We start from the raw sequence: 57,040 nt of genomic DNA, 5'->3' as shown, positions 1-57,040 counted from the left end.
GTGCTTCGCCAGCAGCGACTATGTCGAGGGTCGCCGCGCCTTCCTCGAGAAGCGCCGCCCCGCCTTCCAGGGCCGCTGAACGGCCCCGGCGCGCCGTGCCGGACTTCCGGCGCGGCGCCGCCCAGGCCATGCTGGTCGAAATCCTTGGAGGAACCGATGCCCATCTATGAGCTGGACGGCATGACGCCCCGCCTGCCCGCGCCGGAGCGTTTCTGGGTGGCGCCCGACGCCCATGTCATCGGCGACGTCACCCTGGGCGACGAGGTCGGCATCTGGTTCGGAGCCGTTCTGCGTGGCGACCGCAGCGCCATCACCGTCGGCGCCCGCACCAATGTGCAGGAAGGCGCCATGCTGCATGCCGATCCGGGCTTCCCGCTGAGCATCGGTGCGGGCGTCACCATCGGCCATCATGCCATCGTGCATGGCTGCAGCATCGGCGATGGCAGCCTGATCGGCATGGGCGCGACCGTGCTGAACGGCGCAAAAATTGGCCGCAACTGCCTGGTCGGCGCCAATGCGCTGGTGACCGAGGGCAAGGAATTCCCTGATGGCAGCCTGATCGTCGGCAGCCCGGCCCGCGCCATCCGCAGCCTGGACGAGGCGGCCATCGAGGGGCTGCGGCGCTCGGCGGATGGCTATGTGGAGAATTGGCGGCGCTTCGCCGGCACGTTGCGACGGCTGGACTGAGCGCCGCTTTCCGGGCGGGTCGAGCCACCGCCAGGACAAATGTTATGGCCGGGCTGCACCGTCATCGCGGTGGCCCGGCCTTTTTTTCGGCAGCGTTTTGTCCCGCTTCGAGCGAGCAGGCTCCCGGCTGTGGCGGAGCGGGGCAGCGACCGGCGCGTTGTCCTGACGGAGCGCCCTCTTAGGCCCTGCCCACCGGGCATCCCTGCGGTCCGTTGGCGCCGCCTTCTTTTCTGGCCCTGCGGGAGCCGGAGGCCCGCCCCTCTCAATTCCTCGCTCCGGGCCGCCGGGATGCGTCCGGCCCTTCGGGCGCGCCGGCCAGCTTACCCAACCGGCCGGCGAGCCAGACACCGCGCCCCATGAGACTGCCAAGGCACCGCCGCTAGCGGGGCAAGCTCAACCCCCGGCTTTCCTGCGGAGCTCCGCGATGCGGGCGCGCACCGCCACCAGCTTCTCTTCCAGCCGCCGCTCCTGATCCAGCAACCGGTCCAGCTCGGTCGCTGGCTGCGGCGCCATGCTCTGGCCAGTCAGTGGCAGGCGCCGGAAATGTTCCGCCTCCTTTCGGGTGACCGAGGGGCGCAGCACCCCGGCCTCGATCGCCTTCTGGATGCGCACCGGTTCGTAATGGGTGAAGACATAGGCCACGCTGTAGCTGTCCGGCAACAGGTCCAGCGGCAGCCTTCCCTCCTCCACCGCCAGCGCCACCTGTCGCCACATCACCGCCCGGTTCTTCGGCACCTTGAACAGCGGTGTCGCTGCGGTCGATCAGCAGCTTCCATTCCTCCGGCGCGAATTTCCGCTCGGCCGCCAGCAGCGCCTTGCCCATTTGGACATAGAGTTCGATCTGCCGCGCCGCGCCGCTGCGCAGCGTGTTGTACAGCACCGTGGCGGCGCGGACCTTCTCCTGGTCGTTCAGCACCCCGGTGCCGGCGAACAGCCGGTGGAACTCGTCGACGAAATCCTGCGGCGCCACGCTGAGATTGCGCAGCCCATCCGCCTGCCGGTCCGGCTCGGCCAGGGCGGTGCTGAGCTTCTGGCCGATCGACAGGATGCGCCCGCTGCTGCGGCTGCTCATGCTCCCCTCCCCTTGCGGCGCGGGGGGAAGCCGGCCTCGCGCCGCACATAATCCCACACCGCCACGAAATCCGGCCGGGATTTCGACTTCGGATTGTCGGCCGCGCTCAGCCCGTCGACATGGCCCAGATGCGCATCCGACAGGTTGCGCACCGTGACGGGGCAGAGCGGCGCCAGGCGGTTGAACTGCTCCTTCAGCGCCCGGACGAAGACCTCGCGCTCATTGGCGCGGTTCAGCACGGCGGCGGTCTTCACCCCCATCTCGCTCAGCCGGGTCAGCCAGGGGCCGGTGCTGTCGGCATCATTCATCGTCGCCTGGCTCGGCACCACCACCAGATCGGCGGCGGTGCAGACCTCCAGCACCTGGGGCAGGCAGTGGTCGACCGAAGGCAGCATGTCCACGATCACCAGATCATGCCCCTGGGCCGCCTGCCGCACCGCCTGCCAATCATTCAGGATGTCGGCCGGCAGCACGTCGAAGGCGGCGATCTCCGGCCGGGCCTCGGCGGTGGCCAGGCGGCGGCGGCCCCATTTGGTCAGGGTCTGCTGCGGGTCGAAATCGACGCCGAGCGCGCGATACCCCTCCTGCGCCGCCAGCGGCAGCAGGTTCTGGCAGAAGGTGGTCTTGCCCGAGCCGCCCTTCGGCGAGCAGAAGACCACGAGACGCGGCGCGGCAGGCCGGGCCATGGCAGCCATGCGAATGTCCCATCCAGCAATGTCTGCGGCAATGTTAGGGGCAGCGGGTTTACCGGTAAACCTCCCGGCTGAGCTTGTTGTGGCGGTTTACCGGTAAACCGCGGCACTTCGCTGCGCTGCACCCTTGCCGGTCATGGCGTTTCACCCCAGGCTGGCCGCCCTCCTTCACCAGCCAAGGCCCGTTCCGCCGGATGACCCAGATCGTCGTGCTCGACCCCATCACGCCCGGAACCGCCGCGCGGATGCGCGCCATGCTGCCGCCCGGCATGAACCTGGACCACGCGACGAGCCGCGACACCGCGCATCTGCAGGCGCTGGTGACGGGGGCCGATATCATCGTCTCGGGCCAGATCGCGGTGGATGCGGCGCTGCTGGCCGCCGCCCCAAAGGCACGGCTGCTGCACAAATGGGGCGTTGGCGTCGACAATTTCGATCTCGAGGCCGCGCGCGCCCGTGGCATCACGGTCGCCCGCACCACCGGCAGCAATGCGGTGCCGGTTGCCGAATTCACCCTGGGGCTGATCATCGCGCTGATGCGCAACCTCTCTTGGGGCCACCACACGCTGCGCGAGGGCGAGTGGCGCACCAACCAATCGCCCAAGCCCAGCCTCATGCTGAGCGGCAAGACGGTGGGCATCATCGGCTTCGGGGCCATCGGGCAAAATCTGGCGCGGCTGCTGCGCCCCTTCGGCGGCGCGATCCTCTACAGCAAGACGCGCCGCCTGCCGGAGGCGGAGGAACAGGCCCTCGGTGTCCGCCATGCCACGCTGCCGGAGATCCTGGAGCAGTCGGACGTCGTCTCGCTGCATTGCCCGCTGACTCCGCAGACCCAGGGCATGATCGACCGCGCCGCGCTGCAGCGAATGAAGCGCAGCGCCGTTCTGATCAACGTCGCCCGCGGCGGCGTGGTGGTGGAGGCGGATCTGGTGGACGCGCTGCAGGCGCGTGAGATCCTGGGCGCCGCCATGGATGTGTTCGAGACAGAGCCCGTGCCGTCGGACAACAGGCTGCTGAGAATGGACAATGTGGTGGTGACCCCGCATATCGCGGCCATGGCGGCCGACAATTTCGAAAAGACCATCGGCCAGATGTTCGGCAACATCGCCAGCTTCGCCCGTGGCGAGGGCGTGGCCGACAGCGACAAGGTGGCCTGACCATGGCCGTCCTGCCCAGCTCCGGCTTCGACTTCACCGCGCTGACCCCGCGCGAGCGCTACAAGATCCTGATCGGCACGGTGGTGCCGAGGCCCATCGCCCTGGTGACCAGCCGCGATGAGAACGGCACCGCCAATGCCGCGCCCTTCAGCTTCTTCAACTGCCTCTCGGCCGACCCGGCCATCGTGGCGCTTGGCGTCGAGGTAAAGGCGGATGGCGCGCCCAAGGACACCGGGCGCAACATCCGGCGCAGCGGGGTCTTCACCGTCAACATCGTCTCGGACGCCATCGCCGAGGCAATGAATGTCTGCGCCGTGCCCTTCGCGCCCGGGGTGGACGAACTTGTGGCGGCCGGGCTGACGGCACTGCCCGGCCAGGCCATCAATTGCCCGCGCATCGGCGAGGCGCCGGCGGCGCTGGAATGCCGCCTGCATTCCTTCCTGGAGATCGGCTCCTCGCGCGAGATCATCCTGGGCGAGGTGGTCTTCGCCCATATCCGGTCCGATGCGGTGGATGAAAGGCTGCATATCGACCCCGCCCGCATCGACGCGGTCGGGCGCATGGGTGGCCATGGCTACGCCACCACCCGCGACTATTTCGACCTGCCCACCATGAGCGAGGCCCGCTTCCGCGAGGAAGGGGAGGGGGCCAATCGCCGCCAGCCGCGCCGGCTGAACGGCGGCTGACAAAACCCCTGGCGCCTCAGCTCTGGTCGAAGCTGAGGTCCAGCCAGTTGCGGATGGCGTCCCGCGCCGCGGCTTCCTCGGCGAAGATCCTGGTGTTGTAGAGCAGCGTCTGCTCCCCCATCGCATCATGCCGCAGCGTGATGGGGCGCAGCGACACCGTGTGGCCGCGCTGGCGCAGCGCCGCCTCGATCTCCGCCGGATGCGCCGCCAGCACGCCGCGGACGGGAACAAAATCATGCTCGTCGCTGAGGAAGCCGGTGCGGGTCAGCGCCTCCGCGGCGCCCCGCAGGAAGGGCTCGGTCATCAGGCTGGCGAGGGGTTCGGCCATGCCGCGGTCTCCCGGTCTGTTCCTGCTGGCAACGCCCTCGGGGCGCCTCGGCTGCCTGCGATCCCGTATTTTCCTCTTTCCTTATAATACCAGTTGCAGCATGCGTTCGGCGCATGCAACGCTTCCGCCATGGATGTGCGGCAGCTCGAGCTCTTCTCGGCGATCCTGGCCAGCGGCAGCCTTACCGGCGCCGCGCGGCTGACCGGCCGCTCGCAGCCCGCCGTCACCCGGCTGGTGCAGGAGATGGAGGCCGAGTGCGGCTTCCCGCTCTTCGACCGCAACGGCCCGCGCATCACCCCCACTGAACGCGCCCTCCTGCTGCATGACGAGGTGGAGCGCTCGCTCGCGGCGCTGCGCCGGCTGCGCGACTGCGCCGGGCGCCTGGCGCAGCAGGCCGAGGCCGGGCTGAACATCGTCGCCATCCCGGCGCTGGCCGCCGGGCTGGTGCCGGCGGCGCTCGGCCGGCTGGGCGCCGCGACCCTGCCGGCGCGGCTGGAGCTGACCGCCATGCCGGCCGGGCAGGCGGCCAGCGCGCTGCTGGCCGGGCGCGCCGATCTCGGCTTTCTCAGCCTGCCGGTCGAGCATCGCGGGCTGACCCTGCATTGGCTGGGGGAGGGGCGCTGCTGCGCCGCGCTGCGGCCCGACCACCCCCTGGCCTCGGCCGACCCCATCGCCCTGGCCGATCTGCGCGGCGAGCGGCTGGTGACCATGGCCGATCCGCACCGCTTCGGCGGCCGCATCGCCGCGGCGCTGGCGGCGGCCGGGCTCGCCGATCAGGGCGGCCTCGCCGTCAACACCTCGCTGAACGCCATGCTGGCGGCGCGGGCCGGGCTCGGCATCGCGCTGATCGACCCGGTCACGGCGCTCGGCGTGCCGATCGAGGGGCTGGTGCTGCGCCCGGTGGAGCCCGCCATCCCCTTCCTCTGGGGCGTCGCCAGCCCGGTCGCGCGGCCGCCGGGCGCGGCGGCGCGCCGCCTGATCGAGGCCGCTGCGGCGCAGGCGGCGCTGCTGCCCGGTTTCCGCCAGCACCCGCCCCAGGCCATGGACGCGCTGCTGGCCACGCTGCACCCCGCCCCGCCTGGGAGAGTGTCCTGATGTCCGCCATCGGCCTGCCGGCCCTCGAAGCGCGTCTGCGCCATGATCTGGAATGCCTGGAACTGCCCGGCCGCCCCTGGGTGCCGCCGCGCGAGGCCGATGGCCAGCGCGTGACGGATGTCGCCATCCTCGGCGCCGGCATGTGCGGCCTGGCCGCCTCGGCGGCGCTGCGGCTGCTCGGCATCGACAATCAGCGTGTGCTGGACCGCGCCCCGGCCGGGCAGGAAGGCCCCTGGGTGACCTGGGCGCGCATGGAGACGCTGCGCTCGCCCAAGACCCTGTCCGGCCCGGCGCTCGGCCTGCCGGCGCTGACCTTCCGCGCCTGGTACGAGGCGCAGCATGGCCCGGCCGCCTGGGCCGCGCTGGGCAAGATCCCGCGTGGCGATTGGATGGACTATCTCCGCTGGTATCGCCGCGTCATGCAGGTGCCGGTGGAGAATGGTGTCACGGTATCCGCCATCCTGCCGCGCGCGGATGGCCTGCTGCGGGTCGAGCACAGCGCCGGCGCGCCGATCCTGGCGCGGCGCGTGGTGCTGGCGACGGGGCGGGACGGGCTGGGCGGCAGCGCGGTGCCGGAGCTGGCGCAGCGCCTGCCGCGCCATCTCTGGGCGCATTCGCGCGACGCCATCGATTTCGCGGCGCTGCGCGGCAAGCGTGTCGCCGTCCTCGGCGCCGGCGCCTCGGCCATGGACAATGCGGCGACGGCGCTGGAGGCCGGGGCCGCCAGCCTCGATCTTTTCGTCCGCCGCAAGGCCCTGCCGCGCATCAACAAATTCACCGGCATCGGCAGCGCCGGCGTGGTGCATGGCTTCGCCGGCCTGCCGGATGCGTGGAAATGGCGCTTCCTGCACCATGTCTTCTCCGCCCAGACGCCGCCGCCGCGCGACAGCACGCTGCGGGTTTCGCGCCACCCACAGGCAAGGCTGCATCTGGGCAGCCCGGTGCTGGCCGCCGAAGCGGCGGGGGAGGGGGTGCGGCTGACCCTGCCCGCCACGGTGTGGGAGGGCGATTTCGTCATCTTCGCGACCGGCTTCCGCGTCGATCTCGCCGCACGGCCGGAGCTCGCCGCGCTGGCGCCGCAGATCCGCTTCTGGCGCGACCGCTTCACCCCGGAAGCCGGCGAGGAGAATGCCGAACTGTCCGACTCCCCCGATCTGGCGCCGAATTTCGCGTTCCAGGAGAGGCAGCCCGGCGCCTGCCCGGCACTGGCCCATCTGCATTGCTTCAACTACCCGGCGACGCTCAGCCATGGCAAGCTGACCGGCGACATCCCCGCCGTCAGCGCCGGGGCGAAGCGCCTGGCCGAGGCCATCGCGCGGCATTTCTTCGTCGAGGACCGGCAGCAGCATTTCGATGCGCTCTCCGCCTATGACGTGCCGGAATTGCTGGGCGACGAATGGCCGGCCGAACGGCTCGCCAGCGCCGCCGCCTGATCCCGCTTCCCCATCGCGCCTTTCGGCTTTGCCCCGGACCAGAAGGACCAGCCCGATGCAGCGTCGTGACCTGTTGCCGTTCCTCGCCGGGCTGGGCCTGGCACCCGTCCTCCTGCCGGCCTCGCTGCGCGCGCAGCCCGGCGCGGCGCGGCGGCTGTCCATCGCCTTTGGCGATCCGGTCTCCTCCCTCGATCCGCAGCTGAACAACTTCGCCGGCGACCGCTCGGTCGATGTGCATTTCTTCGACCTGCTGATCGAGAACCGCGATGGCGGGCTGCAGCCGGCCTGCCTGGCCACCGCCTGGCGCACGCTGGAGCCGGCGCTGTGGGAATTCACCCTGCGCCAGGGCGTCACCTGGCATGACGGCAGGCCCTTCACCGCCGAGGATGTTGTCTATTCCTACAACCGCGCGCCCAGCGTGCCGGGCAGCACGGCGAGCTTCGCCGGCTATCTGCGCACCGTGGCCGAGGTGAAGGCCATCGACGCCCATACCCTGCATGTCCGCACGCGGGAGGTGAACCCGCTGCTGCCGCTGAACCTGGCCTCGGTGCACATCGTCAGCCGCCATGCGACGGAGGGCGCCAGCAATGCCGATTTCAACAGCGGCAAGGCGGTGATCGGCACCGGCCCCTATCGCTTCCTGGCCTACACGCCCGGCGACCGCGTGCGCATGCGCCGCAACGAGGCCTATTGGGGCCGCAAGCCGGAATGGGCGGAGGTCGATTACCGCTACATCCCGAACGCCGCCGCGCGCACCGCGGCGCTGCTGGCCGGCGATGTCGACGTCATCGACAAGGTCTCGGTCTCCGACCTGGCGCAGCTGCGCGGCCGCGACGATGTGCGGCTCTACGCCTATCCCGGCCTGCGCATGCTGCTGCTGCAGCCGAGTTTTTCTCCATCGCCCAGCCGCTTCGCGCTGTCGCATGACGGGCAGCCCCTGCCGCGCAACCCACTGCTGGATGTGCGGGTGCGCCGGGCGCTGTCCATCGCCGTCAACCGCGAGGCGCTGTGCGAGCGCCTGCTGCTCGGCACCGGCACGCCGACCGGTCAGTGGATGCCGGAGGGCAGCTTCGGCTACGACCCCGAAACCCCCGTGCCCGGCTTCGATCCCGACCGCGCCCGCGCCCTGCTGGCCGAGGCCGGCTATCCGAACGGCTTCCAGCTGACCATCCACCTGCCGAATGACCGCTACGTGCTGGGCCCCCAGGCGGCGCAGGCCATCGCCCAGATGTGGGCCCGCATCGGCGTGCGCACCCAGGTCGAGGCGGTGCCCTGGTCGGTCTATTCCGCCCAGGTGAAGACCGGCGACTACGCCATGACGACGCTGGCCTGGGGCAATGGCACGGGGGAGGGCAGCTACGCCCTGACCAATGTCCTGGGCAGTGTCGACCCGTCCCAGGGGCGCGGCGTCAGCAATTGGGGCCGCTACGCCAATCCCGAGGTCGACCGCGCGCTGGATGAGGCCATGGCCGAATTCGACGATGCGAAGCGCGAGGCCATCCTGCAGCGCTCCGTGCGGGTGGTGGCCGGCGATGTCGGCATCATTCCCCTGTTCCACTACCAGAATCTCTGGGCCGCGAAGCGCGGGCTGAAGGTCACGCCGCTGACCAGCGACCGCACCGCCGCCCAGATGGTCACCGCCGAAGGCTGAGATGATGACCGAGACCCAGCTCGCGCTGCGCGACATTCCCGACCTCGCCGAGCATCTGCTCGGCCTCGCGCCGGAGGCACCGCTCGGCGCGCTGCGCCGCCAGCGCGCCGACATCCTGAAGCATGAGGAAGGCGCCTATCGCGAGCTGGTGCTCGCGCCCGAGCCCGGCCATGTCTCCCTGGCCGAGCGCGCGGCGCTCGCCCTGCGCGGCGCCCTGATCGAGGGCGATGCGGCGCTCGCCGCGCATTACCGCGCCCTGCTCGCCGCCCATGGCGATGCGGCGCTGAGCGAGGCCGCGGAACTCTTCCCGGCCCCGGCGGGGGAGGGGCGCCTGCCCGCCCTGTTCCGCTATGCCGACATGGTCGCGCGCCATCCGGAAGCCTGCGAACAGGCGGATATCGACCGGCTGCGCGGCTTCGGCCTCTCCGCCCAGGACATCGTGGCGGTGACCCAGCTTGTCGCCTTCATCCCCTATCAGGTCCGGCTGCTGGCCGGGCTGCGCCAGCTGCAGCAGGAGAGCGCCGCATGACCCGCTTCACCATGCAGGAGGTCGGCTGGGAACCCCGCCTGCCGCCGGTCGAGCTGGACAGCGCCACCCCGGCGCAGCGCGCGGCGCTGGAAGCCTGCCCGCCGGCGCAGCGGCACTCGGTCTATTTCCGCACCCTGGTGCACGACCCGGGCTCGCTCGGCGAACGCGGCGCGCTCTTCACCAAGGTGATGTACGCGCCGAAAGGCCTGCCACGCGCCGAACGCGAACTGGCCACCGCCATCGTCTCCATCGTCAATGGCTGCATCTACTGCACCTCCGTCCATGCCCGCCGCTTCGTCGAGCTGAGCAAGCAGGAAGCGGTGATGCAGGCGCTGCTGGAGCAGGGCATCGACACCGACGCGCTGGATGCGCGGCAGCGCGCCATCGTCGACTATTCGGCGAAGCTGACGGCGGCGCCGCAGGCGATGACGGCCGCCGATCTGGCGCCGCTGCGCGCGGCCGGGCTCGGTGATCTGGAGATCCTCGACCTCATCCACGCCATCGCCATGTTCGCCAATGCCAACCGGCTGATGCAGTCGCTGGGGCGGTCGGTGCCGCCAGAGGACAAGTAGAAGAAAAGCGCCGGGGGGACAGGGTCCCCCCGGACCCCGCCTTCAGTGGCAGAACAGCTCGTGCAGCACACGCAACACGCGCAGCACGCGCTCATCGGCCAGGCGGTAATGGATGGTGGTGCCGCTGCGGCGGGTCGCCACCAGCCCATCCTCGCGCAGCCTGCCCAGATGCTGCGACAGCGCCGGCTGCGACAGGCCCAGCCGCTCCGCCAGCCCCCCTACCGTGATCTCGCCCTCGCGGATCAGATGGCACAGCAGCACCAGCCGCCGCTCATTCGCCAGCAGACGCAGCAGATCGGCCGCCTCCGTGGCGCGCGCTTCCATCTTCGCCATGGGAATGTCGGTGCCCAGGCCCTGCATGCTCTCCCCCTTCCGGCGGGACGCGGCCGGGTCGCCCCGGCCGCGCCGGCCTCATTCCTGCGGCTCGATGCCGCCCTGTTCCATCAGCTCGAACCACATGGCGTTGAGCACGGCGAAGGCGGCGGCCAGGGGCAGGCCGAGCAGCCAGGCGAAATACCACATCGTGCGATTCCTTTCAGTAGCTGTCGACGCTTTTCGCCAGGCTGTCCTCACTGACCTTGCCCCACAGCACCCGGTACACCCAGGCGGTGTAGGCCAGGATCAGCGGCAGGAAGATCACCGTGGCGACCAGCATGATGAACAGCGTCAGATGCGAGGAGGAGCTGTCCCACACCGTCAGGCTGGAGCGCGGATCCAGCGAGGAGGGCAGCAGGAAGGGAAACATCGACACGCCCGCCGTGGCGATGATGCCGAAATTGGCCAGCTTGCTGAACAGCAGCGTGCTGACCTCCCGCCCCGCGCGCAGGCCGAGCAGCGCGCCGATGAGGCCCACGAAACCCGAGACGGGCGCTGCGATCATCCAGGGATGGGTGGCGTAGTTGGCCATCCAGCTGGCGCCCTCCCGCGTCACGCTCTTCAGCAGCGGGGCTGAGGGGCCGGCCATGTCGATCGGGCTGGTGATGCGGTAGCCGCCGATCACCCCTCCCGCCACCAGCGCGCCGCACAGCGCGAACAGGACAAGGGCCAGCAGCGCGGCGACGCTGCCATAGCGGCGGCCGCGCTCGGCCACCACACCACTTGCCTTCAGCGACAGCCAGGCGCCGCCATGCATCACCAGCATGCTCAGCGACAGAAGCCCGCAGAGCAGGGCGAAGGGGTTCAACAGGCCGAAGAAGCTGCCCTCATAGCGGATGCCGTATTCCGGCGTCAGGTAGAAGGGCACGCCCTGCAGCACATTGCCGACCGCCACGCCGAAGATCAGCGCGGGCACGAAGCCGCCGGTGAACAGCGCCCAGTCCCAGGCGCTGCGCCAGCGCGGATCCTCGCGCTTGCCGCGATACTTGAAGCCCACCGGCCGCAGGATCAGCGCCGCCAGCACCACGAACATGGCGAGGTAGAAGCCCGAGAAGGACACCGCGTAGAGCGGCGGCCAGGCGGCGAAGATGGCGCCACCACCGAGGATCAGCCAGACCTGGTTGCCTTCCCAGGTGGCGCCGATGGCGTTGATCGCGACACGCCTTTCGCCATCGCTGCGGCCGACGAAGGGCAGCAGCGCGCCGACGCCGAGATCGAAGCCGTCGGTCACCGCGAAGCCGATCAGCAGCACGCCGAGCAGCGCCCACCAGATCAGCCGCAGCGTCGGGTAGTCGATCAGTTCATGCAGGATCATGGCACGTCACTCCGCGGCCACGGCGCCATGCGCCGGGCGGGGCGGGAAGGGGGCGGGCAGGCTGGGCTCGGGCCCCTTGCGGATGGCCTTCAGCATCAGCCCCATCTCGACCACCGCCAGCACGCTGTAGAACAGGGTGAAGCCGGCGATGGTCAGCAGCACCTCGGTCACGCCGAGATGCGAGACCGCCATGGCGGTGGGCAGCACGCCCTCGATGATCCAGGGCTGGCGGCCATATTCGGCGACGATCCAGCCCAGCTCGGCGGCGATCCAGGGCAGCGGAATGCTCCACACCGCGACCCAGAGCAGCCAGCGATAGCGATCCAGCCGGTGCCGCGCCGACAGATAGAAGAAGGTCGCGGTCAGCAGGATGAAGAACATGCCGAGCCCGACCATGATACGGAAGGACCAGAAGAGCGGCGCCACCTGCGGCACCGTGTCCCAGGCCGCCTGGGCGATCTGCGCCTCGCTTGCCTGGCGCGGATCCTCGACATAGCGGCGGAGCAGATAGGCATAGCCGAGCTGCCTTCCATTCGCCTCGAAGACCAGCTTCAGGCTTTCCGGCACCGCGGCGCCGCGCGGCAAGGCACGGATCTGCTGCAGGGCGTCATAGGCCAGGATGCCCTGGCGCACCCGCAGCTCCGCCCGCTCGACCAGCTCCTTGATGCCCGGCACCTCGGTGTTGAGCGAGCGCGTGGCGATCAGCCCCATCACGGCGGGGATATGGATGGCGAAATGCGTCTCCCGCGCCGCCTGGTCGGGGAAGCCGAAGGCGGTGAAGGCGGCCGGCGCTGCTTCGGTCTCCCACATCGCCTCGATGGCGGCGAGCTTCATCTGCTGGTGCTCGGTCGCCAGATAGCCGCTCTCATCGCCGAGCACGACGACGGAGAGCGAGGCGGCGAGGCCGAAGGAGGCGGCGACCGTCATCGAGCGGCGCGCCAGCGCCACATGCCGACCCTTCAGCAGATACCAGGCGGAGACACCGAGCACGAAGATCGCCGCGGTGACATAGCCGGCCGAGACGGTGTGGACGAATTTCGCCTGGGCGACGGGGTTGAACAGCACCGCCCAGAAATCCGTCACCTCCATGCGCATCGTCTCGGGGTTGAAGGCGGCGCCGACCGGGTTCTGCATCCAGCCATTGGCGATCAGGATCCACAGCGCGGAGAAGTTCGATCCCAGCGCCACGGCCCAGGTCGCCGCCAGATGGCCGAGCTTCGACAGCCTGTCCCAGCCGAAGAAGAACAGGCCGACGAAGGTGGCTTCCAGGAAGAAGGCCATCAGCCCTTCGATCGCCAGCGGCGCGCCGAAGATGTCGCCGACATAGTGGCTGTAGTAGCTCCAGTTCATGCCGAACTGGAATTCCATGGTCAGACCGGTGGCCACGCCGAGCACGAAATTGATGCCGAACAGCGTGCCCCAGAAGCGCGTCATGTCGCGCCAGATGGTGCGGCCCGTCATCACATAGACGGTTTCCATGATCGCCAGCAGGATCGACAGGCCGATCGTCAGCGGGACGAAGAGGAAATGGTAGAGCGCGGTCAGCGCGAATTGCAGCCGCGACAGGGAAACGACGTCGAGTTCCATCCGATCCCGCCGGGTGGGCGCCCGGCTCCTCTCGGTGTTGCGCGGGGGCGTCGCCGGATGCGGCGCCCGCAAGCCTGGGGCCGGGGTGTCAGTCCGGCCGCAGCGAGGCGAGGGCGGCGGCGAAGCCGGGCTCGCCGCGCCGGTGGCAGGCGGCGATGCGGCCGCCCTCCAGCAGCAGCAGGCGGTCGGCCAGCTCGGCCTCGCGCCGCAGATGGGTGGCGACCAGCAGGCTCCGCCCGGCGGCGCGGGCGCCGAGCCGCGCCAGCACGTCGCGCGCCAGCGCGGCGTCTAGCCCCTCGGTCGGCTCGTCCAGCAGCCAGAGCGGCGCGTCGCGCAGCAGCAGCCGGGCCAGCGCCAGGCGGCGCGACTGGCCGCCGGACAGGCCGGCGCCGCCCTCGCCGAGGCGCGTCTCCAGCCCCTCGGGCAGGCCGGCGACATGCCCGGCCAGCCCGGCATCCTCCAGCGCCCGCCACAGCCGCGCGGTGTCGGCGGCGGGGTCGGCCAGCAGCAGGTTGCCGCGCACATCGTCCTGGAACAGCTCGGTGCGCTGGGTCAGCAGCGTCGCCGGCTGCGCGGCGACTTCGCCTATCCAGGGCGCGGCCTCGCCGGCCAGCAGCGCCAGCAGGGTGGATTTGCCGGCGCCGCTGGCGCCGATCACCGCCACGCGCTCGCCCTGCGCCAGGCACAGGGAGATCTCGCGCAGCACCGGCGCGGCGGCGCCCTCATGCCCGGCGGTGACCCGGTCGAGCGACAGCGCCAGGCCGGGCGCGGGGCGCGGCAGGGCAGGGGGCCCGGCCACCGGCGCCAGGCGCGGCGCCAGCCGGCGCGCCGCCAGCAGGGTGCGGCCGGCCTCCACCGCGCCGCGGCGCAGCGCGCCGAAGGGCTCGGCGGCGGCGAAGGCCACCAGCACGGCCAGCGCCGCCTGCGGCGCGGTGATCGCTTGCACCTCCACCAGCGCGCCGGCGGCCAGCAGCGTGAAGGTCAGCGCCGCCAGCGCGGCCAGCGAGAAGCTGAAGCCGGCGCGGGTCTCGACCCGGTGCAGCGCGTCCTCCGCCTCAGCCAGCCGCGCCTCGGCCGCCAGCACGGCATCGTGGCGGGCGGGCAGGCGGCCGGCCAGCAGCAGCTCCGCCTGGCCGGAGAGCAGGTCGATGCTGCGCGCCCGCAGCGCCTCGGCGGCATGGGCGCGGCGGCGGGCGGGCCGGGCGGCGGCGCGCATCGCCAGGGCCGCCAGGCCAAGCCCCGCCGCCAGCAGCAGCAGCGCCAGCCCGGCGCCAAGCGCCGGATGCAGCAGGCCGAGCGCCAGCCCGCTGCCCAGCGCCACCGTCAGCAGACCCGCCAGCGGCACCAGGATGCGCAAATAAAGCCCGTCCAGCGCATCGACATCGGCGGTCAGGCGGAACAGCAGCCGGGCCGGGCGGGCCAGCAGCGCGCGGGCGGCGCCGGGCGTAGCCCAGCCGCGGAACAGCCGCTCGCGCAGGGCGGCCAGCACGGCCAGCGTCGCGTCATGCGTCACCAGCCGCTCGCCATAGCGGCCGCCGGTGCGCAGCAGCGCCAGCGCGCGGATGCCGGCGCCGGGGCGGAACACGTCGAAGCCGATGGCGCCCGTCGCCGACAGCCCGGCCAGCGCCGTCGCGGTGATGAACCAGCCCGACAGGCCGAGCAGCGCGACGGCGGCCAGCAGCGTCAGGCCGGCGAGCGCAGCCCCCAGCAGCAGCCGGCCGCGCTGGGCGCGCCAGAACAGGGAGAGGACGGGGCGGAAGGCGGCGAAGCCGGTCATAGCGTGATCACCCGGTCCATGCGCGCGGCCAGCGCGGGGTCGTGGGTCGCCAGCAGCAGGGTGCGGCCCTGGCACAGCGCCAGCAGCGTCTCGGTCAGGAAGGCGGCCGTGGCGGCGTCCAGATGCGCGGTGGGCTCATCGGCCAGCACCAGCGTCGCGGCGGGGTCGGCCAAAGCGCGGGCCAGCGCCAGGCGCAGCGCCTCGCCGCCCGACAGGCCGGCGCCGCCCTCGCCCAGCGCGGCATCGCCCAGGCTCTCGCCCCGCGCGGCCACGGCGCCGAGCCCGGCCAGGCGCAGCGCCCGATGCGCGGCGTCGCCACCGATCTCCGGCCGGCCGAGCGTGACATTGGCGCGCAGCGAGCCGGCGAAGAGATGCGGCCGCTGCCCGACCCAGGCGATGCGCCGGCGCAGTGCGGCGGCGTGGGCCTCGTCCATCGGCGCGCCATCCAGCCGCACCACGCCCCGCTCCGGCACGGCCAGCCCCGCCAGCAGCGCCAGCAAGGTGGATTTGCCCGCCCCGCTCGGCCCCAGCAGCGCGACATGCTCGCCGGCGGCGATGTCGAGGGTGAGGCCGGAGAGCGCCGGCGCGGCCGCGCCGGCATGGCGGAACACCAGCCCCTCGGCCGAGAGGGCGGAGGGCGGCGCCGGGGCCAGCCTGGGCGCCCGCACCAGGGCGGCGGGCAGCGGCGCCGCATCCTCGGCCAGCCGCTCCAGCGCGGCGAGCGCGGCCTCGCCGGCGGCGCGGTCATGCCAGGCGCCGCACATCTCGCGCAGCGGCTCGAAGAAGGCGGGCGCCAGCAGCAGGATGAACAGCCCCTCGCCAAGCGAGAGCCGCCCGCCCCAGGCGCCCGGGCCCGCCTGGCCCAGCAGGTGGAAGCCGACATAGACGGCGACCAGCGCGACACCGAGCGCCGAGAACAGCTCCAGCACGGTGGAGGAGAGGAAGGCGATGCGCAGCACGGCCATGGTACGGGCGCGCAGGCTCTCGGCCTGGGCGCGCAGCCGGGTCGCGGTGGCCTCGACGGCGCCGAGCGCCCGGATGCTGGCCAGCCCGCGCAGCCGATCCAACAGAAAACCGTTCATGCCGCCGAGTTCGAGCATCTGCGCCTCGGATGCCGCCTGGGCGCGCCAGCCGATCAGCGCCATGAAGAGCGGGATCAGCGGCGCCGCCAGCAGCAGCGCCAGGGCGGCGAGCCAGGAGAAGGGCAGGATCGCCAGCAGGATCAGCGGCGGCAGCAGGGTGGCGCGCAGCCGCGCGGCGCGGAAGCGCAGCAGATAGGGCAGCACCGCATCGGCCTGCTCGGCCAGCACGCTGGCGGCGGTGCCGGAGGCGGGGCGGGTGGCATCCAGCGGCGAGCGCGCGGCCAGCGCCGCCAGCGCCCGGGCCCGCAGCCCGCCCAGCATGGCGCGGCCGGCGGCGAACAGCATGCGCCCGCCCCTGGCCTCCAGCGCGGCGCGGGCGAGGCCCAGCAGCGCCACGCCGGCGGCCGGCCACAACACGGCATCGAAGCCGCCGCCCTCGGCCAGGCGCTGGATGGCCCAGGCCAGCAGCGCCGCCTGCGGCAGCCAGAAGGCCCCGGCCAGCGCCTGCAGCAGCGCCCCGCGCCGCGCGGCGGCGGGCAGGGCGATGCGGCGGCGCGGCGGCTTCGCCGCCACCGCGGGCGATGCTGCCGCCGGGGCGGCCGGGCGCGCCTCCGCCGGGGCCGGCGGCAGGTCGAGGGGCGGGGAGGGGGCGTCACGCAAGGCCAAGGCGGGCATCCTTCTGCCCGGCCTTCCTAGGCCCCCGCGGTGACGCCTTCCTTGCGCTGCATCAAGTTTGGATCAGAAACCGCTTATGGAGCGGATTGCTTATGAAGCGCGGGCCGCGCCTCAGCGGGCGCAGACCTCGCCCAGCAGCAGCAGGCCCGGGCCGTCGCCGATCCAGCCCGGCGCGTCGCGGGCCACCTCGTCGAAGCGGCCGCGCAGCACGCGCTGGCGCGGCGTGCCGCCCCACTCGAAGAAGGCCGCCGGCAGGTCCGGGCGGGCGCCGGCCGCCATCATGCCAGCGAACAGCCCGGGCAGGGTGGTGACCGCCATATAGACGGCCAGCGTCTGGCCCGGACGCGCCAGCGCGGCAAAATCCACCGCCAGCTCGCCCTCCCGCGTATGGCCGGTCAGCAGGGTCAGGCTGCGCGAGGCCTCGCGATGCGTCAGCGGGATGCCGGCCTGGGCGGCGCAGGCCAGGGCGGCGGTGATGCCGGGCACCACCTCGCAGGCGATGCCGGCCGCGCGCAGCGCCTCCAGCTCCTCCCCGCCGCGACCGAAGATGAAGGGGTCGCCGCCCTTCAGCCGCACCACGCGCTTGCCCTGCCGCGCCAGGCGGATCAGCAGGGCGTTGATCTCGGCCTGGGTCAGGCTGTGCCGGTCGCGCGCCTTGCCGACGAAAATGCGCGGCGCATCGCGGCGGGCCATCTCCAGCACCGCCTCGGGCACCAGCCGGTCATGCAGGATGATGTCGGCCTCGCCCAGCAGGCGCTGGGCGCGCAGCGTCAGCAGATCGGCCGCGCCCGGCCCGGCGCCCACCAGATGCACGATGCCGGGCGGCGCGGCCCCGGCCTGCTCCAGCGCGTTGCGCAGCGCCGCCTCGGCCTCCGCCATGCGGCCCTGGGCCGCCAGGCCGGCGGCGGGGCCGTCCAGCGCCACCTCGACGAAGCGGCGGCGCGCACCCGCCTCCGGCAGGCGGGCGCGGAGCGCGCCGGCGCAGCGTTCCAGCAGCGTGGCCACAGCGCCGATGCCGGGCGAGAGCACCGCCTCCATCCGCTGGCGCAGCAGCCGCGCCAGGATCGGCGCGGCGCCGCCGCTGCCGATGGAGATGGTCACCGGGTCGCGGTCGATGATGGCGGGCAGGTGGTGGTCGCTCAGCTCCGGCCGGCCCAGCACCTGCAGCGGCAGGCCGCGCGCCCGGCAGGCGGCGGCCAGGGCCTGCAGCGTGGCTTCCGGCGCCTCCCCGGCGCAGGCCAGGGCGACGCCCTCCAGCCCGTCGGGGGCCAGGGTCTCGGCCCGCCGCAGCACCGCGCCGGCCTGCTCCAGCAGCGCGGCGCGCGCCGCCAGCGCCGCGCCGCCGCCCAGCAGCAGCGCCGTGCGGCCGCGCAGATCGAGATGGATCGGCAGATGGCGCATCGCGGCGCTGCTTAGGCGCGGCGGGGGCCGGCGGCAACCGCCGCCGGAAACTCAGCCCTCCTGCCGCAACAGGGAAGACAGCAGCGCGGCGGTGCCGGCGATCACCTGCTCCGGCGCCACCGGCTTGTGCAGCATGATGAAGGGCCCCTCGGCGGCGGCCTGGCGCAGCGCCTGCGGGTCGGCCTCGGCCAGATGGCCGGTCAGCAGCAGGGCCGGCAGCCGCGCCTGGCGCTCGCGCAGCCGGTGGATCAGCGCCAGCCCGTCCAGCCCGGGCATGGCCAGATCGCTCACCACCAGGTCGAAGAAGGGCGCCTGCGCCTGCTGCGCCAGCGCCGCCTCGCCGCCCTCGGCCTCGGTCACCGACAGGCCGCGCTCGCGCATCGATTCGGCCAGCAGGCTGCGCACCACCGCTTCATCCTCGACCAGCAGCACGCGGGTCCCCTGCGGCAGCGCCGGCAGGGTGTCGTCGCTGCCATCGGGCAGCTGCTCCTCCGGCACCGCCTCGGGCAGCCAGAGCCGGACACGGGTGCCCTTGCCGGGGCTGCTCTCGATCGCCAGCGTGCCGCCCGACTGCTCGGCGAAGCCGATCGCCATGGCCAGGCCGAGGCCGGTGCCCTCCTCCTTCGGCTTGGTGGTGAAGAAGGGCTCGGTGGCCCGCGCCAGCGTCGCCGCATCCATGCCGGTGCCGGTGTCGGTGACGTCGATGCGCAGATAGCGCCCCGGGGCCAGGCATTCGGCGCCCTGCGGCGCGGGCGGCACCTCCTCCAGCACCGCGCCCAGCACCACGCTGCCGCGGCCGAGCGGGCGGATCGCGTCGCGCGCATTGACCGCGAGGTTGATCAGCACCGCCTCCAGCTGGCCGCGATCGGCCTGGGCCGGCGGCAGGCCGGGGGCGATGGCCAGCCGCACCTCGACACTGGCGCCAAGCGTATGGTCCAGCACCTCGCGCAGCCCTTCCAGCAGGGGGGCGAGCGGCACCGGCTCGGCGCGCAGCTGGCCGCGCCGGGCATAGGCCAGCAGCCGCTGCGTCACCGAGGCGCCGCGCTCCCCGGCCTGGATCACCATGCCGGCCAGGCGGCGGATGCCGGGCTCGGTGCTGCGCCGCTCGATCAGCTTGGCGCCGCCCAGCGCCGCCTGCAGCACATTGTTGAAATCATGCGCGATGCCGCCGGCCAGCCGGCCGAGCGATTCCATGCGCTGGGCATGCGCCAGCCGCTCCAGCGCATTCTCCCGCTCGCTTTCGGCGCGCAGCAGGGCGCGCTGGGTGCGCAGCCGCTCCAGCCAGAGCAGCGCCAGGGCCAGCGCCGCCAGCAGCAGCAGGCTGACGGCGGCGACGGCGGCGGCGATGGAGGGGCCGACGAAGCCGAGCGAGGCCATCTCCTCCTCGGCATCCAGCGACAGCTCGACCACCAGCGGCACGGCGGAGAGGCTCTGATAGCCGACCAGCCTGGTGCCGCTGGGCGTCGCGATCTCGGCATGGCCGCTCGGCGCCTCGGCCAGGGCGCGGCGCAGCGGGTCGTCCGGCGGCAGGGCGCTGCCCAGCGCGGCGGCGCCGCCGCTCTCGGCCAGGATGATGCCGTCGCGGCGCAGCACCCGGATGCGCCGGCCTTCGCCGAGCTGCAGCTCCTTCAGCGCCTGGGCCAGCGGGCCTGGGTCGAGCGAGACCACCACGACGCCGGCGAAGGCGCCCGTCGAATCCTCGAAGCGGCGGGACACCTGCACGCTGGCCTGGCCGGAGGCGCGGCCGATCAGCGGCGCGCTGATATAGGGCCGCTTCTCGCCCTGGCGCGGCACCTGGAAATGCGCCCGGTCGCCCAGCGGCACCGGCTGCCAGCCGGGCAGGGAGGACCAGGCCAGCATGCCCTGGGCATCGATCACCGCCACCTGCAGTACGCCGAAGCGGGCCTGGCGCACCGTGCTGACCAGCTGCTCCTCCAGCGCCGCGGCGGCGTTGACATGGCCGAGCGCGGCCAGGCGCTGCCGCGCCTCCGCCAAGTCCTGCAGCCCCTCGATCGCCTCGAAGCTGCGCAGCAGCATCTGCTCGACGGCGCGCGAGGCGGTCTCGGCCCGCGCCAGGGCGCCGGCCTTGGCCTCGGCCTCGACATGGCGGATATGGCGCAGCCCGGCATAGCCCGCCCCCAGCGAGCAGAATGCCCAGAGCAGCAGAGCCAGGAGCCAGAGCGTGCGGCGCGACAGGCCGGTCATGGCGGCGCATGGGTCCTTGGCGAGGGGGGTGGCGGACGCGGCAGGCGGGCGGGCGCTTATAACGCCGTCGCGAGCGCCATGACAAATTTCCGGCAGTGCCGGTCCCACCGCGCCGGCCCGCCGGGCAAGGGAAGGGGGCGCCCCGGAGAGGTCCCGGGCGCCCCCGCTCAGGCCGCGGCGATCTCGCCGCGCTCGATCACATAGGTGCTGTCGACCAGCGGCCGCAGCAGCTCCGGGCTGCTCTCGGTGATCAGGATGGCGACCTCGGGCAGCGCCTCGCGCAGCCGCGCCAGCGCCTCGGCGTAGCGCAGGGCGAGCGCCGGGGCGAGGCCCTGGAAGGGCTCGTCCAGCAGCACGGCGCGGCTGCCCACCATCAGCGCCCGGCCCAGCGCCACCATCTTGCCCTGGCCGCCGGACAGCCCCGCCGCCTTGCGCGGCGCGAAGCCGCGCAGCTCCGGCAGCAGGTCGTAGACCGCCTCCAGCCGGCGCTGCAGCTCGGCCCGTGGCAGGCCCAGCACCTCGGCCGGCAGCAGCAGGTTCTGCTGCACGGTGAAGCTGCCGAACAGCTTGCGCTCCTCCGGCGCATAGCCGATGCCGAGCCGGGTGCGCTGATGCGCCGGGATGGCGGCGCAATCCTGCCCATCCACCGCGATGCGCCCGCCGCGCAGCGGCAGCAGCCCCATCAGCGCGCGCAGCGTCGTGGTCTTGCCGGCGCCGTTGCGGCCGATCAGCGCGACCCGCCCGCCCGCCGGCACCGCCAGCGACACGCCGCGCAGCACCGAGGCGCCGGCGATGTCGACGGAAACCCCCTCAAGCCGGAGCATGGCCCACCTCCTGCGGCAGGATGCCGATGACGTCGCGCTGCACCCGGGGATCGGCCAGCACCTCGGCCGGCGGGCCGAGCGCCATGATCTGCCCCTGGCTCCACACCGCGACACGGTCGGCGAAGCGCGACACCACCTCCATGTCGTGCTCGACGAAGACGGCGGTGACGCCGGCATCGCGCAGCACCCGCACCAGCGTCTCCACCACCGCCATCTTGTCGGCGGCGGCGACGCCGCTGGTCGGTTCGTCCATCAGCAGCAGGCGCGGGCGCAGCGCCACCGCCATGGCGATGTCGGCCAGCTTGCGCGCACCCTCGTTCAGCGCGTCGCCGCGCCGGTCCGCCACATGGTCGAGGCCGAAGCGGCCCAGCAGCTCCTCCGCCTCCGCGCGGATCGCCGGGCGCAGCAGCTTCGCGAAGGGCGACCAGAGCCCATCCCGCGCGGCGATGGCCAGCGCCGCATTCTCCAGCACCGTGTGCTCGGTGAAGAGCTGCGGCAGCTGGAAGGAGCGGGCGATGCCGAGCTGCACGATGCGCCGCGGCGACAGGCCGATCAGGTTCTGGCCGCGATAGGTGATGGTGCCGGCCTGCGGCCGCAGATAGCCGGTGCTCATGTTGATGAAGGTGGTCTTGCCGGCGCCGTTCGGGCCGATGATGGCGAGGAATTCGCCCTCCATCACCTCGAGGTCGATGCCATCCGCGGCGCGCACGCCGCCAAAGGCCAGGCGCAGCCCCTGCGCCGAGAGCAGCACGCTCATGCCGCCCTCCTTTTCGCCAGCGCGGCGCGGCCGAGGCCCCAGAGCCCGCCCGGCGCGAACAGGATCACCAGCAGCAGCACCAGGCCCAGGATCATCTGCCAGGCATCGGCCACCAGGGCGGCGGCATAGACCCGGGTCAGCTCATAGGCCACCGCGCCGAGGAAGGGGCCGAACACGCTGCCGGCGCCGCCCAGGATGGCGATGAACACCAGCTCGCCCGAGGCGGTCCAATAGGCCAGCGCCGGGGTGACATGGCGGCTGGTCATCGCCACCACGGCGCCGCCGCAGCCGGCCATCAGCGCCGCCAGCACATAGGCCGAGAGCAGCACCCGCCTGGCCGAGACGCCCATGAATTCCAGCCGCGCCTCGCGTGTCTTGATGCCGGACAGCGCCTGGCCCATCGGCGAGGCGAGATAGACCCGCACCAAGGCGCCGAAGCCGAGCGACAGCACCAAGGCGAGGACCAGCACCGCCCAGCCCTGCGCCTCCGGCGTCAGCGACTGGCCGGCGAAGCGCAGCGGGGGGAGGCGGATGCCGTCAGTGCCATGCGTCAGGCTGTAGAACTTCTCCAACACCGAATAGAACACCATGCTCAGCGCCAGATTGAGCATGCCGAAGAAGATCTCGCGGTAGCGCGAGACGAACAAGCCGACCACCAGGCCGAGCAGCGCGGCGCCGATCGCCGCGATCGGCAGCAGGATCAGCGCCTCGGGGATCAGGGTCGAAAGGAAAGCCACCGCATAGGCGGCGAAGGCCAGATAGAGCGCATGGCCGAAACTGACCTGGCCGGCGCGCAGCAGCAGCAGGATGCCCAGCACCGCCAGCGCCTTGGCCAGCGCGATCGTCAGCACGAAGCGCAGCCAGGGGACGGACCAGGCGACGAACAGGATCAGCGCCGCGGCCAGCAAGGCCAGCAGCAGCTCCTGGAGGCGGGTCATCAGCAGCCCTCCGGAGGCCGGGGGAGAATGAATTCTCCCCCGGACCCCCTCATCTTTTGTCTGTCAGGGCCGGCCGCCGCTGGCGGCCGGCAGGAGGGGGAACGGGCAGCTTTCATATGCGGCGGGTTTCGGTCACGCCGAACAGGCCCTGCGGCCGCACCAGCAGCACCGCCACCATGATCAGGTAGGGCACCACCACCTCCAGCTCCGGCTCGAAATACACGGCGATCGAGCGGCCAAGGCCGATCAGGATGGCGGCGATCGCCGCGCCCTCGATCTGGCCCAGCCCCGCCGTCGCCACCACGGCGAAGGACAGCACGATGGTCTGCGCCCCGACACCGGGCACCAGCGACACGGTGGGCGAGGCCAGCGCCCCGCCCAAAGCCGCCAGCGCGGCACCGGCGGTGAAGGTGAGCAGCGTCACCTTCGCCGCGTCGATGCCGAGGGCGCGCGCCGCCTCCCGGTCGGTGGTGACGGCGACGATCATCCGCCCCGCCAGCGTCCGCCGCAGGAACCAGGCCAGCCCGACCAGCGTCAGCAGCGCGATGCCCGGCAGGACATAGAGCTGATAGGCGTTGAACGGGATGACATCGGCGCCGAAGGGAATGTCCACCGTGCCGAGCAGCTTCACCGGCGTGTCGGCGACCACCGGCTGCACGCCCCAGACCAGCTTCTGCAGATCCTCGAGGATCATGAACAGCGCGAAGGTGACCAGCAGCTGCAGCACCGGCTCATGATCCTGCGTCCGCCGCAGCAGCCGCTCGATCGGCGGGCCGAGCACGGCGCCCACCAGCAGCGCGGCGACCAGCAGCGCCGGCAGGCTGACCCAGGCGGGCGCGCCGCGCGCCGCCAGGAACAGGCCGAGCGACGCCGCCGCATAGCCGCCAATGGCATAGAGGCTGCCATGCGCGACATTCAGCACGCGCAGCACGCCGAACACCAGGTTCAGCCCCACCGCCACCATGAACACCGCCGCCGCATAGGACAGCCCGTCCAGCGTGGCGAGGCCGAGCAGCAGCCCGTTATCGGAAAGCCAGGCTCCCATCCTGCTGGCTCAGGGCCGGTAGGCGACGGGTTGCGGCAGGCTCTCCAGCACCGCCGGCGTCAGCGTCTTCAGCCAGTCCAGGCTCTTCTGCCCGACCGGCGCGGTGACGCTGGCGGCGGGGAACACCACCATGTCGGTCATCACCGGGAAGGGGTATTTGTCGGTCTGGAGGGTGGTGCCGATCAGCTGGTCCTCCAGCCCCTGGCCATCCTCGCGGATGCGGATGCGCCCCGTGAGCGACGGGAATTCGAGGCCCTTGAAGGCCGCCGCCAGCTCGGCATCATTCGGCCAGCCGCCGCCCTTGGCGGCGATCGCCTTCTCATAGCCGGCCTTCATGGCGAAGACCGCCTGCGCCATGTGGTGCGTCGAATAGATCGGCCAGGCGTTGAAGCGCTTGCGGTAATTCTCGGTGAAGCGCGCCAGCAGCGCCGGGTCGCGCGGATTCGGGTGCAGGAACCAATGGTCGCCGCGCGCGCCGATGATATGGCCCGCGGGCAGGGCGCGGCCGACGCGCTCCAGCGAGGATTCGGCCAGCGGCAGCACGAAGGTGCTGCGCTCGAACAGCCGCCGGTCGGCCGATTGGCGGATCAGCCCGTCCAGGTCGCCGCCCCAGGAGGTGGAGAACACCACATCCGGCCGCAGCGCGAGCAGCCGCGTCACCTCGGTCGAGAAATCGGTCGCGCCGAAGCGCGGGAACAGCTCGGCGGCGATGCGCACGCCGGGCTTCAGCGTGTTCAGCGCGGTGCGGAAGATATCCCAGGAATCCCGGCCCCAGGCGTAATCCTGGTTCACCACCGCGATGCTGCGGAAATCCGGCTTGGTCTTCAGCAGATAGAGCAGGGAGGACAGCACCTCCGGCGTCGCATTCGCCTGGGTGCGATAGGCATAGTCGTAGCGCCCATCCTCGAAGATGCGCTGCGTGCCGCAATCCCACAGCAGGGTCGGGCGCTTCAGCTCATCGGCCAGCGGCGCGCAGGCCAGGCAATCGGCGGAGGAGATGCCGGCGAAGATCAGCGGCACATTCTCGCTCTGCACCAGCCGGCGATACTCGCCGACGAAATGGTCCACGCCCGGGCCTTCATCGACGAAGATCGGGCGGACCTTGACGCCGGCGATGCCGCCGGCCTCGTTCAGCTCGTCGAACAGCATCTCCGCCGCCTGCCGGCCGGGCACCCCGAACACGCTGGAGGGGCCGGAGAGGAAGGTGGCGATGCCCACCTTGATCTCGGCGGGTTTCTGCGCCTGGGCCAGGGCGGCGCCGCTGCGGCCGGCCAGCACCAGGCTGCCCGCCGCCAGGCCGCCAAGCATGAGGCCACGCCGCCCCACCGCGCCCTGCGGCGCGGGATTCGCTGTCGTCATCGCACGTTTCCCTCGTCTGTCCGGCCGATGGATCGGCTCTGGCGACGAGACTGGCATGAAGCGGAGGGATGATCCAGCGCCCCCGAGCCCGGCTGTGATCACAGAATACGTCTTGTCGCCCCCGCGCCGGCGCCGCCACACTGGCGGCGCAAGGCGGCCGACAGCGCCGCCGCAGAGGGAGTCCAGAATGACCGAGATCCGCCGCCGGCAGCTGCTGGCCGGCGGGGCGACGCTGCTCGCCCCGTTGCCCGCCACCCTGGCACCGCGCCCGGCCCGCGCCCAGGCCGCCGCCCCCATCCGCATCGGTGTGCTGGCCGATTTCTCCGGCCCCTATCGCGACACCTCCGGCCCCACGGCGCTGGCCTGCGCGCGCCAGGCGGTGGAGGATCTCGGCCTGGCCGAGCGCGGCATCCGCGTCGAGGTGCTGCAGGGCGACCACCAGAACAAGCCGGATGTCGCGCTCGCCCTGGCCCGCCGCTGGATCGACCAGGACGGCGTCGACATGATCACCGAGGTGAACAACTCGGCCATCGCCTTCGCCGTCGCCGGGCTGGTGCAGGAGAAGGACCGCGTGCAGATGAACAGCGGCGCGCTGAGCGCGGCGCTGACCGGCGAGCGCTGCTCGCCCAACACCATCCACTGGACCGCCGACACCTGGATGCTGGCCAATGCGGTGGGCAAGGCGACCGTGCGCAATGGCGGCGATTCCTGGTACTTCATCGTCGCCGACTACGCTTTCGGCCACCAGATGGAGCGCGATCTGGGGCGCTTCGTCGAGAGCGCCGGCGGCAAGGTGATGGGCAGCGCGCGCTTCCCCTTCCCCGGCACCACCGATTTCGCCTCCTACCTGGTGCAGGCGCAATCCAGCCGCGCCAAGGTGATCGGGCTGCTGATGGCCGGCACCGACATGGTGAACTGCATCAAGCAGGCGCGCGAATTCGGCGTGGCGCGGCGCGGCGTGAAGCTGGCCGGCACGCCGATGTTCGTCACCGACATCCACGCGCTGGGGCTGGAGACGGCGCAGGGCCTGCTGCTGTCCGAGGCCTATTACTGGGACCTGAACGACCGCACCCGCGCCTTCAACACCCGCATCCGCCCGAAGACGGCCAGCAACTGGCCGAACCAGGAGCAGGCCGGCACCTATGCCGCCTGCCTGCACTATCTGAAGGCGGTGGCCGAGATGGGCGTCCCGGCGGCCCGCGCCAGCGGCCGCGCCGTGGTCGAGCGGATGAAGGCGATGCCGACCGATGATGACTGCTTCGGCGCCGGCCAGGTGCGGGCGGATGGGCGCAAGATCCACCCCTCCTACCTGTTCGAGGTGAAGGCGCCGCAGGACAGCCGCGGGCCGTGGGACTATTACAGGCTGAGCGGCACGGTCGCGGCGGAGGAGGCTTTCCGCCCCCTGGCCGAGGGCAATTGCCCGATGCTGCGCTGAGCTGCCACGGCGGCGCCGCGCTTCAGCCCGGCGCCGCCTCCAGCTCGACCTTGCGGAGCCGCATCGACCAGGCAGCCTGGTCGTCGCTGCGCAGCGCATCGAAACCGGAGGAGAAGCAGCGGCGGCGCAGCAGGAACTGCGCCTCGCCCTGCTCCAGCGCCAGCCCCAGGGTCAGCGTATCGGCCGGCTTGTGCGCCACGTCCTGCACCTGCCAGCCCGCGCCCTGCGGCACGAAGCCGGCCAGCGCAAGCTTCGCCCCCGCATTCGGCCGGGGCGGCGCCGCCGCCTGCAGCCGCAGCCTGGCCCGCGCCACGCCCGGCCAGTGCAGCCTGGCGAGCACCAGCGGCCCCAGCAGCACCGGCAGCCCCGTTCTCGGCCCGCTGGCGAAGGAGCTTTCCAGCTCCAGCTGCGCCCCGCCCGGCAGCGGCAGCCGGTGCAGCGCCAGCCCGGCGCGGGGCAGCCGGCTGAGCTGCCCCAGATCCTGGTCCAGCCCGCGGCGCAGCCAGAGCAATTGGTTGAGCGGGCCGGAGGCCTCGCCCACCGCCGCCCGCGCATCCTCCAGCCAGGCATCGGCCGCCGCCTGCTCGCCGCGATAGAGGCAGTCGCGCGCCCGCAGCATCGCCAGCCCATGGGCATGGGCGTGCACCGGCAGCGCGCCCGCCGCGGCGGCGACCTCCGGCAGCGGCGCGCCGAGGGCCAGCAGGCGCAGCACCCGGTCCAGCGCGCCGCGGCGCTTCAGCTCGCCGCCCAGATTGTGCTGGCCGCCCGGCAGCATGAACAGGCCGTGCCAGCCGGCCTGCTGGAACAGCGCGGCATTGGCCAGGTCGATCGGCTCATCATCGCCGAACAGCAGCAGGTAGCGGGCGGGATCGCCGACCAGGCGCGCATCGCTGCCGGCCCCGGCAGCCTCGCCGGCGGTGTCCAGCCACTCCTTGTAGCGCACCACGAAGCGGCCATGCCGCCGGAGATCCGCCGAATAGGGCGGCCCCATGGCCACCACCCGCGCCTGCGGCAACAAGGCGGCGAATTGCAGCGCCCCGAAGGCCCCCATGCTGACGCCGAGCAGGGTGACGCTGCGATAGGGCCGTGCCTGCGCCACCTGCCGGCAATAGGCCTCGAGCGCCGCGCGGCCCTCGGGCGCCTGCCACCAGCTGCGCGCCTGGTCGCGCAGCAGCAGCGTGTCGACGCCGCCGATCGGCGGCACCGAATTGTGGAAGTCGAACCCCGCCAGGGGCCGCGACACGTCGCCGACGCCGCTCAGCGCGATCACCAGATGCGCGGCACCGGGCTGGCGCAGCAGCAATGTCTCATAGGCGCCGAAAGCCCTCTGTTCGCCGGCCGGCTCGGCGCGGGCGCCGACCGGGCCAGGCCTGGGGGGGGCAGGTGGGGGGGCAGGTGGGGGGGCGGGCATGGCGCGCTTCTGTACCGGCCCGCACTGCCGGGGCCAGCCTGGCGGCGCAAGCTCTGTGCCTCGGCCCGGCCATCACCTTCCCGCGTGCCAACTTTCCGCTTCGGTCATCTCTCCCCCCTAGCTCTGGCAGCCGATCCTGGATGGATGGGCCTTGCCGCGCATGCCGAGTTTCGACGATCCACTTTTCGCCGGGCAGTGGCAGCTGGGGCCCGGGACCGGCATCAATGCCAGCTCGGTCTATGACGAATACAGCGGCCAGGGGGTGCGCATCGGGCTGGTCGACACCCGCCCGCCCAATCCCGGCATGGCCGAGCTGCGCGGCCAGTTCGACTGGGCGGCCAGCCGCGTCGCCAGCGGCACCACCACGGCCGATGACAACGACACCCATGGCCAGAATGTCGCCCTGGTGCTGGCCGCCCGGGCCGGCAATGGGGAGGGCGGCGTCGGCGCCGCCTTCGGCGCCACCCTCGTCTCCTACGGCTTCGACAGCCGCGCCCACCGCACCGTGGCGCAGGAGGCGGAGATGCTGGCCTTCCAGAAGGAGGTCGATGTCTCGCAGAATTCCTGGAGCCGCTCGGGCGAATCCTTCCGCGACGATTTCGGCCGCGCCGAATACGCGGCCGCCGCCGCCGCCATGGCCGAGGCCGCCGTCGAGGGCCGCGGGGGCCTCGGCACGGTCTTCGTCCGCTCCGCCGGCAACAACGGCACCACCGGCGACGACGTCAACACGCATTCCTACTCGAACAATCGCTGGACGGTGCTGGTCGGCGCCACCGATCCGCAGGGCAAGGTGCAGGGCTTCTCCAACCCGGGCGCCGCGCTGCTGGTGGTGGCGCCGGCGACCGCTACCTCCTATGCCGCGCCGCTCGGCAGCGCCACCGTGGCGCTGATGCTGCAGGCCAATCCGGCGCTCGGCTATCGCGACGTGCAGACCATCCTGGCGCTCTCCGCCCGCATGACCGATGCCGAGGGCGCCGGCTGGACCCAGAACGCCGCCACGGGCTGGAATGGCGGCGGGATGCATGTCTCGCGCCGCGCCGGCTTCGGGCTGATCGACGCGCATGCGGCGGTGCGGCTGGCCGAGAGCTGGCAGGCGCAATCCACCGAGGCCAATCTGCAGCGGGCGCAGGCCGTGGCGGAGGGCGGGCTGGACCTGCCCGAGACCGGCCGCGCCAGCCAGGGCGTCGAGATCGACGCGGCGCTGCTGGTGGAGCGGGCGGAGGTGACGCTGTCGATCGAGCATGCGCGGCTCGGCGATCTGCGCATCACCCTGATCTCGCCCTCCGGCACCAGCAGCGTGCTGCTGCAGCGCCTCGGCCTCGGCGCCTACACCCTGGCCGATGGCAAGCTGAGCTTCACCCTCTCCAGCACGCATTTCCTGCATGAATCCGCCGCAGGCACCTGGCGGCTGGTGGTGGATGATGCCTCGGCCGGGAATGGCGGAAGGCTGCTCGCCTGGTCGCTGCAGCTCTTCGGCGCGGCGCCCAGCGAGAACAGCGAGCATGTCTTCACCGATGAATACGGCGCGCTCGCCGCCGCCGCGCCGGAGCGGCAGCTGCTGCAGGACGACAGCGGCGAGGACCGCATCAACGCCGCCGCGGTGACCGGCGCGGTGCGCATCGACCTTTCCGGCGCGACGGAGAGCCGCATCGCCGGGCAGCGCCTGGTGATCGCCGAGGGCAGCGTGATCGAGCACGCGCTGGGTGGCGATGGCGATGACTGGATCGGCGGCAATGCGGCGGACAACCACCTCTCCGGCAACCGCGGCAGCGACACGCTGCGCGGGCTGGAGGGCGATGACATTCTGGAGGGCGGCGCCGGCGACGATCTGCTGGTGGGCGATGCCGGCGCCGACCGGCTGGATGGCAGCGCCGGCGCCGACCGCATGCTGGGCGGGGCGGGCGACGATCTCTATCTCGTCGACCATGCCGGCGATGTCGTGGTCGAGCAGGAGGGCGAGGGCCAGGACACGGTGCGCGCCAGCATCGACTATGCCCTGACGCAGCATGTCGAGCGGCTGGAGCTGCTGGCGGGCGCCCATGCCGGCATCGGCAATGCGCTGGACAATGTCATCCTCGGCCATGATGGCGGGAACTGGCTGGCGGGCCTCGGCGGCGATGACTGGCTGCTGGGCGGCGGCGGCGATGACCTGCTGGAGGGCGGCGAGGGCAATGACCGGCTGGAGGGCGGCACGGGGGACGACATCCTGCTGGGCGGGGCCGGCGATGACTGGCTGCAGGGCGGGGAGGGGGCCGACCGGCTGGAGGGCGGCGCCGGCCAGGACCGGCTGGAGGGCGGCGAGGGCGAGAATTACCTGTTCGGCCAGGAGGGCGACGACATCCTGCTGGGCGGCGGGGCGCGCGACCGGCTGCAGGGCGGCAGCGGCGCCGACCGCATGGAGGGCGGCGGCGGCCATGATGTCTACTGGGTCGACCAAGCCGGGGACCGGGTGGTGGAGCTGCCGGGCGGCGGGCATGACCGCGTCGTCGCCGCCATCGACTACACCCTGCCCGACCAGGTCGAGGAGCTGCTGCTGGAGGGCCCGGCGCAGCGCGGCACCGGCAACGCGCTGGACAATCTGATCGACGGCAATGCGCTGGACAATCTGCTGCAGGGCGGCGAGGGCGACGACCAGCTCTTCGGCGAGGGCGGCCAGGACCGGCTGGAGGGCGGCGCCGGCCATGACTTCCTGAAGGGCGGCGCCGGCGCCGACTGGCTGCTGGGCGGCTTCGGCAATGACAGTTACAGCGTCGACGATCCGGGCGATGTGGTGGTGGAGCGCATCCATCAGGGCTTCGACACGGTGCGCGCCTGGATCGATGGCTACACCCTGCCCGACTGGGTGGAGGAGCTGGAACTCTGGGGCCCGCTGGCGCGCGACGGCCATGGCAATGCCGGCCACAACCGCATCACCGGCAATGCGCTGGACAATCATCTCTCGGGCGGCGCCGGCAATGACATGCTCTACGGCCTGGCCGGCGACGATGCGCTGGAAGGCGGCGCGGGCGATGACTGGCTGATCGGCGGCAGCGGCAACGACACGCTCGATGGCGGGGAGGGCTTCGACCGGCTGCATGGCGGCGCCGGCGACGACACCTACTGGCTGCGCGACGCCGCCGACCGCATCCTGGAATGGAACGACCATGGCTATGACACGGCGCTGGCGCTGGTCGACACCCAGCTCGCCGCCAATGTCGAGGCGCTGCGGCTGATGGGCGAAGCGGCGCTGAAGGGCACCGGCAACCGGCTCGACAACCGCATCACCGGCAATGATTCCGACAACCGGCTCTGGGGCATGGGCGGCGATGATGTGCTGATCGGCGGCGGCGGCCAGGACCAGCTGCGCGGCGGCGAGGGCGATGACCGGCTGGAAGGCGGCGCGGGGGATGACGAGCTGGGCGGCGGCGCCGGCGCCGATCTCTTCGTCTTCGCCGCCGGGGATGGGCAGGACCGCATCCTCGATTTCCGCGCCGCCGAGGGCGACCGGCTGCTGCTGCAGGGCTGGAGCGCGGAGGCATGGGAGGCCGCCATGGCCGCCGCGCAGACCGAGGCCGGCGGGCTGCTGGTCACGCTGGGGGCGGGGTCGCTCTGGCTGCAGGGGATCGGGGCCGGCGGCCCCGGCCATGACGCCGTGCTGTTCGGCTGAGGAGCGTCAGTCGAGCAGCGCGCCGATCTCCGGCGAGGCGATGCAGATCCGGTTGCGCCCGCCCATCTTGGCGGCATAGAGCGCGCGATCGGCGGCCGAGAGCAGCGCATCGGCGCCGGAGAGGATGCCGGGACCGGCCGGGCCCTTCTCCGGCTTCGGCCAGGTGGTGGCGACACCGATGCTGACGGTGACGATGCCGGCCGGCGTGTTGCCCAGATGCGGCCGCGCCGCCCCGGCCACCGCGGCGCGCACCCGCTCGGCCAGCAGGGCGGCGCCGGCGGGGTCGGTCTTGGGCATCAGCAGCGCGAATTCCTCGCCGCCATGGCGGGCCGCGACATCGCCCGGGCGGCGGGCCACGCCGGACAGGGCATTGGCCACCAGCCGCAGGCATTCATCCCCCGCCGGATGGCCGTAGCGGTCGTTGAAGCGCTTGAAATTGTCGGCATCCAGCACGAGCAGCGAGAGCGGCTGCCCCTCCCGCGCGCAGCGGCGCCATTCCAGCGCCAGCGCCTCCTCGAAGCGGCGGCGATTGGCCAGGCCGGTCAGCGCGTCGGTGGTGGCCATCTCCTCCATCCGCTCCAGCGCCTCCAGCAGCCGCGCCTCGGCGGCCTTGGCCTCGGTCGCGTCGCGCATCACCGCGACATAGCCGATCGGCTCGCCGCTCGCCGGGTCGGCATGGCTGCGCGCCCGCACATCGACCCAGAGCCAGTCGCCATCGGGGCGGCGGAAGCGGTAGGTGGCCGAGGCCTCGGGGTCGCCGCCGCGCAGCGCCGCGGCCGCGGCCTCCACCCAGTCCCGGTCGTCGGGATGCACGAAATCGCCGACCCGGCGATCGGCCAGCGCCTCCGGCCGGTAGCCCAGCACGCGTTCGGAGGCGGGGGAGACATAGCGCCGCGTGCCATCCATGTCGCAGAGCGCGACGACATCCCCGGAATTCTCGGCGATCAGGCGGAAGCGCGCCTCGCTCTCGCGCAGCGCCGCCTCGGCGGCGACCGCCTCGGTCACGTCGCTGCCGGTGGTGACGATGCTTCCGGCCAGGCGATGCGCGCGCAGCGCCACGACGCGGCCGCCCGGGCGCTGCAGCGGCGCGCCGGCCGGGCCGCTGCCCTGCAGCCATTGTGTCAGCCGCCCCGCCAGCGCCGGGTCGGGCGCGGCGCCGGGCTGCGGCTCGGCCAGGAAACGGGCGAGGTCGGGCAGCGCGGTGCCCGGCGCCGCCAGTCCCGCGGGCAGGCCCAGCATCTCGCGCCAGCGCTGATTGGCGGTCAGCAGCCGGCCCTGCAGGCTCCACAGCGCCACGCCCTGCGCCATGGTGGCGGCGATCGCCTCCAGCAGCTCCACCGCGGCATCCTCGGTGTCGCCGAGCGGCGGCGCCTCGGCCCGCGCGGCCCAGATGGCGGCCCCCATGCCCCCCAGCAGCGCCAGGGCCAGCACAACCAGCGCCACACGCCAGGCGGCGCGCTGCGGCGCGGCGATGCCGGCCTCGCCGCGCAGCGCCACCACCATGGCCTCGCTGCCGGGCAGCCGGGCGAAGCCGATCAGCCGCATCGCCCCGTCCGGCCCGGCGGCGCGCAGGCTGCCCCAGCCGCGCTGGCGCAGCGTGGCGATCAGGCCGGATGGCAGGCCGGGGCTGTCCATCTCCTCCGGCAGCTGCAGCAGCGCATGGCCGTCCCGGTCCAGCAGCAGCACCTGCTCCGCCCCGCCCGGGCCCAGAATGGCCTGGCGGAAGGCGCTGCGGTCCAGCGCGGCGACCAGGCTCTGCCCCGGCAGGCGCGGCAGCGGGTGGCGCAGCAGCAGCCCGCCCAGCGGGCCGGCGGGGCCGCGCAGCAAGGCGGGCCCGTCTCCCGCCGGCGGCAGGCCGGGCAGGGACAGCGTCTCCAGCAGGGGCTGGCTGGCGCAATGCATGCGCCCCGCCGCGCCGGTCAGCGCCAGCCAGTGCAGCAGGCCCGGCTCCTCCGCCAGGCTGTCGCGCACCGCCTGGCACAGCGCCGGCCCGTCCGGATGCGCCAGCGCCAGCCCGGCCAGCAGGGTGTTGGCGCGCAGCAGCGGCGCCGCCTGGTCCTGGGCGCTGCGCAGCGCCAGCTCCGCCAGGGTCGCGGCGGCGCTGTCCTGCTGCTGCTGCGCCTGCCGCTGCAGCAGCCAGAGGCTGAGCAGGGCCGGCGGCAGGAAGGCCGCCAGCGCCAGCACGGCCAGGCGCGGCCGCAGCCGCGAGGCGGAGCGGGCGCGCAGCGCGGCGATCGCGGCGGCAAGGCGGGAGGCGGACGGCATGGCTCAGAAGGCGGCGAATAATGCTGCGGGATTGTTAATCGATACGGGTCCGTGCCGCTTTTGCGGCGCCGGAGGCGTGGGGCTCGCCGGGGAAGGGCCAAAACTACCCGGAAACCCCGCTGCCAAAGCCCTGGAGCGGGCGACGGCCTGGGGCGGGCATGCTGCGCAGGGCCCGGCGGGTGGCGCAAGCCACGGCCGAGTCAGCACCGGTTCCATGAAAATCATCAATGGAACTCAGGGAGAAGCCACAATCCTGGGTTGTGGCGCCGGGGCCGGGCTTGGACCTTGGGCAGGCCGCCGGAATGCCGGCAAAAAGGCCGGAACGCGCTGCGTCCCGGCCCTGTCATGCGCCCTCAGGCGGCGTGGCGGCTGAGGATGGGGGGCCGGGTCGGCTTCAGGATCAGCCCGGTGTCGGAGACCTCGACCCCGCGCTCGCCGGCCTCCGGATAGACGGCCAGGGCCGAGGGCAGGATCTTGCTGAGGAAGGCGCGCTTGAAGGCCGCGACCTGCCCGTAGCCGGAGCCGAACTGGCTGTGCAGCGCTGCCCAGGAGATCGGCGTCGGCCGTTTCAGCGAATGCAGCCGGTAGGCCAGCCAGCAATAGGTGTCGATCGCCATGGAGGAGTTGGAGATATGGCGGATCGCCCGCTCCTCGACCGGCACGGCGTGCTCCTTCAGCGAGCGGAAGAAGCTCTCCGACAGCACCACCCCTTCCTGGAAGAAGCTCTGCTGGCGGCTATCCTGTTCCCGCCCGTCGAGGAACAGCAGCCCCTCATCGACGATCGACTGGTTGCGGATGGCGCGCACGCCGTCGCGCTCGGCATGGAAGCTGAAGCGGCAGGTGGCGATGCGCTCGGCCTGCTGGCGCACCAGCTTGTAGCTCTTGCCGCCGGCCTTCTTGTCCATGCGGCCGAACCACTCATTCATCGAGCGGCCGAGCTCGATGTTGCGGCTGTTGGTCCGCAGCGCCTCGGATTGCAGGTAGATCATGATCAGCCGGGCGGTCGGGCCATAGGGCACGCCGATCCACTCATCGGCCTCCCCCGGCAGGGCGCGGCGGCCGGGTTCGACCAGCAGCACGACATTGCCGTTCTCCAGCCGCCAGGCCTTGTCATCGGCGATGCGGCTGTGCGGCAGTGCGGTCATGCACCAGCCGGAATAGAGGAAATTGGGGATGCCGACTTCCTCATCGGCCCCGTAGGAGGCGATGATCTCGACCAGGCGCCGATCCTCATGCCGGGCGATGGCCCCGAGACGGCCATGCTCCTCGACTAGGCGACGCGCGGAGCGCACCTCCTCCATGACTTCTCTCCCAATGCCGAAGCCTAGCCCCGCTTAGCCCAGCCGGGGCCGGGCTGGCAGCTTGGACTTTGGTCAGCGGGCTAGTTGGAAGGCTATTTGGATTTCTTGGTTAATTGCTGTCTGACCCAGGTCCAAGGGGATGAAGTTTCCAAGTTCTTGATTTTCCAGGAGGCGGCCCGCAGGCGCCTCTGACCGGGGTCCAAGCCCGGCTGACCAAGGTCCAGCCGGACGGGGCCGCCGGCGGTGGAAAACGACTCGCGCGGCGCTTTCCCGGCCGAATCGCCGACTCTGGATGGCACGGGTTGGACCTTGGTCACAGGCGGCCGCCGCGCGGCGGAGTCGTGCCGCTTCAAGGCGTTGCGCCGCAGCCGGGTGCGTTGGACCTTGGTCACGCCGCCCCGCCTGGCTGCGGGCGCGCCGGCCCGGGGCTTGGACTTTGGTCACCGGCCGGTGCCGGCGCCGCCCGGGCGCGAAAGCGGGTTGGACTTTGGTCACAGCGCCCCGCCAGCGAATCCGAAGGAACAAGGGCTTAGGGGAACAAGCTTCAGCCACCCGGCAGGATCCGCGCCTCGGCCAGCCAGAGCAGCAGGGCCGCCAGCGGCAGGCAGGAGGCGAAGCCCAGATGGCCGAAGCCCAGCGCGCCGGCCAGCCCGCCCAGGAAGAAGCCGCCCAGCAGCCCGGCCAGCAGGCGGATCTTGGCCCGGTCGGCGCGCACGAACAGCGCGTCCTGCGGCCCGCCCAGCCGGTTCCAATAGGCCAGCTTGCCCAGCTCGATGCCGAGATCGGTGACGATGCCGGTGACATGGGTGGTGCGGATGCGCGCGCCGGAGATCTTGGTGATGGTGGCGTTCTGCAGCCCCATCAGGAAGCAGAGCAGCGGCACCGCCGGCACCACCACCAGCGCCGCGCCGTGGAAGGCCGCGCCCAGCAGGCCGAAGCCCAGCAGCAGCGCCGCCTCCAGCCGCAGCGGCAGGGCATAGGGGCTGGCATGGCCGCGCCGCCTGCCCCAGTTGATCAGCATGGCCGAGAGCGCGGCGCCGCCCAGGAAGGGCAGCAGCGCCGCCAGCCCGGCCAGCACGGCGGCGAAGGCGCCGAGCGCCAGATGATCCGCCAGCGCCGAGACATAGCCCGACATGTGCGAGGTGTACTGGCCCACCAGCATCAGCCCGCCGGCATTCACCGCGCCGGCGACGAAGGTCAGCGCCAGGCCGAAGCGCCGCTCGCTGAGATGCGCGACGGGGCGGCGCAGCGCCCAGGCCGGCGCCGCCCGCGCCCCGGTGGTCCCGCCCTCTCGCCGCATCCCGCACCTCCCGCAGCTCCGCCGGTCCGCCCCGGGAAGGCCGGCCCGGAACGCAGAACGCCCCGCCGGAGGCGGGGCGTTCCTTCACTATAGGCCTGGGGAGAGGCCGGGGCCTATGGCTCAGGCCTCGTCCTCATCCTCCTCGTCCGGATCCAGGATCGGCACCAGGAACAGCACCACCGCGCCTTCCTCCTCATCCTCGTCCTCATCTTCCTCCTCGCCGGCCTCGGGCTCGTCCTCGCTCTCGTCGAACTCGGCGATCTCGTCCTCATTGGCCGGGCGCAGCACCAGCTCGGCCTCGCCATCCCACAGGGGCTGGTCGTCGCTCAGCAGGCGCTGCAGGTCCTCACGGAAGGAGGGATTGGCCACCAGGTCGCGGGCATCCTCCTCATCGGTGCCGATCACCGCGATGGCGCGGCCCCCGATCTCGAGCGTGAACATAGGCTTATCCTCTCCGTGTGTGGGCGGACCGCGGTGCAACGCGCGGGACGGGGCGATCGTTGGCGGGGAGATGTGCCCCGGGGCTGGACCGATCCGCCGCCAGGGCGGAAGCTGCCGGGCGCTTGGAGGCCCCATGAAGCACAAGACGCGGTTCCATGTCAGCTACTGGCTGCTGGCTTTTCTGGCGGTGCTGCTGATCCAGTCCCTCCTGGCCAGCCGGACCGTGGCGCCGATCCCCTACAGCCAGTTCGAACAGCTGCTGCGCGATGGCAAGGTGGTGGAGATCGGCATTTCCGACCGCTTCATCCAGGGCACGCTGCGCGAGCCGCTGTCGGAAGGCGGGCCGACCCGCTTCACCACGACGCGGGTCGACCCGGATTTCGCCCAGGAGCTGCAGCGCTACAATGTGCGCTACACCGGGCAGATCGAGAGCACCTTCCTGCGCGACCTGCTCTCCTGGGTGCTGCCGGTGCTGCTGTTCATCGGCGTCTGGATCTTCGTTCTGCGCCGCATGGGCCAGGGCATGGGCGGGCTGATGCAGGTCGGCCGCAGCAAGGCCAAGGTCTATGTCGAGACCGACACCCGCGTGCGCTTCGAGGATGTCGCCGGCGTCGACGAGGCGAAGGACGAGCTGCGCGAGATCGTCGAGTTCCTGCGCGACCCGGCGCGCCACGGCCGGCTGGGCGGCCGGCTGCCCAAGGGCGTGCTGCTGGTGGGCCCGCCCGGCACCGGCAAGACGCTGCTGGCCCGCGCCGTGGCCGGCGAGGCGGGGGTGCCCTTCTTCTCCATCTCCGGCTCGGAATTCGTCGAGATGTTCGTGGGCGTCGGCGCCGCCCGGGTGCGCGACCTCTTCGCCCAGGCGCGCGAGAAGGCGCCGGCCATCATCTTCATCGACGAGCTGGACGCGCTGGGCCGCGCCCGCAGCGCCGGCGTCGCGGGCGGCGGGCATGACGAGAAGGAGCAGACGCTGAACCAGCTGCTGGTCGAGCTGGACGGTTTCGACCCCTCCTCCGGCCTGGTGCTGCTGGCCGCCACCAACCGGCCGGAGATCCTCGACCCGGCCCTGCTGCGCGCCGGGCGCTTCGACCGCCAGGTGCTGGTGGACCGGCCCGACCGGCAGGGGCGGGTGCAGATCCTGGCGGTGCATCTGCGCAAGGTGACGCTGGCCCCCGGCGTGGCGGTGGAGGAGATCGCCGCGCTCACCCCCGGCTTCACCGGCGCCGACCTCGCCAATCTCGTGAACGAGGCGGCGCTGCTGGCCACCCGCCGCGGCGCCGAGGCGGTGTCGATGGAGGATTTCAACAATGCGGTGGAGCGCATCATCGCCGGCCTCGAGAAGCGCAACCGCCTGCTGAACCCGCATGAGCGCGAGATCGTGGCCTATCACGAGATGGGCCATGCGCTGGTGGGCCTCGCCCTGCCGGGCTCCGACGTGGTGCACAAGGTGTCGATCATCCCGCGCGGCGTCGGCGCGCTGGGCTACACCATCCAGCGCCCGACCGAGGACCGCTTCCTGATGACGCGGCAGGAGCTGGAGAACAAGATGGCCGTGCTGCTGGGCGGCCGCGCCGCCGAGGAGATCGTCTTCGGCCATCTCTCCACCGGCGCCTCGGATGATCTCGCCCGTGTCACCGACATCGCCCGCGCCATGGTCACCCGCTACGGCATGAGCGAGCGGCTGGGCCATGTGGCGCTGGAGCGGGAGAACCGCGCCTTCCTCGGCCCCGCCGCCGGGCTGCCGCGCGAGCATGACTATTCGGAAGCCACCGCGGCGGCGGTGGATGAGGAGGTGCGCGGCATCGTGCAGCGCGCCTATGAGCGCACGCTGGTGCTGCTGCGGGACCGCCGCGAGGCGCTGGAGCGCACCGCCCGCGCGCTGCTGGCGCAGGAGACGCTGGACCGGCCGCAGCTGCTGGCGCTGGTGGAGGCGCCGGGCGGGGCGGGCGAGGGCGGAGGCGGCGTCACGCAGGCGTGACGCCCGGCTTGCCCTGGGTCAAGGCCAGGGCCCCCCGGCAGGGCTAGTCTTCCCGCCCATGCGGCGCCACGGGCGGGGAGAATGGCATTGTCGAGGCGGCTCTGGATCCTGGGCGTGGCGGCGCTGGCGGTGGCGGGCGGGGCCTGGGCGGCCTGGCGGCATTTCGCCGCCGCGCCCGGCCTGCCGCCCTCCATCGTCGCGGTGAATGGCCGCATCGAGGCCGAGCAGATCGACATCGCCAGCAAGATCGCCGGCCGCATCGCCAGCCTCTCCATCGAGGAGGGGCAGATGCTGGAGGCGGGCGCGGTGGTGGCGCGGCTGGATGCCAGCACCCAGCAGGCGCAGCTGCACGCCGCCGAGGCGCAGCTGGCCGAGGCCGCGCAGGCCCGCGCCGCCGCCGATGCCGAGATCGCCCGCGCCCGCAGCAACCGCAGCCTGGCGCAGAGCGAGCTGGCCCGCACCCAGGAGCTGCACCGACGCGGCTTCGCCCCCGCCGAGCAGCTGGACCAGCGCCGCGCCACGCTGGAGGTGGCGGAAGCGACGCTGCTCTCGGCCGAGGCCGGGCAGCGCCGCGCCGATGCGACGCGCGCGGCGGCCGAGGCCAATCTGGCCCAGGCGCGCGCCCTGCTGGCCGACACGGTGCTGGCCGCGCCGCGCGCCGGCCGGGTGCTCTACCGGCTGCTGCGCGAGGGCGAGGTGGTCGCCGCCGGCGGCCGGGTGGCGACGCTGATCGACCCTACCGATGTCTCGATGATCGTCTTCCTGCCCGCCGCCCAGGCCGGCCGCCTGGCCTATGGCGCCGAGGCGCGGCTGGTGCTGGACCCGGCGCCGGACTACGTGCTGCCCGCCACGGTCAGCTTCGTCGCGCCGAACGCGCAATTCACCCCGCGCCAGGTGGAGACGGCGCAGGAGCGCGAGAAACCTGATGTTCCGCGTCAAGCTGCGCCTGCCGCCCGAGCTGCTGCGCGCCCATGCCGAGCAGGTAAAGGGCGGCGTGCGCGGCCTGGCCTATCTGCGGCTCGACCCGGCCGAGCCCTGGCCCGAGCGGCTGCAGGTGCGCCTGCCGTGAGCCCCGCCGCGCCCGCCGCGCGGCTGCGGGAGGTCACGCACCGCTATGGCGGGATCGCCGCGCTGGACGGGGTGACACTGGACATCCCCGGCGGTGTCATGGCCGGGCTGGTCGGGCCGGATGGCGTCGGCAAATCCACCCTGCTGGCGCTGCTGGCCGGGGTGCGCCGGCCGCAGCGGGGCGGTGTCGAGGCGCTGGGCGCCGATCTGCGGCAGGATTCGGCGCTGACCGCGGCGCGGCAGCGCATCGCCTACATGCCGCAGGGGCTGGGCCGCAACCTCTACCCGACGCTATCGGTCGCCGAGAACATCGAATATTTCGCCCGGCTGTTCGGCCAGGGCCGGGCGGAGCGCGCGGCGCGCGCGGCGGAGCTGATGCAGGCCACCGGCCTCACCCGCTTCGCGGCGCGGCCGGCCGGCAAGCTCTCCGGCGGCATGAAGCAGAAGCTCTCTCTCTGTTGCGCCCTGGTGCGGGAGCCGGAGCTGCTGATCCTGGACGAGCCCACCACCGGCGTCGACCCGCTGTCGCGCCGGCAATTCTGGACGCTGATCGACCGGCTGCGCGCCCGCCGCCCCGGCATGAGCGTGCTGGTCGCCACCGCCTATATGGAGGAGGCGGAGCGCTTCGACTGGCTGGCGGCGCTCGATGCCGGCCGCGTCATCGCCCAGGGCAGCCCGGCCGAACTGCGCCGGGCCACCGGCTGCGCGACGCTGGAGGAAAGCTTCATCGCCTTGCTGCCCGAGGCGCGCCGCGCCGGGCACCGCGCCGTGGAGATCACGCCCCCGCCGCCGCCGCGCCCGGGCGAGGCGCCGGCCATCGCGGCGCATGGCCTGACCAAGCGCTTCGGCGATTTCGTCGCGGTGGACAATGTCGAGCTGTCGATCCCGCGCGGCGAGATCTTCGGTTTCCTCGGCTCCAATGGCTGCGGCAAGACGACGACGATGAAGATGCTGACCGGGCTGCTGCCGGCCAGCGCCGGCACCGCGCTTGTGCTGGGCCAGGACCCGGCGCGCGGCGGCGATGCGCGCGCGCGGGTCGGCTACATGTCGCAATCCTTCTCGCTCTATGGCGAGCTGACGGTGCGGCAGAATCTGCAACTGCATGCCCGGCTGTTCCACCTGCCGCCGGAGCGCGCCGCCGCCCGCATCGCCACGCTGCTGCGCGATTTCGACCTGGCGGCGGTGGCGGACAGCGCGCCGGAGGCCCTGCCGCTCGGCCAGCGGCAGCGGCTGCAACTGGCCGCCGCTCTGGTGCACGAGCCCTCGCTGCTGATCCTGGACGAGCCCACCAGCGGCGTCGACCCGGTGGCGCGCGACCTGTTCTGGACCCATCTGCTGCGGCTGTCGCGGCAGGAGGGGGTGACGATCTTCATCTCCACCCATTTCATGAACGAGGCGGAGCGCTGCGACCGCATCTCGCTGATGCATGCGGGACGGGTGCTGGCGGTGGGCCCGCCTCGGGAGCTCGCCCGGCAGCAGGGCGCGGCGACGCTGGAAGAGGCCTTCATCGGTGCGCTGGAGCGCGCCGCCGGGCCGGAAGCCGCGGCCGAGGCGCCGCCGCCCGCCGCCGCGCCGCGCCGGGCGCCCGGACGTTTCGACCCGCGCCGGCTCTGGGCCTGCGCCTGGCGCGAGGCGCTGGAGCTGCTGCGCGACCGCATCCGTATCGCCTTCGCCCTGCTCGGGCCGCTGCTGCTGATGCTGGCCTTCGGCTTCGGCATCTCCTTCGATGTCGAGAACCTGCCCTATGCGGTGCTCGACCAGGACCGCACGCCGGAAAGCCGCGAATTGCTGCAGAGCTTCGCCGGCTCCCGCTACTTCACCGAGCGGCCGGAGCTGGCCAGCCCGGCGGAGGCCGAGGCGCGCCTGCGCGCCGCGCGCATCGCGCTCGCCATCGAGATCCCGCCGCGCTTCGGCGAGGATCTGCGCGCCGGGCGGCAGCCGGAGGTCGCGGTGACGCTGGACGGCGCCATGCCCTTCCGCGCCGAGACGGCGCGCGGCTATGTCACCGGCCTGGCGCAATCCTGGCTGGCCGAGCGGCAGGCGCAATCGTCGCTGCCCGCCGCTCCGGAGCTGCTCGGGATCGAGCCGCGCTTCCGCTACAACCAGGCCTTCCGCAGCGCGGTCGCCATCCTGCCCGGCATCATCATGCTGATGCTGGTGCTGATCCCGGCGATGATGGCGGCCGTCGGCGTGGTGCGCGAGAAGGAGAGCGGCGCCATCGCCAATTTCCGCGCCACACCGGTGACGGCGCTGGAATTCCTGGTGGGCAAGCAGCTGCCCTATGTCGCGGTGGCGCTGGTGAGCTTCGCCCTGCTGGTGGCCGGCGCGCGGCTGGTCTTCGGTGTGCCGGTGCGCGGCTCGGGGCTCGCCCTGGCACTCGGCGGGTTTCTCTATGTGCTGGCCGCGACCGGCTTCGGCCTGCTGGTCTCGGCCTTCGTGCGCAGCCAGGTGGCGGCGATCTTTGCCGCCGCCATCCTCTGCATCGTGCCGGCGGTGAATTTCTCCGGGCTGCTGGTGCCGGTCTCCGGCCTCTCCGGGGCGGCGCGCGCCATCGGGCTCGGCTTTCCGGCCGGCTGGTTCCAGCAGATCTCGATCGGCAGCATGACCAAGGGGCTGGGCTTTGCCGAGCTCTGGCCCAGCCACCTGGAGCTGGCCGGCTTCGCCCTGCTGTTCATCGGCGCCGCCGCGCTGGCGCTGCGCAAGCAGGAGGCGTGAGATGCGGCGGCTGCTGACCATCCTCTGGCTGGGGCTGAAGGAGCTGCGGGTGCTGCGCGCCGACCCGGTGCTGCTGCTGCTGCTGGCCTATACCTTCACGGTGGCGGTCTATTCCGTGGCGCATGGGGTGAAGATGGAGGTGCGCAACGCCGCCATCGCCGTGGTGGACGAGGATCATTCCGATCTCTCCCGCGCGCTGCGCGCGGCGCTGCTGCCGCCGCAATTCCGCCCCGCGCCGCTGATCGGCGCGCGCGAGGTGGCGCCGGCGCTGGATGCAGGGCGCCATGTCTTCGTGCTGCAGATCCCGCCGCGCTTCGAGGCCGATCTGCTGGCCCGCCGCCCCACCGGCCTTGCCATCGACATCGATGCCACCGCCATGGCGCAGGCCGGCAATGGCAGCAGTTACATCCAGCAGATCGTGCGGCAGGAGGTGGCGGCGCGGCTCGGCGGCGCGGAGCAGCCGGTGGCGCTGGTGACGCGCACCCGCTTCAACCCGAACTCCATCCCCGAATGGTTCACCGCGGTGATGCAGGTGGTGAACAGCATCACCATCCTCTCCATCATCCTGCCCGGCGCCGCCCTGCTGCGCGAGCGCGAGCACGGCACGCTGGAGCATCTGCTGGCCATGCCGGTCTCGCCGGCCGAGATCCTGCTGGCCAAGATCGGCGCCAATGCGCTGGTCATCGTCGGTGCCGCGGTGCTGTCGCTGCTGCTGGTGGTGCGCGGGCTGCTCGGCGTGCCGCTGGCCGGGTCGCTGGGGCTGTTCGTGCTGGGCACGGTGCTGTTCCAGGCCTCGGTCGCGGCGCTGGGCGTGCTGCTGGCGACGGCCACCCGCTCCACCGGCCAGTTCGGCGTGCTGGCGCTGCCGGCGCTGATGCTGATGATGCTGCTCTCCGGCAGCATGACGCCGCTGGAGAGCATGCCGGCCTGGCTGCAGCAGGTGGTGCAGATCTCCCCCTCGACCCAGTTCGTCGCCTTCGCCCAGGCGGTGCTGTATCGCGGCGCCGGCTTCGACATCGTGGCGCCGCGGCTGGCGGCGCTGCTGGGGCTCGGCCTGCTGTTCCTGGGCGCGGCGCTGCTGGGGCTGCGGCGGTCGCTGGCACGGCTGGGCTAGAGCGGGCGCGCCGGTTCGCCGAAGACCCGCCGGCAATAGGCGATCAGGCGATCCACCCGTTCGGCCCTGTCGCGGAAGGCGATGTGCCCGTCCGGCCGCACCAGCACCAGCGCCGGCTGCCCTTCCAGCCCATAGGCGCCATGGGCGCGGCCATCGAGATCCGACAGCACCGGCGTGTCGCCGGCGGCGATCAGCGGGCCGGCCAGCACCAGGCGCGGGCGCAGCCAGGGCCAGGGGGCGATGGCCTCGATCGCCGCGCGCAGCGCTGCGGCGGCCTCGGCCGAGCGGCCATCGAAGCCCAGCAGCGCCCAGCCGGCGCTGCGGCCATCCGGGTTGTAGAGATGGTGGAACAGCGTGGTGACAGCGCCCTCGCGCACCACCGGCGCGTCCGGGGCGCGTTCGCCGGGCTTCGGCCCGGAGCGCAGCAGCCGCGCCAGGCCAGCCAGATGATCCTCGTTCAGCGGGCTGTCGGGATAGGCCACCCGCATCTGCTGCATGTCATCCGTCCCCTGCAGCAGCGAGCCGAGATTGGGCAGGGCGGCGGCGGCCAGCGCCAGCGCCCTGTCGGTGACCGGGCCGCGATAGACGGTCCAGCGGAAGCCGCGCACCTGCTGCGCGCTGAGGCGGATATGCTCGGCGCCGCGCTCGGCATCGTAGGAGTCGAGGATGGCCGGCCCCGCCTGGCCGCGCAGCGCCATGGCCAGGCGCCAGGCGATCTCCACCGCGTCATGCAGCCCGGCATTCATGCCCTGGCCGCCCATCGGCAGGGAAAGATGCCCGGCATCGCCGGCCAGGAAGACGCGGCCGCGCGCATAGGCCGGGGAGACGCCGTATTCGAAGCGGCTATGGGTCAGCCAGGCGGGGTCGGAGAGGGTCAGGGTCTCGTCGCCCGTCACCTCGCGCGCCAGGGCCTGCAATTCCTCAAGCGTCGGGTCGCGCTCCGGCACGCCGCTGTCGTCGGCCAGGAAGAACAGCCGGTGATAGCCGCCCCAGACCGGCATGATGCCGGCGAAGCCGCGCTCGTAGTAGAAGAACCAGAGCTGGTCGGCCTCGCCGGAGCGGCGCCAGGAGAGCCGGGCATCGCCCTGGCGGTTCATGCAGCCGGGCAGCTTGGTCGGCGCGAAGTCGAGGCCGAGCAGCGGGCGGATGGTGCTGCGCGCGCCATCGGCGGCGACCAGGTAGCGGCCGCGGCGCTGCTCCTGCGTGCCGTCCTCGCGCTCGAGCAGGATGGTGACGCCCGCCTCGTCCTGCTGCATCCCGGTCACCCGGCAGCCGCGCTGCAGCCGGCCGCCGCGTGCCTGGAAGGTGTCGGACAGGGTGCGTTCGATGACGTCCTGGCCACTGTAGAGGACCCGCGGATAGGGGCTGTCGACCTCGGCGATCGGGATCGGCGCGGTCGGCCGGCCATGGAGGAAGAAGTTGATGCTGTGGATGGCATGGGCCTGCTCGGCCAGGCTGTCGCGCAGGCCGATGCCGGCCAGCAGCTCCTGCGGCCGGGCCCAGAGATTGTTGGCCCGCGAATACGCCTTGATGTCCTGGCGCTGCTCCAGCAGCAGGCAGTCGATGCCGTGATGGCGCAGGGCGCAGCCGGTGGTCAGGCCGACCGGGCCGGCGCCGATGATGATCACCTCCGCATCGGGCGGCGGCGGGGCGGCGCGGTCGGTCATGCCGGATGCTCCTCGGCGGCGGCGATGGCGGCGATATGGCCATGCGAGTCCGGCACGCGCCGGCGCAGCTCCTGCAGCAGGGCGGCGGCCTGCTGCATGGCCTCGGGCGGCAGGCCCTGGGTCAGCCCATCGGCCCAGAGATCCTTGCGCGCCATGGTCCGGCGATAGGCGGACTCGCCGCGCGGGGTCATCGCCACCAGGGCCGCGCGGCGGTGATGCGGGTTGGGCTCCAGGCGCAGCAGCCCCTCGCGCTGCATCTCGCGGACCAGGCGCTGCACCGATTGGCGCGCCAGCCCCATCTGGCGGGCGAGATGCGCGACGGGCAGGGGCGAAGGGGCCAGGGCAATGGCGCCCAGCACCTGCCAGCGGGCGCTGGTCAGGCCGAGATCGCCGGCCAGCCGGTCGCCGGCCTCCAGCAGCGCGCCATTCAGGCGGAACAGCTCCACCACCAGGGTGGAGAAGGCGTCCCGCGCCCGTGGCGAGGCGCGGGGCGGCGCAGGGTGTGCCGGGGCCATGGAGCGTCCAATCCGTCAGCCTTCTGTCAAAATGACAGCATGCTGTCATTCGAGGGCAGAAACGGCGGGGCCGCCCCCGGGTTGCCCGGCCAGCGAAGTTATCCACCATTCCGGTGGACGGCGCTGGGGATAAGCATGTGGATGCCCTGTGCCGCCCGCCGGCGGCCGGGCGATGTCACGCCGGCGCGGTTTCCGGCCAGACCCCGGTCGATGCTAGGCTGCAGCCAGCTTTCCGGAAGGTCGCTGCATGGCCCGTATCCTCCCCGTTGCCTCCTTCGACTGCGTGGTGTTCGGCGCCACCGGCGACCTGACCATGCGCAAGCTGCTGCCGGCGCTGTATCAGCGCTGGCGCGACCGGCAATTCCCGGCCAGCAGCCGCATCATCGGCGCGGCGCGCTCGGCGCTCGACGATGCCGGCTTCCGCGCCCAGGCCGAGGCGGCGCTGCAGCGCTATTTGCCGGAGGGCACGCTGGAGGAGGCGACGCTCGCCGAGTTCCTGGGCCTGATGCATTACCGCCGGGTCGAGGCCGCGGGCGAGGAGGGCTGGGAAGCGCTCGTCGCCCTGCTGGCCGAGCGGCCGGAGCAGGTGCGGCAATTCTACCTGGCGACCTCGCCCGAGCTGTATGGCCCGATCTGCCAGCGCCTGGCGCGGCATGGCGGGCTGCATGCGCAGTCGCGCGTGGTGCTGGAGAAGCCGATCGGCCATGACCTGGCCAGCGCGCGGGAGATCAACCGCGCGGTGGGCGAGGTGCTGCCGGAGGCGCAGATCTTCCGCATCGACCATTACCTCGGCAAGGAGACGGTGCAGAACCTGATGGCGCTGCGCTTCGCCAACCCGATCTTCGAGCGGCTGTGGCATGCCGACATGATCGACCATGTGCAGATCACGGTGGCGGAGGAGGTCGGCATTGGCGGGCGCGGCGGCTATTACGACCGCGCCGGGGCGCTGCGCGACATGGTGCAGAACCACATGCTGCAGCTGCTCTGCCTGCTGGCGATGGAGAGCCCGATCTCGCTCGACCCCGATGCGGTGCGGGACGAGAAGGTGAAGGTGCTGCGGGCGCTGCGGCCGATCCCGCGGCATGAGGCGCATCTGCACACGGTGCGCGGCCAGTACACGGCGGGCGCCATTCAGGGCCAGCCGGTGCCGGGCTATCGCGCCGATCTGGGCGAGGAGGGGCCGAGCCTGACGGAATCCTTCGTCGCGCTGAAGCTGCAGGTGAATTCCTGGCGCTGGGCCGGGGTGCCCTTCTATCTGCGCACCGGCAAAAGGCTGCCGCGCAAGGTGTCCGAGATCATCATCGAGTTCCGCACGCCGCCCTTCAGCATCTTCCCGCGCGAGGTAGTGGGCATGCAGCCCAACCGGCTGCTGATCCGGCTGCAGCCGGAGGAGGGCATGCGGCTGGAGATGATGACCAAGGAGCCCGGCCCGGGCGGGCTGCATCTGCGCCCGACGGGGCTCGATATCAGCTTCGAGAAGGCCTTCGGCACGCGCTATCCGGATGCCTATGAGCGGCTGCTGATGGATGTGGTGCGCGGCAACACGACGCTGTTCATGCGGCGCGACGAGGTGGAGCACGCCTGGAACTGGGTGGAGCCGATCCTGCAGGGCTGGGCCGACCGCCCCGAGGCGCCGCGCCCCTATGCCGCCGGCAGCTGGGGCCCGACCGCGGCGATCGCCATGATCGAGCGCGACGGCCGCACCTGGTATGAAAGCCTGGAGTAACCGAAGGCGGGGTCCGGGGTGGCCCTGCCACCCCGGCCGGAGGGTCTGGGAGGGCAGAGCCCTCCCAGATTCTTCTACTTCCGGTTCCGGAGCGCCTCGGCCTCGGCGTAGAACTTCTTCTCCCACTCCTTGTGGTTGTCGAGGCCCTCGCGGATGAAGGGGGTGAAGACCGCCAGGTTCAGCAGCATCCAGTTCACCAGCCGGGCCGGGAAGCGCAGCGGCTTGACGAAGTCGACGAAGAGCACGACGCGGGTCTTGTCGGTGTGGTTCCAGGCTTCGTGCTCATAGGCGTCGTCGAAGACCAGGGCCTTGCCTTCCTGCCAGTGGCAGACCTGGTTCTCGACGCGGATGGCCAGCCGGTCGCTCTGCTCCGGCACGATCAGGCCGAGATGCAGGCGCAGCACGCCATTATAGGGGCCGCGATGGGCGGGCAGGTGCTTGCCCGGCTCGAAGATCGAGAACATGGCGGTCTTAAGGCCCGGGATCTTCTGGACGATGCGCCAGGTTTCCGGGCAGCGCTTGATGTTCTCTTCCGAGGACAGGCCATAGCCGGCCAGGAAGAAGGTCTTCCAGGCGCTGTCCTTGCTGATGGTCTGCACATCGGTCGAGATGTCGTGGAAGCTCGGCAGCTCGGACTGGCGGACCAGCACCTTCTCCAGCTCGGCCCGGATCAGGTGCCATTCCCGCTCGATCTCGGCGGTCCAGGGGAAGGTGGCATTGTCATAGACCGGCGGGTTGCCGACCTTGGTGTGGCGCAGGTTCAGGCGTTCGGCCCAGGCGACGATGCCCATGAAAAAGCGCGTCATGCGGCTGGTGCCGCCCATCGGGGCGATGTTGGCGGTGCCGAAATTCTGCTGCGGCGCGGCGTTGCCGGTGGTGGGTTGCACGCTGCTCTCCTGATTCCTGCCTGGCGGCCCCGGGCGGGGCGTCGTGAGCTGGCCCTGTCATATACGATGTTGCGACTCAATGTCAGGGGACGGACCCGGATTCCAGGAGTTTGCCCCCGTTTCCTATATCAATTCCGGTATCATCCAGGCGGAACTCCGCATTGGACCCATATCGCTCCACGGCCCAGGATGGCGCAAACGCGGCCCCAGGGGAGGACAGGATGCGGAAGCGGATGCGCCGGCATGGCGCGGACTGCCAGGGCCACGCCCGATGAGCGGCGAGGAGAAGCCGGCCCGGACCCTGCGCAGCCAGGCCTGGTTCGGCCGGCAGGACAAGATGGGCTTCTACTACCGCTCCTTCCTGAAGAATCGCGGCATCCCGCAGGACCAGTTCGAGGGCAAGCCGGTCATCGGCATCTGCAACACCTGGTCCGAGCTGAACCCCTGCAACAGCCATTTCCGCACCATTGCCGAGCATGTCCGCTATGGCGTGCTGGAGGCGGGCGGCTTCCCGCTGGAATTCCCCGTCTCCTCGCTGGGCGAGGTGACGATGCGGCCCACCGCCATGCTGTACCGCAACCTGGCCGCCATGGATGTGGAGGAGGCGATCCGCGCCCATCCGCTGGATGGCGTGGTGCTGCTGATGGGCTGCGACAAGACGACGCCGGCGCTGCTGATGGGCGCGGCCTCGGCCGATCTGCCGACCATCGGCGTCTCCGGCGGGCCGCAGCTGCGCGGCGTCTATCGCGGGCAGATGATCGGCTCGGGCACCAACATCATCTCGATGAGCGAGCAGCTGCGCGCCGGCGAGATCACGCTGCACGAATTCCATGAGGCCGAGGCGGCGATGAACCGCTCCTCCGGCCATTGCATGACGATGGGCACGGCCAGCACCATGGCCTCGCTGGTCGAGGCGCTGGGCGTCGGCCTGCCGCAGAATGCCGCCATTCCCGCCGCCGATGCGCGCCGCAACGAGCTGGCGCGCATGGCCGGCCGCCGCATCGTGCGCATGGTGGAGGAGGATCTGGTCCTTTCGAAGATCCTGGTGCGGGAGGCCTTCGAGAATGCCATCCGCACGCTGGGTGCCATCGGTGGCTCGACCAATGCGGTGGTGCATCTGCTGGCCATCGCGCGGCGCGTCGGCATCGAGCTGACGCTGGCGGATTTCGACGCGCTGGGCCGCGGCGTGCATTGCGTCGTCGATCTGATGCCCTCGGGCCGCTTCCTGATGGAGGATTTCTACTATGCCGGCGGACTGCCGGTGGTGCTGCGCGCGCTGGGCGAGGCCGGGCTGCTGCACAAGGACGCGCCCACGGTGAATGGCCGCACCCTGTGGGAGAATGTGCGCGACGCCGAATGCTGGAACCGCGAGGTGATCACGCCGCTGGAGACGCCGTTCAAGCCGGAATCCGGCATGGCGATCCTGCGCGGCAATCTGGCGCCGGATGGCGCCGTCATCAAGCCTTCCGCCGCCTCGCCCGAGCTGATGAAACACACCGGCCGCGCCGTGGTGTTCGAGACCATCGAGGATCTGCACGCCCGCAAGGATGACGAGGATCTCGACATCGATGCCAGCTGCATCATGGTGCTGAAGAATTGCGGGCCGAAGGGTTATCCGGGCATGGCCGAGGTCGGCAACATGCCGATCCCGAAGAAGCTGCTGCGCCAGGGGGTGCGGGACATGATCCGCATCTCGGACGCGCGCATGTCCGGCACCGCCTATGGCACGGTGGTGCTGCATGTGGCGCCCGAGGCCGCGGCCGGCGGCCCGCTGGCGCTGGTGCGGAATGGCGATCTGATCACGCTGGACGTGCCCGGGCGCCGGCTGCACCTGCATGTGGAGGAGGCCGAGCTGGCCGCCCGCCGCGCCGCCTGGACACCGCCGCCGCCGGCCGCGGAGCGCGGCTATGTGAAGATGTATATCGACCATGTGCAGCAGGCCGACCAGGGCGCCGATCTGGACTTCCTGGTCGGGCGCAGCGGCGCGCCGGTGCCGCGCGACAATCACTGACGGAAGCGCGCGGCGGGGCATTGACCGGCGCCCCGCCGGCATCGCCCAATGCCCGCCGGGCCCTTGCCCAGGAGGAAACAGAGAATGAGCGGCTCCGCCCCCTATCGCGGCGTCTTCCCCGTGGTGCCCACCATCTTCGACGAGAATGGCGCGCTGGACCTGGCCGGGCAGAAGCGCGCGGTCGATTTCATGATCGATGCCGGCTCGCACGGGCTCTGCATCCTGGCCAATTTCTCCGAGCAGTTCGTGCTGAGCGATGCCGAGCGCGAGCAGCTGCAGGATGAGGTTCTGGCGCATGTGGCGGGCCGGGTGCCGGTGATCGTCACCACGACGCATTTCTCGACGCGGCTCTGCGCCGAGCGCAGCCGGCGGGCGCAGCAGGCGGGCGCGGCCATGGTGATGATCATGCCGCCCTATCACGGCGCCACCATCCGGGTCGGCGAAAGCGCCGTGTATGAGTTCTATTCCCAGGTCTCGGACGCGATCGACATCCCGATCATGATCCAGGATGCGCCGGTGGCGGGCACGCCGCTCTCGCCCGCGCTGCTGGCGCGCATGGCGCGGGAGATCCGCAACGTCTCCTACTTCAAGATCGAGGTGCCGCAGGCGGCGGCCAAGCTGCGCACGCTGATCGAGCTGGGCGGCGACGCCATTGTCGGCCCCTGGGATGGCGAGGAGGCGATCACCCTGATGGCCGACCTCGATGCCGGGGCGACCGGCGCCATGACCGGCGGCGGCTTCCCCGACGGCATCCGCCAGATCATCGACCCCTATGTCGCCGGCGACCGCGCGGCGGCGATGGACGCCTATGAGCGCTGGCTGCCGCTGATCAATTACGAGAACCGGCAATGCGGGCTGCTGGCGGCCAAGGCGCTGATGCAGGAAGGCGGCGTGATCCGCTGCGACGCGCCGCGCCACCCGCTGGCCCCGCTGCACCCGGCGACGCGCGCCGGGCTGGTGGAGCTGGCGCTGCGGCTGGACGCCCAGGTGCTGCGCTGGGGGAAGTAACGCCTCAGCCGGGGACGGGGGCGGCGGCGCTGTCCAGCTCGCGCGCCACCGCCTCATAGAGCCGCAGCGCCGAGGGGGAGAGGGGGCGGTCGCGGCTGCGGATCAGGCCGAAGGGCCGCACCGTCAGCCTTGGCTGCTCGCGCGGCGGCGCCAGGCGCTGCAGCTTGCCGCGCTCGGCGAACAGCCCGACGACCGAGGCGCTGAACACGCCGATCGACTGGCCCTGGCTCAGCGCGGCCAGGCTCAGCAGCATCGAGGCGGTGCTGAGCACGCGGCGCGGGAAGGGCAGGCGGTGGCGCAGGAACATCTCCTCCACCTCCTGCCGCAGCAGGCTGCCGGGGGGCTGCAGCACCCAGCCATAATCCAGCATCTCGGCCAGCCCCACCGGGCCGCGGGCGAGCAGCGGATGGCCCTGCGCCGCCATGAAGCACAGCTCCTCCTCGCCGATCTCGCGATAATCGAGGCCGGCGACCGGCTCGGCCGGCGGGCGGGCGACGATGAAGTCGAGCCGTCCCTCGCGCAGCCTGGCGACCAGAGGCGGGCTGGTGTCCACCTCCACCGTCACCTGCAGCGCCGGATGCTCGCGCTGCACCGCCTCCACCGCGCGCACCACGGCATCGGCCGCCGCCGCCGTGACGGTGCCGAAGGCGACGACACCGCCGCTGCCCTCGCGCAGGCCGTTCAGCTCGGCCGCCGCCTGTTCCAGCTCCACCAGGGCGGAGCGGGCGCGGCGCAGCATCACCTCACCCCATTCATTCGGCCGCATGCCACGCGCATGGCGCTCGAACAGCGCGCCGCCCAGCATCGTCTCCACCTCGGCCAGCAGCTTGGAGGCGGCGGGCTGGGTCAGGCCGAGCAGCGCGGCGGCGCGGTGCAGATTGCGCGTCTCGTCCAGCGCCTGCAGCAATTGCAGATGGCGCAGCTTCAGCCGCGCCCGGGCGAACCAGTTGGGCGGCAGCCGCTTGGGGGCAGGGGGCTGCATGGCGGACGATATCCTCTTTGTTATGCCTTCAACTCAAAATCACATTAGACGGTATCGCTGCGCTCTCCTATCCAGGGAACAACAAGACCGGGCGGCCCTGACCGCACCGTGCGACAACGTCCAGGACAAGAGGAAAACCTGCGTGAGCATCACGAAGGACAGCGGTTTCGCGCCGACGCGCCGTGGCCTGTTGGCGGCGGCCGGGGCCGGGCTGGCCCTGCCGGCCATCGCCCCCGGCCTGGCCCGGGCGCAGGGCGCCTGGCCGCAGCGGCCGGTCAACATGATCGTCGGCTTCCCGCCCGGCGGGCAGACGGATTTCGCCGCGCGCATCATCCAGAACGGCATGTCGGCGGCGCTGGGCCAGCCGGTGGTGGTGGAGAATCGCGGCGGCGCCGGCGGCAATATCGGCACCGAGGCGGTGCTGCGCGCCCGCCCCGATGGCTATACGGTGCTGGCGGCCAATTCCAGCTCCATGGCGATCAACCCGCACACCTTCCCGGGCATGACGATCAACCCGCTGGAGCTGGTCTCGGTGGGCCTGGCGCTGCAGAGCTCGCTGATCCTCTGCGTGCACCCCTCGGTTCCCGCCAAGACGCTGCCGGAGCTGGTGAGCTGGCTGAAGGCGCAGCCCAATGGCGTCGATTACGGCACGCCCGCCGCCGGCAGCATGTCGCATTGCGCGATGGAGCTGTTCCGCACGCGAATCGGCCGCCCCGCCATGCAGGACGTGCCCTATCGCGGCAGCGGCCCGGCCATGCAGGATTTCATCGCCGGCCGCTTCAGCCTGATGTTTGACGCCGCCTCGGTGGTGGCGCCCTTCGTCAAGGCCGGCCAGGTGCGCGGCATGCTGGTGACCGGGCAGAACCGCGCCCCCGCCTTCCCCGACATCCCGACCGCGGCGGAGCAGGGGCTGGAGGATTTCATCATCACCAGCTGGATCGGCCTCTCCGTGCCCAAGGGCACGCCGGCGGAGGCGATCACGAAGCTGAACGAGGCCCTCAACGCCGCGCTGCGCGACCCCAATGTGCGGGAGCGCATCATCAGCCAGGGCGACGAGCCGGGCGGCGGCACGGCGGAAGCCTTCGACACCATGCTGCGTCGCGACCATGCCCGCTGGGGCGAGGTGGTGAAGGCCAACAACATCACCGCCGGCTGAAGGGGCGGCGGTGCAGTCAGGAGGAACCATGACGCGCAACGCCATCTACCCTGATCTTGAAGGCCGCAGCGTCTTCATCACCGGCGGCGGCAGCGGCATCGGCGCGGCGCTGACCGAGGCCTTCGCCCGGCAGGGCAGCCGCGTCGCCTTCGTCGACATCGCCGAGGAGGAGAGCCGGGCCCTGGTGGCCCGGCTGCAGGGGGAGGGGGTCGCCGCCCCGCTCTTCCTGCCCTGCGACCTGCGCGACATCGCCGCGCTGCGCGCCGCCATCGCCCAGGCGCAGGCGGCGCATGGCGACATCACCGTGCTGCTCAACAACGCCGCCAATGACCAGCGCCACAAGCCGGAAGAGGTGACGCCGGAATACTGGGATGAGCGCATGGCCATCAACCAGCGCCCGCTCTTCTTCGCGGCACAGGCCATCGTGCCGCAGATGCAGCGCGCCGGCGGCGGCTCCATCGTCAATTTCGGCTCGGTCAGCTGGAAGCTGCGCCAGGGCGGCATGCCCGCCTACACCATGGCCAAGGCCTCGGTGCACGGGCTGACGCGCGGCCTGGCGCGCGATTATGGCAAGCAGAACATCCGGGTGAACACGCTGGTGCCCGGCTGGGTGATGACCGAGCGGCAGCTGAAGCTCTGGGTGACGCCGGAGGCGGAGAAGGAGATCGAGGCGGGCCAGGTGCTGGCCGGCCGTGTCCTGCCCGCGCATATCGCCGACATGGCGCTGTTCCTGGCCTCGGCGGCCTCCGCCATGTGCTCGGCGCAGGAATTCACCGTGGATGGCGGCTGGACCTGATCGCTGTCACGCCAAGGTGATGGCACGCCAGCCTGCTGGCGCTGGCGGCGCGGCTTCCCGGCGGGGCCAAATCTCCCCGCCGGTGTGACCGGTCCAGGCCCCCCGGATTCGATGAGAGGGGGCCGGATCACAACGCCTCAGGGAGAAGTTCCATGAAACGTCGCAGCCTGCTGGCCGCTCCGGCCGCCCTTGCCCTCGCTTCCGCCGGCCTGCCGCGCGCGGCCGCCGCGCAGGAGCGCAGGACCCTCGCCTTCGTCGTCAATGTCTCGGCCGATTTCTGGACCATCGCGCGCCGCGGCATCGAGAAGGCGAACCGCGAATACCCGCAGTTCAACATGGAGATGATCGTCCCCGGCCAGGCCAGCGCCGCCGAGCAGCGGCGCATCGTCGACGAGCTGCTGGCCCGCCGCGTCGCCGGCATCGCCATCTCGGCGATCAATCCCGGCAACAGCACCGAGATGCTGAACCGCGCCGCCGCCCAGGCGGTGCTGTTCACCACCGACAGCGACGCGCCGAACAGCAACCGCGTCGTCTATATCGGCACCGACAATGTCGCCGCCGGGCGCGAGGCCGGCAAGCAGATGAAGGCGGCGCTGCCGCAGGGCGGCAAGGCGATGCTGTTCGTCGGCACCATGGATGCCGACAATGCGCGCGAGCGTGTGCAGGGCATCCGCGAGGCGCTCCAGGGCGGCAATATCGAGGTCGCCGATATCCGCACCGATGAGAGCGACCTGGCGCGCGCCAAGCGCAATGTCGAGGACACGCTGGCGCGGCGCAGCGATATCGACCTGATGGTGGGGCTCTGGGCCTACAACACGCCGCAGATCTACCAGGCGGTGAAGGGCGCCGGCCGCGACGGCAAGGTCCGCATCGTCGGCTTCGACGAGGACGGGCTGACGCTGCGCGGCGTGGCCGAGGGCGTGATCCACTCCACCGTCGTGCAGCAGCCCTTCGAGTTCGGCTATCAGAGCATGGTCGGCATGGTGAAGTATCTCGAGAATGACCGCTCCTTCATTCCCGAGAGCAAGCAGATCATCATCCCGACGCGCATCATCGACCGCAGCAATGTGCAGGAATTCCAGGCGCAGATGCGCGAATTGCTGCGGGGCCGGTAAGCGCCATGCAGGGAGCGACCCCGATCCTGTCGCTCGAGGGCATCGGCAAGAGCTATCCCGGTGTGCGGGCGCTGGATGATGTCAGCCTGCATCTGATGCCGGGCGAGGTGCTCGGCCTGATTGGCGAGAATGGCGCCGGCAAGTCGACGCTGATGAAGGTGCTGGGGGGCGTCGTCGCCCCCAGCGCCGGCCGCATCCGGGTGGGCGGGACGGAGTGGTCCCGCCTGACGGTCGCCGATGCGCAGGCCGCCGGCATCGCCTTCGTGCACCAGGAGCTGAACCTCTTCGACAATCTCGACGTCGCCGCCAATGTGCTGTTCGGGCGCGAGCCGCTGCGTGGCGGCCCGCTGCGGCTGGTGGACCGCCAGGCGGCGCGCGAGCGTGTGGCGCCGCTGCTGGCGCGGCTCGGCGCCGATTTCCTGCCGGACACGCCGGTCGCCGAACTCTCCATCGCGCAGCGCCAGCTGGTCGAGATCGCCAAGGCGCTGGCGGCCGAGGCGCGCATCATCATCTTCGACGAGCCGACCTCGTCCCTGACCCTGTCGGAGACGGCGCGGCTGCTCTCCCTGGTGCATGAGCTGCGCGCCGCCGGCACCTCGATCATCTACATCACCCATCGTCTGGCCGAGATCGTCGATTGCGCCGACCGGGTCGTCTGCCTGCGCGACGGCAGGATGGCCGGCACGCTGGCGCGTGGCGAGATCGCCCATGCGGCGATGATCCGGCTGATGATCGGGCGGGAGCTGCGCGCCCTCTACACCCCGCCGCGCCGCGCGCCGGGGCCGGGCGGGCTGAAGCTGGAAGGGGTGGTGACGGATTCCTTCCCCGCCGCCACGGCGGATCTGGAGATCCGCGCCGGCGAGATCCTGGGCCTGGCCGGGCTGGTCGGCGCCGGCCGCACTTCGCTGGCGCGCACCCTGTTCGGGCTGGATCCGCTGCGCGGCGGCCGCATCACGCTGGATGGCCAGCCGCTGCGCCTGGCCTCGCCGCGCGATGCGGTGCGCGCCGGCATCTATCTGGCGCCGGAGGACCGCAAGGCGGCGGGGCTCGTGCTTTCCCTGCCGATCGCCGAGAATGTCAGCCTGGCCTCGCTGCGCCGCTTCTCGCGGCTGTTCCTGGTGGACCGGCGCGAGGAATGGAAGGTGGCGGAGGCGCAGGCGCGCTCGCTGCGCATCAAGGCGCCGAATGTCGGTGTCGCCGCCGGCACGCTGTCGGGCGGCAACCAGCAGAAGGTGGTGCTGGCCAAATGGCTCAGCATGGCGCC

General features: G+C 72.0%; 46 protein-coding genes (2 of these 46 cut by a window edge). 21 read left to right on the top strand and 25 right to left on the bottom strand.

The features are described 5' to 3' along the window. Together QE401_RS22865 and QE401_RS22860 are read left to right on the top strand one after the other, a co-directional pair. Positions 1–79: the 3' portion of an enoyl-CoA hydratase gene (locus QE401_RS22865; RefSeq protein WP_307140514.1), read on the top strand. It extends 722 nt beyond the left edge of the window; only the last 79 of its 801 coding nucleotides appear in the window; its start codon lies beyond the left edge, outside the window; the stop codon is at positions 77–79. 77 nt (positions 80–156) lie between these two features. Beyond that, positions 157–687 carry a gamma carbonic anhydrase family protein gene (locus QE401_RS22860; RefSeq protein ID WP_307140513.1) on the top strand — a complete coding sequence of 177 codons (531 nt, stop codon included), beginning with the start codon at positions 157–159 and terminating at the stop codon, positions 685–687. A 393-nt stretch (positions 688–1,080) separates the two neighbouring features. Here QE401_RS22860 and QE401_RS22855 read toward each other — a convergent pair whose 3' ends face one another. Beyond that, complete coding sequence (locus tag QE401_RS22855; RefSeq protein ID WP_307140512.1) at positions 1,081–1,401, bottom strand: hypothetical protein; 321 nt, start codon at positions 1,399–1,401, stop codon at positions 1,081–1,083. 354 nt (positions 1,402–1,755) lie between these two features. Then, the gene (locus QE401_RS22850) at positions 1,756–2,454 is read right to left on the bottom strand and encodes a ParA family protein (RefSeq protein WP_307140511.1); all 699 of its coding nucleotides are present in this window, start codon (positions 2,452–2,454) and stop codon (positions 1,756–1,758) included. A 191-nt stretch (positions 2,455–2,645) separates the two neighbouring features. On the opposite strand from QE401_RS22850, the gene QE401_RS22845 reads away from it, so the two are divergent. Together QE401_RS22845 and QE401_RS22840 are read left to right on the top strand one after the other, a co-directional pair. Continuing rightward, complete coding sequence (locus QE401_RS22845; protein WP_307140510.1) at positions 2,646–3,608, top strand: 2-hydroxyacid dehydrogenase; 963 nt, start codon at positions 2,646–2,648, stop codon at positions 3,606–3,608. A 2-nt stretch (positions 3,609–3,610) separates the two neighbouring features. Continuing rightward, positions 3,611–4,294 carry a flavin reductase family protein gene (locus QE401_RS22840; protein ID WP_307140509.1) on the top strand — a complete coding sequence of 228 codons (684 nt, stop codon included), beginning with the start codon at positions 3,611–3,613 and terminating at the stop codon, positions 4,292–4,294. 16 nt (positions 4,295–4,310) lie between these two features. On the opposite strand, the gene QE401_RS22835 is transcribed toward QE401_RS22840, so the two are convergent. Continuing rightward, positions 4,311–4,622: a hypothetical protein gene (locus QE401_RS22835; RefSeq protein WP_307140508.1), complete on the bottom strand. Its 312-nt coding sequence runs from the start codon at positions 4,620–4,622 to the stop codon at positions 4,311–4,313. Positions 4,623–4,751: 129 nt separating this feature from the next. Between QE401_RS22835 and QE401_RS22830 the strand changes: the two genes are divergently transcribed. From QE401_RS22830 to QE401_RS22810, 5 genes are read left to right on the top strand one after another with little or no spacing between them, the layout of a single operon-like run. Further along, a complete protein-coding gene (locus tag QE401_RS22830) occupies positions 4,752–5,717 on the top strand; it encodes a LysR family transcriptional regulator (protein ID WP_307140507.1) in 966 nt (321 codons plus the stop codon). After that, complete coding sequence (locus QE401_RS22825) at positions 5,717–7,150, top strand: NAD(P)-binding domain-containing protein (protein ID WP_307140506.1); 1,434 nt, start codon at positions 5,717–5,719, stop codon at positions 7,148–7,150. The genes QE401_RS22830 and QE401_RS22825 overlap by 1 nt, the downstream gene beginning before the upstream one ends. A gap of 55 nt (positions 7,151–7,205) precedes the next feature. Further along, a complete protein-coding gene (locus QE401_RS22820) occupies positions 7,206–8,801 on the top strand; it encodes an ABC transporter substrate-binding protein (protein ID WP_307140505.1) in 1,596 nt (531 codons plus the stop codon). A 4-nt stretch (positions 8,802–8,805) separates the two neighbouring features. Further along, on the top strand, positions 8,806–9,330 hold the full coding sequence (locus QE401_RS22815) for a CMD domain-containing protein (RefSeq protein WP_307140504.1): 525 nt from the start codon (positions 8,806–8,808) through the stop codon (positions 9,328–9,330). Further along, positions 9,327–9,902 (top strand): peroxidase-related enzyme, encoded by a 576-nt coding sequence (locus QE401_RS22810; protein WP_307140503.1) that lies wholly within the window; start codon positions 9,327–9,329, stop codon positions 9,900–9,902. The genes QE401_RS22815 and QE401_RS22810 overlap by 4 nt, the downstream gene beginning before the upstream one ends. Before the next feature lie 42 nt (positions 9,903–9,944). Here QE401_RS22810 and QE401_RS22805 read toward each other — a convergent pair whose 3' ends face one another. The 13 genes from QE401_RS22805 to QE401_RS22745 form a co-directional block, all read right to left on the bottom strand. After that, positions 9,945–10,262 (bottom strand): ArsR/SmtB family transcription factor, encoded by a 318-nt coding sequence (locus QE401_RS22805; RefSeq protein ID WP_307140502.1) that lies wholly within the window; start codon positions 10,260–10,262, stop codon positions 9,945–9,947. Positions 10,263–10,313: 51 nt separating this feature from the next. Continuing rightward, positions 10,314–10,424, bottom strand: a complete 111-nt coding sequence (cydX, locus tag QE401_RS22800; protein WP_307140501.1) for a cytochrome bd-I oxidase subunit CydX — start codon at positions 10,422–10,424, stop codon at positions 10,314–10,316. 13 nt (positions 10,425–10,437) lie between these two features. Further along, entirely contained in the window at positions 10,438–11,592 is a 1,155-nt protein-coding gene (cydB, locus tag QE401_RS22795) for a cytochrome d ubiquinol oxidase subunit II (RefSeq protein WP_307140500.1), read from the bottom strand. A 6-nt stretch (positions 11,593–11,598) separates the two neighbouring features. Beyond that, the gene (locus QE401_RS22790; RefSeq protein ID WP_307140499.1) at positions 11,599–13,179 is read right to left on the bottom strand and encodes a cytochrome ubiquinol oxidase subunit I; all 1,581 of its coding nucleotides are present in this window, start codon (positions 13,177–13,179) and stop codon (positions 11,599–11,601) included. 88 nt (positions 13,180–13,267) lie between these two features. After that, positions 13,268–14,956, bottom strand: coding sequence for an ATP-binding cassette domain-containing protein (locus tag QE401_RS22785; RefSeq protein ID WP_307140498.1), 1,689 nt, complete (start codon positions 14,954–14,956; stop codon positions 13,268–13,270). Continuing rightward, positions 14,953–16,704 (bottom strand): thiol reductant ABC exporter subunit CydD, encoded by a 1,752-nt coding sequence (gene cydD, locus QE401_RS22780; protein ID WP_307140497.1) that lies wholly within the window; start codon positions 16,702–16,704, stop codon positions 14,953–14,955. The genes QE401_RS22785 and cydD overlap by 4 nt, the downstream gene beginning before the upstream one ends. A gap of 120 nt (positions 16,705–16,824) precedes the next feature. After that, positions 16,825–18,114 (bottom strand): siroheme synthase CysG, encoded by a 1,290-nt coding sequence (cysG, locus tag QE401_RS22775; protein WP_307140496.1) that lies wholly within the window; start codon positions 18,112–18,114, stop codon positions 16,825–16,827. Positions 18,115–18,165: 51 nt separating this feature from the next. Further along, positions 18,166–20,319: a hybrid sensor histidine kinase/response regulator gene (locus QE401_RS22770; protein WP_307140495.1), complete on the bottom strand. Its 2,154-nt coding sequence runs from the start codon at positions 20,317–20,319 to the stop codon at positions 18,166–18,168. A 167-nt stretch (positions 20,320–20,486) separates the two neighbouring features. Further along, positions 20,487–21,143: an ABC transporter ATP-binding protein gene (locus QE401_RS22765; protein ID WP_307140494.1), complete on the bottom strand. Its 657-nt coding sequence runs from the start codon at positions 21,141–21,143 to the stop codon at positions 20,487–20,489. After that, complete coding sequence (locus tag QE401_RS22760; RefSeq protein WP_307140493.1) at positions 21,130–21,900, bottom strand: ABC transporter ATP-binding protein; 771 nt, start codon at positions 21,898–21,900, stop codon at positions 21,130–21,132. Before QE401_RS22760 ends, QE401_RS22765 begins: the two co-directional genes overlap by 14 nt. After that, a complete protein-coding gene (locus QE401_RS22755; RefSeq protein WP_307140492.1) occupies positions 21,897–22,838 on the bottom strand; it encodes a branched-chain amino acid ABC transporter permease in 942 nt (313 codons plus the stop codon). Before QE401_RS22755 ends, QE401_RS22760 begins: the two co-directional genes overlap by 4 nt. 112 nt (positions 22,839–22,950) lie before the next feature. Continuing rightward, positions 22,951–23,883, bottom strand: a complete 933-nt coding sequence (locus QE401_RS22750; protein ID WP_307140491.1) for a branched-chain amino acid ABC transporter permease — start codon at positions 23,881–23,883, stop codon at positions 22,951–22,953. A 9-nt stretch (positions 23,884–23,892) separates the two neighbouring features. Beyond that, positions 23,893–25,242, bottom strand: coding sequence for an ABC transporter substrate-binding protein (locus QE401_RS22745; RefSeq protein WP_307140490.1), 1,350 nt, complete (start codon positions 25,240–25,242; stop codon positions 23,893–23,895). Positions 25,243–25,429: 187 nt separating this feature from the next. On the opposite strand from QE401_RS22745, the gene QE401_RS22740 reads away from it, so the two are divergent. Then, entirely contained in the window at positions 25,430–26,677 is a 1,248-nt protein-coding gene (locus QE401_RS22740) for an ABC transporter substrate-binding protein (RefSeq protein ID WP_307140489.1), read from the top strand. A gap of 22 nt (positions 26,678–26,699) precedes the next feature. On the opposite strand, the gene QE401_RS22735 is transcribed toward QE401_RS22740, so the two are convergent. Then, positions 26,700–27,980, bottom strand: a complete 1,281-nt coding sequence (locus QE401_RS22735; protein WP_307140488.1) for an alpha/beta fold hydrolase — start codon at positions 27,978–27,980, stop codon at positions 26,700–26,702. 268 nt (positions 27,981–28,248) lie between these two features. On the opposite strand from QE401_RS22735, the gene QE401_RS22730 reads away from it, so the two are divergent. Further along, positions 28,249–31,734: a proprotein convertase P-domain-containing protein gene (locus QE401_RS22730; protein WP_307140487.1), complete on the top strand. Its 3,486-nt coding sequence runs from the start codon at positions 28,249–28,251 to the stop codon at positions 31,732–31,734. Between the two features lie 6 nt (positions 31,735–31,740). Here the strand turns inward: QE401_RS22730 and QE401_RS22725 are convergent, their stop codons facing one another. The 4 genes from QE401_RS22725 to QE401_RS22710 form a co-directional block, all read right to left on the bottom strand. After that, complete coding sequence (locus QE401_RS22725; RefSeq protein WP_307140486.1) at positions 31,741–33,999, bottom strand: diguanylate cyclase domain-containing protein; 2,259 nt, start codon at positions 33,997–33,999, stop codon at positions 31,741–31,743. A gap of 353 nt (positions 34,000–34,352) precedes the next feature. After that, positions 34,353–35,300: a replication protein RepA gene (locus tag QE401_RS22720; protein WP_307140485.1), complete on the bottom strand. Its 948-nt coding sequence runs from the start codon at positions 35,298–35,300 to the stop codon at positions 34,353–34,355. A gap of 544 nt (positions 35,301–35,844) precedes the next feature. Beyond that, complete coding sequence (locus QE401_RS22715) at positions 35,845–36,600, bottom strand: YoaK family protein (protein WP_373461491.1); 756 nt, start codon at positions 36,598–36,600, stop codon at positions 35,845–35,847. A gap of 120 nt (positions 36,601–36,720) precedes the next feature. After that, positions 36,721–37,041: a hypothetical protein gene (locus QE401_RS22710; protein ID WP_307140484.1), complete on the bottom strand. Its 321-nt coding sequence runs from the start codon at positions 37,039–37,041 to the stop codon at positions 36,721–36,723. A gap of 133 nt (positions 37,042–37,174) precedes the next feature. Between QE401_RS22710 and ftsH the strand changes: the two genes are divergently transcribed. The 3 genes from ftsH (at position 37,175) to QE401_RS22695 (ending at position 43,913) form a co-directional block, all read left to right on the top strand. Then, positions 37,175–39,016 (top strand): ATP-dependent zinc metalloprotease FtsH, encoded by a 1,842-nt coding sequence (ftsH, locus tag QE401_RS22705; RefSeq protein ID WP_307140483.1) that lies wholly within the window; start codon positions 37,175–37,177, stop codon positions 39,014–39,016. Positions 39,017–40,081: 1,065 nt separating this feature from the next. Continuing rightward, a complete protein-coding gene (gene rbbA, locus QE401_RS22700) occupies positions 40,082–42,799 on the top strand; it encodes a ribosome-associated ATPase/putative transporter RbbA (RefSeq protein ID WP_475638113.1) in 2,718 nt (905 codons plus the stop codon). Position 42,800: 1 nt separating this feature from the next. Next, a complete protein-coding gene (locus QE401_RS22695; protein WP_307140481.1) occupies positions 42,801–43,913 on the top strand; it encodes an ABC transporter permease in 1,113 nt (370 codons plus the stop codon). On the opposite strand, the gene QE401_RS22690 is transcribed toward QE401_RS22695, so the two are convergent. Further along, positions 43,910–45,580, bottom strand: a complete 1,671-nt coding sequence (locus QE401_RS22690) for an FAD-dependent monooxygenase (RefSeq protein ID WP_307140480.1) — start codon at positions 45,578–45,580, stop codon at positions 43,910–43,912. The two genes, QE401_RS22695 and QE401_RS22690, sit on opposite strands and share 4 nt — an antisense overlap. Continuing rightward, complete coding sequence (locus QE401_RS22685) at positions 45,577–46,095, bottom strand: MarR family winged helix-turn-helix transcriptional regulator (RefSeq protein ID WP_307140479.1); 519 nt, start codon at positions 46,093–46,095, stop codon at positions 45,577–45,579. Before QE401_RS22685 ends, QE401_RS22690 begins: the two co-directional genes overlap by 4 nt. Positions 46,096–46,342: 247 nt before the next feature. Between QE401_RS22685 and zwf the strand changes: the two genes are divergently transcribed. Continuing rightward, positions 46,343–47,821, top strand: coding sequence for a glucose-6-phosphate dehydrogenase (zwf, locus tag QE401_RS22680; RefSeq protein ID WP_307140478.1), 1,479 nt, complete (start codon positions 46,343–46,345; stop codon positions 47,819–47,821). Positions 47,822–47,895: 74 nt separating this feature from the next. On the opposite strand, the gene olsC is transcribed toward zwf, so the two are convergent. Then, complete coding sequence (gene olsC, locus QE401_RS22675) at positions 47,896–48,708, bottom strand: ornithine lipid ester-linked acyl 2-hydroxylase OlsC (RefSeq protein ID WP_307140477.1); 813 nt, start codon at positions 48,706–48,708, stop codon at positions 47,896–47,898. A gap of 271 nt (positions 48,709–48,979) precedes the next feature. Here olsC and QE401_RS22670 point away from each other — a divergent pair, with 271 nt between their 5' ends. After that, on the top strand, positions 48,980–50,719 hold the full coding sequence (locus QE401_RS22670; protein WP_307140476.1) for an IlvD/Edd family dehydratase: 1,740 nt from the start codon (positions 48,980–48,982) through the stop codon (positions 50,717–50,719). 84 nt (positions 50,720–50,803) lie between these two features. Next, positions 50,804–51,727: a dihydrodipicolinate synthase family protein gene (locus tag QE401_RS22665; protein ID WP_307140475.1), complete on the top strand. Its 924-nt coding sequence runs from the start codon at positions 50,804–50,806 to the stop codon at positions 51,725–51,727. Positions 51,728–51,731: 4 nt separating this feature from the next. Here the strand turns inward: QE401_RS22665 and QE401_RS22660 are convergent, their stop codons facing one another. Next, positions 51,732–52,709: a LysR substrate-binding domain-containing protein gene (locus QE401_RS22660; RefSeq protein ID WP_307140474.1), complete on the bottom strand. Its 978-nt coding sequence runs from the start codon at positions 52,707–52,709 to the stop codon at positions 51,732–51,734. Positions 52,710–52,851: 142 nt separating this feature from the next. On the opposite strand from QE401_RS22660, the gene QE401_RS22655 reads away from it, so the two are divergent. From QE401_RS22655 to QE401_RS22640, 4 genes are all read left to right on the top strand, one after another. Further along, positions 52,852–53,865 (top strand): Bug family tripartite tricarboxylate transporter substrate binding protein, encoded by a 1,014-nt coding sequence (locus tag QE401_RS22655; RefSeq protein WP_307140473.1) that lies wholly within the window; start codon positions 52,852–52,854, stop codon positions 53,863–53,865. Between the two features lie 28 nt (positions 53,866–53,893). Next, a complete protein-coding gene (locus QE401_RS22650; RefSeq protein WP_307140472.1) occupies positions 53,894–54,661 on the top strand; it encodes an SDR family NAD(P)-dependent oxidoreductase in 768 nt (255 codons plus the stop codon). A 152-nt stretch (positions 54,662–54,813) separates the two neighbouring features. Continuing rightward, positions 54,814–55,776, top strand: coding sequence for a sugar-binding protein (locus tag QE401_RS22645; RefSeq protein WP_307140471.1), 963 nt, complete (start codon positions 54,814–54,816; stop codon positions 55,774–55,776). Between the two features lie 5 nt (positions 55,777–55,781). After that, positions 55,782–57,040 carry the 5' portion of a sugar ABC transporter ATP-binding protein gene (locus QE401_RS22640; RefSeq protein ID WP_307140470.1) on the top strand. 262 nt of this gene lie beyond the right edge of the window, so only the first 1,259 of its 1,521 coding nucleotides appear in the window; the start codon lies at positions 55,782–55,784; the stop codon falls past the right edge of the window.

The organism is Pseudoroseomonas cervicalis (genome assembly GCF_030818485.1).
GTDB classification, from domain to species: domain Bacteria; phylum Pseudomonadota; class Alphaproteobacteria; order Acetobacterales; family Acetobacteraceae; genus Pseudoroseomonas; species Pseudoroseomonas cervicalis_A.
The sequence above is the reverse complement of the archived record's forward strand: the minus strand, read 5'-3'. Positions and strand labels throughout refer to the sequence as shown.

What these genes read in the sequence shown, in the direction of transcription:
- QE401_RS22860 (WP_307140513.1), top strand. Translation starts at nt 157, where the DNA reads ATGCCCATCTATGAGCTGGACGGCATGACGCCCCGCCTGCCCGCGCCG.
- QE401_RS22855 (WP_307140512.1), bottom strand. Translation starts at nt 1,401, where the DNA reads ATGTGGCGACAGGTGGCGCTGGCGGTGGAGGAGGGAAGGCTGCCGCTG.
- QE401_RS22850 (WP_307140511.1), bottom strand. Translation starts at nt 2,454, where the DNA reads ATGGCTGCCATGGCCCGGCCTGCCGCGCCGCGTCTCGTGGTCTTCTGC.
- QE401_RS22845 (WP_307140510.1), top strand. Translation starts at nt 2,646, where the DNA reads ATGACCCAGATCGTCGTGCTCGACCCCATCACGCCCGGAACCGCCGCG.
- QE401_RS22840 (WP_307140509.1), top strand. Translation starts at nt 3,611, where the DNA reads ATGGCCGTCCTGCCCAGCTCCGGCTTCGACTTCACCGCGCTGACCCCG.
- QE401_RS22835 (WP_307140508.1), bottom strand. Translation starts at nt 4,622, where the DNA reads ATGGCCGAACCCCTCGCCAGCCTGATGACCGAGCCCTTCCTGCGGGGC.
- QE401_RS22830 (WP_307140507.1), top strand. Translation starts at nt 4,752, where the DNA reads ATGGATGTGCGGCAGCTCGAGCTCTTCTCGGCGATCCTGGCCAGCGGC.
- QE401_RS22825 (WP_307140506.1), top strand. Translation starts at nt 5,717, where the DNA reads ATGTCCGCCATCGGCCTGCCGGCCCTCGAAGCGCGTCTGCGCCATGAT.
- QE401_RS22820 (WP_307140505.1), top strand. Translation starts at nt 7,206, where the DNA reads ATGCAGCGTCGTGACCTGTTGCCGTTCCTCGCCGGGCTGGGCCTGGCA.
- QE401_RS22815 (WP_307140504.1), top strand. Translation starts at nt 8,806, where the DNA reads ATGACCGAGACCCAGCTCGCGCTGCGCGACATTCCCGACCTCGCCGAG.
- QE401_RS22810 (WP_307140503.1), top strand. Translation starts at nt 9,327, where the DNA reads ATGACCCGCTTCACCATGCAGGAGGTCGGCTGGGAACCCCGCCTGCCG.
- QE401_RS22805 (WP_307140502.1), bottom strand. Translation starts at nt 10,262, where the DNA reads ATGCAGGGCCTGGGCACCGACATTCCCATGGCGAAGATGGAAGCGCGC.
- cydX (WP_307140501.1), bottom strand. Translation starts at nt 10,424, where the DNA reads ATGTGGTATTTCGCCTGGCTGCTCGGCCTGCCCCTGGCCGCCGCCTTC.
- cydB (WP_307140500.1), bottom strand. Translation starts at nt 11,592, where the DNA reads ATGATCCTGCATGAACTGATCGACTACCCGACGCTGCGGCTGATCTGG.
- QE401_RS22790 (WP_307140499.1), bottom strand. Translation starts at nt 13,179, where the DNA reads ATGGAACTCGACGTCGTTTCCCTGTCGCGGCTGCAATTCGCGCTGACC.
- QE401_RS22785 (WP_307140498.1), bottom strand. Translation starts at nt 14,956, where the DNA reads ATGACCGGCTTCGCCGCCTTCCGCCCCGTCCTCTCCCTGTTCTGGCGC.
- cysG (WP_307140496.1), bottom strand. Translation starts at nt 18,114, where the DNA reads ATGCGCCATCTGCCGATCCATCTCGATCTGCGCGGCCGCACGGCGCTG.
- QE401_RS22770 (WP_307140495.1), bottom strand. Translation starts at nt 20,319, where the DNA reads ATGACCGGCCTGTCGCGCCGCACGCTCTGGCTCCTGGCTCTGCTGCTC.
- QE401_RS22765 (WP_307140494.1), bottom strand. Translation starts at nt 21,143, where the DNA reads ATGCTCCGGCTTGAGGGGGTTTCCGTCGACATCGCCGGCGCCTCGGTG.
- QE401_RS22760 (WP_307140493.1), bottom strand. Translation starts at nt 21,900, where the DNA reads ATGAGCGTGCTGCTCTCGGCGCAGGGGCTGCGCCTGGCCTTTGGCGGC.
- QE401_RS22755 (WP_307140492.1), bottom strand. Translation starts at nt 22,838, where the DNA reads ATGACCCGCCTCCAGGAGCTGCTGCTGGCCTTGCTGGCCGCGGCGCTG.
- QE401_RS22750 (WP_307140491.1), bottom strand. Translation starts at nt 23,883, where the DNA reads ATGGGAGCCTGGCTTTCCGATAACGGGCTGCTGCTCGGCCTCGCCACG.
- QE401_RS22745 (WP_307140490.1), bottom strand. Translation starts at nt 25,242, where the DNA reads ATGACGACAGCGAATCCCGCGCCGCAGGGCGCGGTGGGGCGGCGTGGC.
- QE401_RS22740 (WP_307140489.1), top strand. Translation starts at nt 25,430, where the DNA reads ATGACCGAGATCCGCCGCCGGCAGCTGCTGGCCGGCGGGGCGACGCTG.
- QE401_RS22730 (WP_307140487.1), top strand. Translation starts at nt 28,249, where the DNA reads ATGCCGAGTTTCGACGATCCACTTTTCGCCGGGCAGTGGCAGCTGGGG.
- QE401_RS22725 (WP_307140486.1), bottom strand. Translation starts at nt 33,999, where the DNA reads ATGCCGTCCGCCTCCCGCCTTGCCGCCGCGATCGCCGCGCTGCGCGCC.
- QE401_RS22720 (WP_307140485.1), bottom strand. Translation starts at nt 35,300, where the DNA reads ATGGAGGAGGTGCGCTCCGCGCGTCGCCTAGTCGAGGAGCATGGCCGT.
- QE401_RS22715 (WP_373461491.1), bottom strand. Translation starts at nt 36,600, where the DNA reads ATGCGGCGAGAGGGCGGGACCACCGGGGCGCGGGCGGCGCCGGCCTGG.
- QE401_RS22710 (WP_307140484.1), bottom strand. Translation starts at nt 37,041, where the DNA reads ATGTTCACGCTCGAGATCGGGGGCCGCGCCATCGCGGTGATCGGCACC.
- ftsH (WP_307140483.1), top strand. Translation starts at nt 37,175, where the DNA reads ATGAAGCACAAGACGCGGTTCCATGTCAGCTACTGGCTGCTGGCTTTT.
- QE401_RS22695 (WP_307140481.1), top strand. Translation starts at nt 42,801, where the DNA reads ATGCGGCGGCTGCTGACCATCCTCTGGCTGGGGCTGAAGGAGCTGCGG.
- QE401_RS22690 (WP_307140480.1), bottom strand. Translation starts at nt 45,580, where the DNA reads ATGACCGACCGCGCCGCCCCGCCGCCGCCCGATGCGGAGGTGATCATC.
- QE401_RS22685 (WP_307140479.1), bottom strand. Translation starts at nt 46,095, where the DNA reads ATGGCCCCGGCACACCCTGCGCCGCCCCGCGCCTCGCCACGGGCGCGG.
- zwf (WP_307140478.1), top strand. Translation starts at nt 46,343, where the DNA reads ATGGCCCGTATCCTCCCCGTTGCCTCCTTCGACTGCGTGGTGTTCGGC.
- QE401_RS22670 (WP_307140476.1), top strand. Translation starts at nt 48,980, where the DNA reads ATGAGCGGCGAGGAGAAGCCGGCCCGGACCCTGCGCAGCCAGGCCTGG.
- QE401_RS22665 (WP_307140475.1), top strand. Translation starts at nt 50,804, where the DNA reads ATGAGCGGCTCCGCCCCCTATCGCGGCGTCTTCCCCGTGGTGCCCACC.
- QE401_RS22660 (WP_307140474.1), bottom strand. Translation starts at nt 52,709, where the DNA reads ATGCAGCCCCCTGCCCCCAAGCGGCTGCCGCCCAACTGGTTCGCCCGG.
- QE401_RS22650 (WP_307140472.1), top strand. Translation starts at nt 53,894, where the DNA reads ATGACGCGCAACGCCATCTACCCTGATCTTGAAGGCCGCAGCGTCTTC.
- QE401_RS22645 (WP_307140471.1), top strand. Translation starts at nt 54,814, where the DNA reads ATGAAACGTCGCAGCCTGCTGGCCGCTCCGGCCGCCCTTGCCCTCGCT.